General features: G+C 36.8%; 57 protein-coding genes (2 of these 57 cut by a window edge). 48 read left to right on the top strand and 9 right to left on the bottom strand.

All coding sequences use genetic code 11. The features are described 5' to 3' along the window. From AC0L6O_RS10960 to AC0L6O_RS10880, 17 genes are all read left to right on the top strand, one after another. On the top strand, positions 1 to 884 hold the 3' portion of the coding sequence (locus AC0L6O_RS10960; RefSeq protein ID WP_473302334.1) for an HlyD family secretion protein. The gene continues 79 nt to the left of window position 1, outside the view; 884 of the gene's 963 nt are visible here — the last part of the coding sequence; its start codon lies beyond the left edge, outside the window; it ends in the stop codon at positions 882 to 884. A 5-nt stretch (positions 885 to 889) separates the two neighbouring features. Further along, a complete protein-coding gene (locus tag AC0L6O_RS10955; RefSeq protein ID WP_473302333.1) occupies positions 890 to 2,059 on the top strand; it encodes an ABC transporter permease in 1,170 nt (389 codons plus the stop codon). A gap of 107 nt (positions 2,060 to 2,166) precedes the next feature. Further along, on the top strand, positions 2,167 to 4,179 hold the full coding sequence (locus AC0L6O_RS10950; RefSeq protein ID WP_473302332.1) for a M13 family metallopeptidase: 2,013 nt from the start codon (positions 2,167 to 2,169) through the stop codon (positions 4,177 to 4,179). A gap of 159 nt (positions 4,180 to 4,338) precedes the next feature. Continuing rightward, positions 4,339 to 4,935 carry a glutathione-regulated potassium-efflux system oxidoreductase KefF gene (kefF, locus tag AC0L6O_RS10945; RefSeq protein WP_473302330.1) on the top strand — a complete coding sequence of 199 codons (597 nt, stop codon included), beginning with the start codon at positions 4,339 to 4,341 and terminating at the stop codon, positions 4,933 to 4,935. Between the two features lie 4 nt (positions 4,936 to 4,939). Next, positions 4,940 to 6,829, top strand: a complete 1,890-nt coding sequence (locus AC0L6O_RS10940; RefSeq protein WP_473302328.1) for a monovalent cation:proton antiporter-2 (CPA2) family protein — start codon at positions 4,940 to 4,942, stop codon at positions 6,827 to 6,829. 102 nt (positions 6,830 to 6,931) lie between these two features. Continuing rightward, positions 6,932 to 7,495 (top strand): TetR/AcrR family transcriptional regulator, encoded by a 564-nt coding sequence (locus AC0L6O_RS10935; protein ID WP_473302326.1) that lies wholly within the window; start codon positions 6,932 to 6,934, stop codon positions 7,493 to 7,495. Between the two features lie 117 nt (positions 7,496 to 7,612). Further along, positions 7,613 to 8,176, top strand: a complete 564-nt coding sequence (locus AC0L6O_RS10930) for a carboxymuconolactone decarboxylase family protein (protein WP_473302325.1) — start codon at positions 7,613 to 7,615, stop codon at positions 8,174 to 8,176. A 70-nt stretch (positions 8,177 to 8,246) separates the two neighbouring features. Then, positions 8,247 to 9,053, top strand: a complete 807-nt coding sequence (locus AC0L6O_RS10925) for an SDR family NAD(P)-dependent oxidoreductase (RefSeq protein ID WP_473302323.1) — start codon at positions 8,247 to 8,249, stop codon at positions 9,051 to 9,053. Between the two features lie 2 nt (positions 9,054 to 9,055). Further along, positions 9,056 to 9,364, top strand: coding sequence for an EthD family reductase (locus AC0L6O_RS10920; RefSeq protein WP_473302322.1), 309 nt, complete (start codon positions 9,056 to 9,058; stop codon positions 9,362 to 9,364). Between the two features lie 27 nt (positions 9,365 to 9,391). Further along, positions 9,392 to 10,039, top strand: coding sequence for a DsbA family oxidoreductase (locus AC0L6O_RS10915; RefSeq protein WP_473302320.1), 648 nt, complete (start codon positions 9,392 to 9,394; stop codon positions 10,037 to 10,039). A gap of 297 nt (positions 10,040 to 10,336) precedes the next feature. Then, complete coding sequence (locus tag AC0L6O_RS10910; RefSeq protein WP_473308520.1) at positions 10,337 to 11,242, top strand: mechanosensitive ion channel family protein; 906 nt, start codon at positions 10,337 to 10,339, stop codon at positions 11,240 to 11,242. 317 nt (positions 11,243 to 11,559) lie between these two features. Beyond that, positions 11,560 to 12,696, top strand: coding sequence for a DUF6786 family protein (locus tag AC0L6O_RS10905; protein ID WP_473302319.1), 1,137 nt, complete (start codon positions 11,560 to 11,562; stop codon positions 12,694 to 12,696). 214 nt (positions 12,697 to 12,910) lie between these two features. Further along, the gene (locus AC0L6O_RS10900) at positions 12,911 to 14,269 is read left to right on the top strand and encodes a DEAD/DEAH box helicase (RefSeq protein ID WP_473302318.1); all 1,359 of its coding nucleotides are present in this window, start codon (positions 12,911 to 12,913) and stop codon (positions 14,267 to 14,269) included. A 238-nt stretch (positions 14,270 to 14,507) separates the two neighbouring features. Continuing rightward, a complete protein-coding gene (locus AC0L6O_RS10895) occupies positions 14,508 to 15,323 on the top strand; it encodes an AraC family transcriptional regulator (RefSeq protein WP_473308484.1) in 816 nt (271 codons plus the stop codon). A gap of 74 nt (positions 15,324 to 15,397) precedes the next feature. Next, positions 15,398 to 15,886 (top strand): VOC family protein, encoded by a 489-nt coding sequence (locus tag AC0L6O_RS10890; RefSeq protein WP_473308483.1) that lies wholly within the window; start codon positions 15,398 to 15,400, stop codon positions 15,884 to 15,886. A gap of 62 nt (positions 15,887 to 15,948) precedes the next feature. Continuing rightward, a complete protein-coding gene (locus tag AC0L6O_RS10885) occupies positions 15,949 to 16,299 on the top strand; it encodes a tRNA-binding protein (protein WP_473308481.1) in 351 nt (116 codons plus the stop codon). A gap of 353 nt (positions 16,300 to 16,652) precedes the next feature. Next, entirely contained in the window at positions 16,653 to 17,351 is a 699-nt protein-coding gene (locus AC0L6O_RS10880) for a hypothetical protein (RefSeq protein ID WP_473308480.1), read from the top strand. A 106-nt stretch (positions 17,352 to 17,457) separates the two neighbouring features. Here AC0L6O_RS10880 and AC0L6O_RS10875 read toward each other — a convergent pair whose 3' ends face one another. Continuing rightward, positions 17,458 to 18,072: a class I SAM-dependent methyltransferase gene (locus tag AC0L6O_RS10875; protein WP_473308479.1), complete on the bottom strand. Its 615-nt coding sequence runs from the start codon at positions 18,070 to 18,072 to the stop codon at positions 17,458 to 17,460. A 158-nt stretch (positions 18,073 to 18,230) separates the two neighbouring features. On the opposite strand from AC0L6O_RS10875, the gene AC0L6O_RS10870 reads away from it, so the two are divergent. From AC0L6O_RS10870 to AC0L6O_RS10830, 9 genes are all read left to right on the top strand, one after another. Then, a complete protein-coding gene (locus AC0L6O_RS10870) occupies positions 18,231 to 18,815 on the top strand; it encodes a Crp/Fnr family transcriptional regulator (protein ID WP_473308478.1) in 585 nt (194 codons plus the stop codon). A 187-nt stretch (positions 18,816 to 19,002) separates the two neighbouring features. Next, positions 19,003 to 19,683: a type 1 glutamine amidotransferase domain-containing protein gene (locus tag AC0L6O_RS10865; protein ID WP_473308476.1), complete on the top strand. Its 681-nt coding sequence runs from the start codon at positions 19,003 to 19,005 to the stop codon at positions 19,681 to 19,683. A gap of 275 nt (positions 19,684 to 19,958) precedes the next feature. Further along, positions 19,959 to 20,354 carry a VOC family protein gene (locus tag AC0L6O_RS10860; RefSeq protein WP_473308475.1) on the top strand — a complete coding sequence of 132 codons (396 nt, stop codon included), beginning with the start codon at positions 19,959 to 19,961 and terminating at the stop codon, positions 20,352 to 20,354. 242 nt (positions 20,355 to 20,596) lie between these two features. Further along, positions 20,597 to 21,178: a Crp/Fnr family transcriptional regulator gene (locus AC0L6O_RS10855; RefSeq protein WP_473308474.1), complete on the top strand. Its 582-nt coding sequence runs from the start codon at positions 20,597 to 20,599 to the stop codon at positions 21,176 to 21,178. 83 nt (positions 21,179 to 21,261) lie between these two features. Continuing rightward, positions 21,262 to 21,885 carry a hypothetical protein gene (locus AC0L6O_RS10850; protein ID WP_473308473.1) on the top strand — a complete coding sequence of 208 codons (624 nt, stop codon included), beginning with the start codon at positions 21,262 to 21,264 and terminating at the stop codon, positions 21,883 to 21,885. A 173-nt stretch (positions 21,886 to 22,058) separates the two neighbouring features. Then, the gene (locus AC0L6O_RS10845) at positions 22,059 to 23,348 is read left to right on the top strand and encodes an SEC-C domain-containing protein (protein WP_473308471.1); all 1,290 of its coding nucleotides are present in this window, start codon (positions 22,059 to 22,061) and stop codon (positions 23,346 to 23,348) included. A 112-nt stretch (positions 23,349 to 23,460) separates the two neighbouring features. Further along, entirely contained in the window at positions 23,461 to 24,423 is a 963-nt protein-coding gene (locus AC0L6O_RS10840; protein ID WP_473308470.1) for a glycoside hydrolase family protein, read from the top strand. Between the two features lie 22 nt (positions 24,424 to 24,445). After that, entirely contained in the window at positions 24,446 to 25,018 is a 573-nt protein-coding gene (locus tag AC0L6O_RS10835) for a Crp/Fnr family transcriptional regulator (RefSeq protein WP_473308468.1), read from the top strand. 61 nt (positions 25,019 to 25,079) lie between these two features. Next, the gene (locus AC0L6O_RS10830) at positions 25,080 to 25,658 is read left to right on the top strand and encodes an NAD(P)H-dependent oxidoreductase (RefSeq protein WP_473308467.1); all 579 of its coding nucleotides are present in this window, start codon (positions 25,080 to 25,082) and stop codon (positions 25,656 to 25,658) included. 29 nt (positions 25,659 to 25,687) lie between these two features. Here AC0L6O_RS10830 and gdhA read toward each other — a convergent pair whose 3' ends face one another. Continuing rightward, on the bottom strand, positions 25,688 to 27,031 hold the full coding sequence (gdhA, locus tag AC0L6O_RS10825; RefSeq protein ID WP_473308466.1) for an NADP-specific glutamate dehydrogenase: 1,344 nt from the start codon (positions 27,029 to 27,031) through the stop codon (positions 25,688 to 25,690). A gap of 360 nt (positions 27,032 to 27,391) precedes the next feature. Here gdhA and AC0L6O_RS10820 point away from each other — a divergent pair, with 360 nt between their 5' ends. After that, positions 27,392 to 27,796 (top strand): RidA family protein, encoded by a 405-nt coding sequence (locus tag AC0L6O_RS10820; protein ID WP_473308465.1) that lies wholly within the window; start codon positions 27,392 to 27,394, stop codon positions 27,794 to 27,796. 99 nt (positions 27,797 to 27,895) lie between these two features. Here the strand turns inward: AC0L6O_RS10820 and AC0L6O_RS10815 are convergent, their stop codons facing one another. Beyond that, positions 27,896 to 28,522, bottom strand: a complete 627-nt coding sequence (locus AC0L6O_RS10815; protein ID WP_473308463.1) for a YqaA family protein — start codon at positions 28,520 to 28,522, stop codon at positions 27,896 to 27,898. A gap of 382 nt (positions 28,523 to 28,904) precedes the next feature. On the opposite strand from AC0L6O_RS10815, the gene AC0L6O_RS10810 reads away from it, so the two are divergent. After that, the gene (locus AC0L6O_RS10810; protein WP_473308462.1) at positions 28,905 to 30,071 is read left to right on the top strand and encodes a glycoside hydrolase family 88/105 protein; all 1,167 of its coding nucleotides are present in this window, start codon (positions 28,905 to 28,907) and stop codon (positions 30,069 to 30,071) included. Between the two features lie 67 nt (positions 30,072 to 30,138). After that, positions 30,139 to 31,299 carry an MFS transporter gene (locus AC0L6O_RS10805; protein ID WP_473308461.1) on the top strand — a complete coding sequence of 387 codons (1,161 nt, stop codon included), beginning with the start codon at positions 30,139 to 30,141 and terminating at the stop codon, positions 31,297 to 31,299. Between the two features lie 612 nt (positions 31,300 to 31,911). Here the strand turns inward: AC0L6O_RS10805 and AC0L6O_RS10800 are convergent. From AC0L6O_RS10800 to polA, 3 genes are all read right to left on the bottom strand, one after another. Beyond that, entirely contained in the window at positions 31,912 to 32,487 is a 576-nt protein-coding gene (locus tag AC0L6O_RS10800) for a DJ-1/PfpI family protein (protein WP_473308459.1), read from the bottom strand. Between the two features lie 699 nt (positions 32,488 to 33,186). Then, entirely contained in the window at positions 33,187 to 33,921 is a 735-nt protein-coding gene (locus AC0L6O_RS10795; RefSeq protein WP_473308458.1) for a hypothetical protein, read from the bottom strand. Between the two features lie 37 nt (positions 33,922 to 33,958). Next, complete coding sequence (polA, locus tag AC0L6O_RS10790; protein ID WP_473308457.1) at positions 33,959 to 36,778, bottom strand: DNA polymerase I; 2,820 nt, start codon at positions 36,776 to 36,778, stop codon at positions 33,959 to 33,961. 77 nt (positions 36,779 to 36,855) lie between these two features. Here polA and AC0L6O_RS10785 point away from each other — a divergent pair, with 77 nt between their 5' ends. The 3 genes from AC0L6O_RS10785 to ppk2 (AC0L6O_RS10775) all read left to right on the top strand — a co-directional run bounded on the left by AC0L6O_RS10785 (position 36,856) and on the right by ppk2 (AC0L6O_RS10775) (position 39,972). Continuing rightward, entirely contained in the window at positions 36,856 to 38,247 is a 1,392-nt protein-coding gene (locus tag AC0L6O_RS10785; protein WP_473308456.1) for a vanadium-dependent haloperoxidase, read from the top strand. 92 nt (positions 38,248 to 38,339) lie between these two features. Beyond that, complete coding sequence (ppk2, locus tag AC0L6O_RS10780; RefSeq protein WP_473308455.1) at positions 38,340 to 39,188, top strand: polyphosphate kinase 2; 849 nt, start codon at positions 38,340 to 38,342, stop codon at positions 39,186 to 39,188. Between the two features lie 4 nt (positions 39,189 to 39,192). After that, entirely contained in the window at positions 39,193 to 39,972 is a 780-nt protein-coding gene (gene ppk2 / locus AC0L6O_RS10775; protein WP_473308454.1) for a polyphosphate kinase 2, read from the top strand. Between the two features lie 63 nt (positions 39,973 to 40,035). Here the strand turns inward: ppk2 (AC0L6O_RS10775) and AC0L6O_RS10770 are convergent, their stop codons facing one another. Further along, entirely contained in the window at positions 40,036 to 40,653 is a 618-nt protein-coding gene (locus AC0L6O_RS10770) for a 7-carboxy-7-deazaguanine synthase QueE (RefSeq protein ID WP_473308452.1), read from the bottom strand. 117 nt (positions 40,654 to 40,770) lie between these two features. Here AC0L6O_RS10770 and ispG point away from each other — a divergent pair, with 117 nt between their 5' ends. The 4 genes from ispG (at position 40,771) to AC0L6O_RS10750 (ending at position 44,021) form a co-directional block, all read left to right on the top strand. Beyond that, complete coding sequence (gene ispG / locus AC0L6O_RS10765; protein WP_473308451.1) at positions 40,771 to 42,735, top strand: (E)-4-hydroxy-3-methylbut-2-enyl-diphosphate synthase; 1,965 nt, start codon at positions 40,771 to 40,773, stop codon at positions 42,733 to 42,735. Between the two features lie 2 nt (positions 42,736 to 42,737). Next, positions 42,738 to 42,935 carry a DUF6728 family protein gene (locus tag AC0L6O_RS10760; RefSeq protein WP_473308449.1) on the top strand — a complete coding sequence of 66 codons (198 nt, stop codon included), beginning with the start codon at positions 42,738 to 42,740 and terminating at the stop codon, positions 42,933 to 42,935. A gap of 11 nt (positions 42,936 to 42,946) precedes the next feature. Further along, entirely contained in the window at positions 42,947 to 43,303 is a 357-nt protein-coding gene (locus AC0L6O_RS10755; RefSeq protein WP_473308448.1) for an MmcQ/YjbR family DNA-binding protein, read from the top strand. A 331-nt stretch (positions 43,304 to 43,634) separates the two neighbouring features. Continuing rightward, on the top strand, positions 43,635 to 44,021 hold the full coding sequence (locus tag AC0L6O_RS10750) for a gamma-glutamylcyclotransferase family protein (protein WP_473308447.1): 387 nt from the start codon (positions 43,635 to 43,637) through the stop codon (positions 44,019 to 44,021). Here AC0L6O_RS10750 and porD read toward each other — a convergent pair. Beyond that, positions 44,018 to 44,920 (bottom strand): type IX secretion system protein PorD, encoded by a 903-nt coding sequence (porD, locus tag AC0L6O_RS10745; protein WP_473308445.1) that lies wholly within the window; start codon positions 44,918 to 44,920, stop codon positions 44,018 to 44,020. The genes AC0L6O_RS10750 and porD overlap by 4 nt on opposite strands. 1 nt (position 44,921) lies before the next feature. After that, positions 44,922 to 46,130 carry a bifunctional phosphopantothenoylcysteine decarboxylase/phosphopantothenate--cysteine ligase CoaBC gene (gene coaBC, locus AC0L6O_RS10740; protein ID WP_473308443.1) on the bottom strand — a complete coding sequence of 403 codons (1,209 nt, stop codon included), beginning with the start codon at positions 46,128 to 46,130 and terminating at the stop codon, positions 44,922 to 44,924. 275 nt (positions 46,131 to 46,405) lie between these two features. Here coaBC and AC0L6O_RS10735 point away from each other — a divergent pair, with 275 nt between their 5' ends. From AC0L6O_RS10735 to AC0L6O_RS10680, 12 genes are all read left to right on the top strand, one after another. After that, on the top strand, positions 46,406 to 47,470 hold the full coding sequence (locus AC0L6O_RS10735) for an SMP-30/gluconolactonase/LRE family protein (protein WP_473308441.1): 1,065 nt from the start codon (positions 46,406 to 46,408) through the stop codon (positions 47,468 to 47,470). A 55-nt stretch (positions 47,471 to 47,525) separates the two neighbouring features. Continuing rightward, positions 47,526 to 48,155 carry a hypothetical protein gene (locus AC0L6O_RS10730; RefSeq protein WP_473308439.1) on the top strand — a complete coding sequence of 210 codons (630 nt, stop codon included), beginning with the start codon at positions 47,526 to 47,528 and terminating at the stop codon, positions 48,153 to 48,155. A gap of 38 nt (positions 48,156 to 48,193) precedes the next feature. Next, positions 48,194 to 49,900 carry a purine-cytosine permease family protein gene (locus AC0L6O_RS10725; RefSeq protein ID WP_473308438.1) on the top strand — a complete coding sequence of 569 codons (1,707 nt, stop codon included), beginning with the start codon at positions 48,194 to 48,196 and terminating at the stop codon, positions 49,898 to 49,900. 12 nt (positions 49,901 to 49,912) lie between these two features. Further along, positions 49,913 to 51,385, top strand: coding sequence for a mannitol dehydrogenase family protein (locus AC0L6O_RS10720; protein ID WP_473308437.1), 1,473 nt, complete (start codon positions 49,913 to 49,915; stop codon positions 51,383 to 51,385). 280 nt (positions 51,386 to 51,665) lie between these two features. Next, entirely contained in the window at positions 51,666 to 51,938 is a 273-nt protein-coding gene (locus tag AC0L6O_RS10715) for a hypothetical protein (protein WP_473308435.1), read from the top strand. Between the two features lie 259 nt (positions 51,939 to 52,197). Beyond that, the gene (locus tag AC0L6O_RS10710; protein WP_473308434.1) at positions 52,198 to 53,493 is read left to right on the top strand and encodes a sulfatase-like hydrolase/transferase; all 1,296 of its coding nucleotides are present in this window, start codon (positions 52,198 to 52,200) and stop codon (positions 53,491 to 53,493) included. Positions 53,494 to 53,568: 75 nt separating this feature from the next. Beyond that, a complete protein-coding gene (locus AC0L6O_RS10705) occupies positions 53,569 to 54,330 on the top strand; it encodes a YHYH protein (protein WP_473308432.1) in 762 nt (253 codons plus the stop codon). Then, positions 54,330 to 54,887, top strand: a complete 558-nt coding sequence (locus tag AC0L6O_RS10700) for a toxin-antitoxin system YwqK family antitoxin (RefSeq protein WP_473308431.1) — start codon at positions 54,330 to 54,332, stop codon at positions 54,885 to 54,887. Before AC0L6O_RS10705 ends, AC0L6O_RS10700 begins: the two co-directional genes overlap by 1 nt. Continuing rightward, the gene (locus AC0L6O_RS10695; protein ID WP_473308430.1) at positions 54,856 to 55,500 is read left to right on the top strand and encodes an SCO family protein; all 645 of its coding nucleotides are present in this window, start codon (positions 54,856 to 54,858) and stop codon (positions 55,498 to 55,500) included. The genes AC0L6O_RS10700 and AC0L6O_RS10695 overlap by 32 nt, the downstream gene beginning before the upstream one ends. A 573-nt stretch (positions 55,501 to 56,073) precedes the next feature. Continuing rightward, positions 56,074 to 56,784, top strand: coding sequence for a hypothetical protein (locus AC0L6O_RS10690; protein WP_473308429.1), 711 nt, complete (start codon positions 56,074 to 56,076; stop codon positions 56,782 to 56,784). 237 nt (positions 56,785 to 57,021) lie between these two features. After that, positions 57,022 to 57,189 (top strand): hypothetical protein, encoded by a 168-nt coding sequence (locus AC0L6O_RS10685; protein ID WP_473308428.1) that lies wholly within the window; start codon positions 57,022 to 57,024, stop codon positions 57,187 to 57,189. Between the two features lie 341 nt (positions 57,190 to 57,530). After that, on the top strand, positions 57,531 to 57,671 hold the 5' portion of the coding sequence (locus AC0L6O_RS10680; protein ID WP_473308518.1) for a type II toxin-antitoxin system RelE/ParE family toxin. It continues 99 nt past the right edge of the window; 141 of the gene's 240 nt are visible here — the first part of the coding sequence; it begins with the start codon at positions 57,531 to 57,533; its stop codon lies beyond the right edge, outside the window.

Genomic DNA, 57,671 nt, shown 5'->3' with positions numbered 1-57,671 from the left:
CTGACTATAGAGGTCAAGTAAAGTTTGAAACCATTTCAGTTAGTAATAAACTGGCGGGAAGAATTAGCAAAATTTATGTGCAAGAAGGACAAACTGTAAAGCAAGGAGACACATTAGCTGCCATATATATTCCCGAAGTAAATGCTAAAATGATGCAAACAGAAGGAGCCATAACTGCCGCACAAGGGCAATTAAACATGGCTTTAAAAGGTGCCACTGCGGAGCAGTTAGGGCAAATTGACGGTCAAATTGATGCTGCAGCAGCACAACTTAATTTTGCTCAAGAATCATACAACAGACTAGCCGCCATGTACAAAGATTCGCTGATTAGTTTACAACAATTTGACGAAGTAAAAATGAAACGCGACATGGCTAAAGCACAAATATCTGCACTAAAAGCGAAACGCAAAGAAGTAGGTCAAAGTGCACGTACAGAGCAAATAGACCAAGCCAAAGGACAATTAAACAGAGCTATTGGTGCCAAGCAAGAAGTAATTTCTGCTGCAAATGAGCAACTAATGATTGCCCCCGTAGACATGACTATCGAAACCATAAGCCTGCAAGAGGGCGAGCTTTTAACTCCTGGTTATGCCCTATTTAACGGTTATCAAAAGAACAGCATGTTCTTCCGATTTACGGTGCCAGAGTCCAAAATATATGATTTCAAAGTAGACCAAGAACTTACCTTGACCAATCCATACATAGAGCAAAAAACCAAGGCTAAAATCATAGCTATAAAGCAGTTGGCTCACTACGCCGACATTAGCAGTACATCGCCATTGTACGAATTATCTGAAGCTATTTATGAATTGAAGGTAGTACCTACTTCGGATGTGTCTGCTCAGTCATTTTTCTTGAATGCCACCATTTTGATAAAAGAATAATACCCATGATAGAGTACTTACATTTAATAAAAGTAGAGTTCAAACGCATTTTTTCTAATAGTGTACTGCTTGCCATTTTTATTGGAGCACCTATTTTTTACGGACTTCTCCTAGGTTACGTTTATGAAGGGGCAAAAGTAACTGGACTACCCATAGTAATAGTGGACGAAGACAATAGTCCAGTTTCTGACAAAATGATTGATGCGTTTGCTGACAACGAAGGACTGGCTGTGAGCGATGTACGCCATACTTCAGGAAACCTTATTAAAGAAATGCCAACCAAGGAATATGCTGCCGTAGTAACCATTCCAGGCGGTTTTGAGGCGGATATACTACAAAAAAGACACCCTGAAATAAGAGTGGACCTTAACATGGCAAATATGCTAAATGCAAATACTGCTAGTAAAAACATCCAATCGGTTTTGATGACACTAAATGCGGGCATTGAAATAGAAGGATTAAAAAAGCAAGGCTTGCACCAAAGCCAAGCCGCAGCTAGCTACGAAAGTTTCAAAATCAACTTTAATAAGCTTTACAATTCTTCTGGAAACTATGTTACGTTTATGCTTCCGGGTATTCTTGCCGCCATCATGCAACAAGTCATCTTTTTGGCTTTAGCCTTAGTTTTTGCCCGAGATTTTGAAGACGGTTACTTTGGAACACTTGTCAAAAAGAGCAAGTTTTCATTATATCACATTGTCTTAAAAGCCATCCCATTTTTAGTGATGATACCAATCATGTGGGCTATTGTGAGTTTGTTTATCCCCTATTTTAAAATTGACGCCGATATATTTAACCTTCCCATGTTTGTTTTAGCCACTTTGTTATCACTGGCTTCTATGTTTATTGGAATGTTATTTTCTATAGCCATTCCAAGTCAGTTAAAGGCTACAGAGCTCTTAATGGTCATATCTACACCTGCCTTTATTTTGAGCGGATTTACATGGCCTACCATTGCCTTTCCAAACGCTATCAGTCAAGTAGCACAGTACATTCCTTTAACACAGTTTTTAGGTGCTTTCAGAAAAATAGCTTTTTACGGAGGCGATTTGTCCTCAATAAAACCTGAAATTAACATGCTATTGCTCATCATGTTTGTTGCCTTAGTTTCAATGGTTGTTTTACTTCAAACAAAGATTTATTTATTTGGCAAAAAGAATGCGATAGAAGAGTAAAGAGAGAAGTAAAAGATGGCCAGCGAATAAAAACCTCAAGTTTAATATGGAAAACTACGATTAATAAGCCATATTCATCATCCATATTAAAACTAGCCTTAGTCTAAATGAAAAACCTCTTTTACTCAGCCTTAGCCATCTTTGTATTCAATTCCTGTGCAAGTGAAAAAAACACGGAAGACAAAAAGTTTGAATTCGATGGTATTAGTCAAAACATCAAACCTGGTGACGACTTTTTCAATCACGTAAACAAACAATGGTACGATAAGGCGGTAATCGCTGATGATGAATCAGGGGTTGGTTCGTACAGTTTCTTAAATATTCCTCAGAAAAAACTGCTAGAAGACATATTAAAAGAGGTTTCAAGTGGTACTCACAAAAAAGGAACTCCTGACCAAATGGTAGGTGATTTCTACAGCTCCGGTATGGATACCACCACAATCAACAAGCGAGGCTTCACTCCTATTCAGCCTTTGCTTGACAAAGTCAACTCCATCAAAAACGTTTCCGAGTTGATGCAATTTGTAACGGATGAGTTTAAGGCTGGTAACTATTCTTTGATTAGCATGGATGTTTCACCTGACAAAGAGAATAGTAGCGTCAATATGCTACACTTTAGTCAAACTGGCTTAGGCTTGCCAGACCGTGATTATTATTTCAAAACAGACGAATCTACCATCGAAATTCAGAATGTTTACAAAGCTTATTTAACTACACTTTTTCAAATCACAGGAAATACGCAAGCTGAGAAAAGCACCGCTACGGCCTACAACATTGAAAAACAACTGGCCGAAGTACACAAAACACGAACAGAACGAAGAGATATAAAAGCCAATTTCAATAGAATGGCAATTTCAGACCTAGACAAAACGCAGTCCAATATTGCTTGGTCTACTTTGTTGAAAAATTTTGGTACCAAAGCAGATTCTGTGGATGTGCGTCAAACGGCTTATTATACAAAACTAAATGCCCTACTAGGTTCAATTTCAATTGCCGATTGGAAGGCTTATTTACAAGCCAACATTCTAACCAACTATGCCGATATTTTAAGCGAATCCTTTCAAAAAGCAGCTTTCCAGTATGAAAAAGTACTTTCTGGTCAAGCCGTTCAAAAATCAAGAGCACAGTTGATGGTTCAAAAAGTTGACAGACAACTGGGCTATGCACTTGGCAAACTTTACGTCGAAAGACATTTCAATGAAGATTCGAAAAAGCGAGTATCTGATTTGGTAAATAACCTTCAAAAAGCTTTTGAAAACAGAATAAACGAACTCGACTGGATGAGTGACAGCACCAAAGTGAAGGCAAAAGAAAAGCTATATGCCATCACCAAGAAAATAGGTTACCCAGATGTATGGAGAGAATATGATAATGTTGACATCCAAAAAGACAAGTATTTTGAAAATGTAGTGGCATTAAGAAAAAACGACTACCAATACGATTTAGCAAAATTAAACAAAGCTCCTAATAAAGACGAGTGGCACACTACGCCTGCAACAGTAACTGCATATTACAATCCATCCATGAACGAGATTGTATTTCCTGCAGGAATACTACAGTTTCCATACTTCGATTTACAAGCGGATGACGCCATTAATTATGGTGGTATAGGCATGGTGATTGGTCATGAGCTGACCCATGCTTTTGACGATAATGGTGCACAGTATGATAAAGACGGAAACGTTAAAAACTGGTGGACAGCCGAAGATTACAAGAAGTTCAAAGCAAAAACTCAACTCATTATTGATAGATACAGCTCCTACACTGTTTTGGACAGTTTACATTTAATAGGTGGTCTTACGGTAGGAGAAAACACAGCAGACAATGGCGGTATTTCTATAGCTTATGATGCTTTCAAAATGACAAAACAAGGGCAAGACACCACAAAAACCAATGCTTACACGCCAGACCAACGTTTCTTTATGTCGATTGCTAGAATTTGGCGTGTCAAAACACGTGACGAATACCTTCGAAATTACATCAAGAACAACTCACATTCACCACCAATTTGGCGTGTAAATGGCCCATTATCTAACTTTACTCCTTTCTACGAAGCATTTGATGTCAAAGCCGGAGAAGCTAACTTTAAACCTCTAGAGGAAAGAATCAAGATTTGGTAAGCCTTATATTCTTTTCAATTTTAAGAAGAACGAAAAAACTTATTTCAATTTATTGCGGTTAAAAACGGACTACTGTACAGAGTGAAGTATATTTAAGATATTGGTTAAACTTAGCCAATTCCTGTTAATGTGTACAGAAAGCTATTTAACTCTTGATAAATGAAAAAAATATTAGTTCTGTTTTCACATCCTAAGTTTGAAAAATCGCGTGCGAATAATATCCTCGTAGACCAGATTAAAGATAAGAAAGGGGTAACATTTCATGACTTATATGAGGCATATCCCGATTTTCATATTGATGTCGACGCCGAAAAAGACCTACTAAATAAGCACGACATCATCATTTGGCACCATCCATTTTACTGGTACAGCTGTCCGCCTTTAATGAAACAGTGGATAGATATGGTACTGGAATTTGATTGGGCTTACGGCCCAAATGGCGTTGCACTAAAAGGTAAAACCTGTTTAAATGTAATAACCACAGGAGGTTCCAGAGAGCTTTATTGCTCACAAGGAAGCAATAGTTTTTCGGTCAATGAGTTTTTAAGACCCTTTGAGCAAACGGCTAATCTCTGTGGAATGACCTATTTCCCGCCTTTTGCTGTCATGGGGACTCACCTTTTGAGTGATGACGCATTAGAAGAACATGCTGTTCAATATTCTAATTTGATAGACTTGCTTCAAAAAGAAATAACCTTAAGCAAGTTTAATGGCTGTGCCTTTTTAAACGATATTCCACAATTAAAAACGCTCTAATTTTATGACAGGAAGTCTACTTTTTCAAGCCATCGTATTTTTAGCCGGAGCCATTATTTGTGTATCTATCGCTAAACGTTTAGGCTTAAGTTCGGTTATTGGCTATTTACTAGCAGGAGTTTTAATAGGACCATATATCCTTGGTTTTATTGGAGAAGAAGGCCAAGACATTCTTCATTTTGCAGAATTTGGAGTGGTCATGATGCTGTTTTTGATTGGTCTCGAGATTGAGCCTAAAAACTTCTGGAACATGCGAAAAACCATTGTAGGCATGGGAAGTTTGCAGGTAATAGGAACCATGCTCCTCTCCTATTTTCTGTTTACATCATTGGGGTTTGACTGGAAAGTGTCATTGGTCATTTCCATGGCTGTGGCCTTATCATCTACCGCCATAGCTCTACAAACCATAAAAGAAAAAGGATTGATGGATACCACATTCGGAAATTCATCCTTTTCCATTTTATTGTTCCAAGATATTATTGTGATTTTTATGCTTGGAGCATTGCCTTTACTCTCCAATGCGGCAGCACCATCTTCCGCAGAAAATCATAACGAACACGTTAATTTGTTAGACAATCTCCCTATAGGTTTTCAAACATTAGCTATTATTTTATCTGTTGTTGTAATTGTTTTTGCGGGTAAGTACTTGATAGTGCCTATGCTACGCAAAGTGGCAAAAACGGGTGTAAGAGAATTATTAATAGCCGCAGCCTTTTTAATTGTCTTTGCCATTTCATTTTTGATGGAATACGTAGGTTTAAGCCCTGCCCTAGGTGCCTTTTTAGGTGGTGTAGTATTATCAAATAGTGAGTTTAAACATGAATTAGAAAGCACCCTAGAACCTTTCAAAAACTTACTCCTTGGTTTATTTTTCATGGCTGTGGGTGCCTCTATAAACTTTATAGTTATTGCGAAAAGCCCCTTTACCATTGGCGGTATTTTACTTGCCATAATTGCCATAAAAGCTTTAGTATTATTTATTACAGGGTCTATTTTCAAACTAAAAATCGACCAAAAATTACTGCTAACATTTGGCTTAGCCCAAATAGGAGAATTTGCTTTTGTACTCTTGTCCTTTGCCTTTAGTTTAAACATTTTGGAACAAGACCAGATGGATTTAATGCTGGTTATAACAGCACTTACCATGTCGCTCACACCTATTATAAACCTGCTAAACGAACGACTCCTTCTTCCAAGACTTGGCACTAAAGAGTCTATCAAAAGACCGATGGACCATGTAGCCAAAACACAAAAGATAATATTGGTAGGCTTTGGTCATTTTGGTAGCACAGTTGGGCGATTTTTAAGGTCTTATGGTGTAGAGGCTACCATATTAGACCAAGATTCTAATCGTGTTGATTTCCTTCGTAAAATGGGCTTTGAAGTGTATTATGGAGATGCTACACGCTTAGACTTATTAGAATCTGCAGGAATTGCGGATGCCAAAATGTTGATTTGTACCATAGATAACCCTTCCATTACTAAGCAAGTAATTAAGCTCGTAAAAGAGCATTATCCACATGTAGAACTTATGGTTCGTGCCAAAAACAGGTACGAAGCATACGATTTATTGAACTTGGGTATCGAGAACATTTACCGCGAAACATTAGACACTTCGCTATCGTTAGCTAAAGATGTTTTAAGCAAAATGGGTTTCAGGAAATATACACTCAACAAACAAGTGCAAAATTTCATAAAGTATGATGAAGATAGTTTGCGACGATTAGCCAAAGAATCTAAACGAGATGATAACTACATTTTCAAGGCTAGAAAAGAGATGGAAGAGCAGGAGAAGTTACTGAGTCAAGACTTCAAAAGAGGTATAGTAGAATATGACAACCACTGGGATAGTGAGCACATTAGAAAGGCTTTAGAAAAGCAGAGCAATAGCTAAACACCTCAATTACAACTTACGTACAAAAATATGGCAAAGAAAAAGTGTAGATATTTTTTTATTTCTAAACGATTGGTTAGTTTTGCAATGTATTAGAAAACAATGGCAAGAAAAAAAGAATATATAGAAGAAGAAGTAATCGAAAAAGCTATGAATTTATTCTGGCAAAACGGTTATGAGACGACGTCGATGCAGATGCTGGAAAAGGCAATGGGCATCAACAAGTTTTCTATATACGCTAGTTTTGGAAGCAAACATGGCGTTTTTCTTGAAAGCCTTAAAAGCTACAAGAACAAGGTTAAAAGCATCTTTGATAAATTTCAAAATGCGACTAATGGTGTTGACAGTATAAAGGAATTCTTTTATGACTCTGTAAACATTGCCGACCATGATGGCTATCAAAAAGGGTGCTTACTAACAAATACCTACAATGAATTTGTCGAAAAGGAAGATGAGCTTATAAAAGAGCAAATGGATTCATTTATGGTAAACCTAAAGGGTTTATTCATAGAAAAGCTAAGGATGGATACATCAAAGGATGAAGAGACCGTCATGAAACAAGCAAACTTTCTTCTCTTAGCAAAGCATGGCCTAGCAGCTGCTTCCCGTGTGAATAGCAAAGAAGAAATAGAAGATTATATAGAATTAATATTTAAGAACATTTAGACCTTTTTTTAATCAATAACTAAACGATAGTTTAGTTTAAAATAACAAACCAGACTTTTTTTGAGCCATTTCTAAACGAACGTTTAGAAAATTATCAACAAGTAAACAACAAAAATTATGACAACATTAACAGTACACAACCTAGAAACAGCACCAGAAGCTAGTAAAGCATTATTAGAGCAGTCTTTAAAAGCGAACGGAATGATACCTGGCTTACATGGCGTATTAGCAGGAGCTCCTGAAATACTGGAGGCTTACCAAACCATACACAAACTGTTTACAAATTCTTCTTTTGATAAAGAAGAGTTGACCGTAGTATGGCAAACCATAAACGTAGAGCATGAGTGTCATTACTGTGTTCCTGCACATACGGCTATTGCCAATATGATGAAAGTAGACCAGAGCATTACAGATGCATTGCGTAATGAAACGCCACTAGAAAACCCAAAGTTAGAAGCTTTACGTACTATGACTTTAATAATTGTACGTAACCGTGGACATGTAACATCTGAAGAATTGCAAGCATTTTATGCCGCTGGTTATGAAGAAAGACAAGTGTTAGAAATCATTTTAGGACTGTCCCAGAAAGTAATTAGTAACTATACCAACCATGTTGCTAATACACCTGTAGATGCTCCATTCCAACCTTTCGCTTGGTCAAAGGAAGCCGTAGCATCTTAATCAAAACACAAAATGATTGACTATCTTCCGTTTAAATACGGAAGATTTTTCAAACATCTAAAACCAAGACATGCAAAACTTAAAATCAAAATACGGAAACAAAGCAGTAGTTACTGGCGGTTCATCAGGCATAGGAAAAGCCTTTGCTTTAGAACTAGCTAAACAAGGAATAGAACCTATTTTAGTAGCTAGAAATAAAGAAAATCTACGTGCTATAGCCGAAGAAATTTCAGCACTATATCAAATAGAAGCTCAAACTTTCTCTGTGGACTTATCTGATGAAAAAGCAACACTAGACTTTTTAGATGAAATAGATAAGCAAGAAATTGGGATGCTTATTCATAGTGCTGGAATGGAAAATAACGGAAGTTTCACCAAAATTTCAGAAGCTAAAGAATTGCAAATGATTAAGCTAAACATTACGTCTACGTATTTGCTAACCAATCATTTTGCTAAGAAAATGTCTGCAGCTCAACAAGGAGGAATCTTGCTCGTTTCTAGCTTGGTTGGTTTAATGCCCTCCCCTTACTTCAGTAATTATGCTGCCACTAAAGCCTATGTACACCAACTTGGGCTTTCACTATATCCAGAACTTAAAGAACACAATGTAGACATTAGTGTACTGGCTCCAGGATTAACTGAAACCAATATGGTGGCAGACAATGGCGTGGATTGGTCAAAAATACCAATGACCAGCATGAAACCATCTGAAGCAGCACAAATAGCTTTAAGCAGCATTGGCAAAAAGGCAACCATTATTCCCGGTTTTATGAACAAGATGATGGTAATGATGGCCAAAAGAGTATTCTCACTGAAAAGCTTCAGTAAAATAAATGGCTTCATCGTGAGAAAAGCCATCTCAAACAATAAATTATAAAGATGATTAAATTAACCGTATTATACCCAAACAGTGCTGATTTAGAATTTGACAAAGATTATTATACAAAGCAACATGGTCAATTACTCACAGATTTATTAGGCGATGCTATCGTTTCGTCTGACGTAAATTTTGGATTATCTGGAGCCACACCCGGCTCTGTAGCACCCTTTGTAGCGATTGCAAACATAACTTTTGCTTCCTTAGAATCGTTTCAAAGCTCATTTGGAGCCAATGCTCAAGAGATTTTGGCAGACCTTCCTAACTTCACCAATGTGCAGCCACAAGTTCAAATTAGCGAACTAGTTTAATTAGCCTTCACTTCAAAAAGCATTAAAATGACCGAGAAATTAAAAATTGATATTGTATCTGATGTGGTGTGCCCATGGTGCACCATCGGTTACAAACGTCTGGAAAAAGCTATCTCAGAGCTAGGTATTGAAGACCAAGTAGAAATTGAGTGGCAACCTTTTGAGCTCAACCCAAATATGTCAAAGGAAGGGCAAAATTTGCGAGAGCATATAACAGAAAAGTACAGCTCAACGCTAGAGCAGCAAAAAGCCTCACAGCAGCACATGACTAATGCTGGTGCCGAAGTTGGTTTCACTTTCGATTACTTTGACGAAATGCGAATGGCAAACACCTTTGAGGCTCATGTTCTATTGGAATATGCCCATGCTTTTGGCAAACAGACTGAACTCAAGATGCGTTTAATGACAGCCTTTTTTAGCGAAAGAAAAGATGTTTCACAGCGAAGCGTTCTAAAGCAAGCTTTACTAGATGTAGGCTTAAATGCAGAAGAGGCATTATCAAAGTTAGATGATGAGACTGCCCGTAAAGAAGTAAAATCTAAAGAAGCTTACTGGCAAAGCCTCGGCATAAGCTCTGTTCCTACCATAGTTTTTAACAGAAAAAGTGCCGTTACGGGTGCACAACCTACAGATGTGTTTAAGCAAGTATTGACACAGCTGTTAGCTGAGTCCTAAAACTCAGCCCTATGAAAGTCTGCACAAATAATAGACTTTTTTTCTACCTATAATTCGCTTCGCAGTGTCTCGCAAGGGGCACTGCGATATCAAGTTCAACGCCTCCCCCCACCTCTTTTTCATTCCTAAAGCGGCGAAATAAAGCTATTAAGACGAAGTTCTCCCGTCCAACACTTTTCTTATAAGACTCCTAAAACGTTTTAAGACTTATATCATAATATTGCCATTAGCCTCCAAAAAAAGTTGCTCTAAAAGAATCTTATTCTACTTTTAGAATACAATAAACTTTTACGAGTGATGGAAATAATTGAGAATATAAACTTATGGATAACGGAACACCCTACTTCTTCCAATATTTTCAAGTATTTAATTTGGGTTCTATCTGTTTTACTCACTATTGCATTTCTAAGAAGGCTACTGAGGAAAAAACTTCCTGATGTTGGTATAAGATATAAATCACAAAAAGCAATTGAGGTTGTTGGGTATATACTACTGATTTTAATTACAATATCATTCTTTACAGGAAGCATAAAAGACTTTGCATTAGCTATTGGCCTCCTTACGGCAGGCATTACAATAACATTGCAAGAGTTAATTTTAAGCATTGCAGGCTCTATTTATATATTTTTCATCGGTGTCTATAAACCAGGTGATAGAATAGAAATCAACAATATTAAAGGCGATGTAATTGACATTGATAGCGTTTACACTACCATGATGGAAATTGGTGAATGGGTTTCCAGTGATAACTATAGCGGAAGAATAGTAAAACTCAGCAATGCATTTGTTTTCAAAGGCCCTGTCTATAATTACTCAAAAGACTTCCCCTTTGTTTGGGACGAATTTAACCTTCCTATTAAATATGGTTCTGACATCGAATTAGCAAAAAAGATAGTCATCAAAATTGCATCTGAAACCTTAGCGGAATATGTTTCGCAGTCTATTTCAGAATGGAATCAGGTTGTCAATAAGTATTACATTGAGAATGCTCAAGTAGAACCTACGCTCGCCATTACTATGACAGATAATTGGATACAGTTCAATCTGAGATATATCGTCGATTACAAAAAAAGAAGATATACCAAAAACATCCTACATGAGCTTATCGGAACGGAGATTCTAAAAACGGATGGTAAAATACAACTAGCTTCTGCTACCTTTGAAATTGTTCAAATCCCTACTATTAACTTAAAGAAGGATTAAAAATATTTAGGTTTTATATAGTCCACTCTCATTCTGCTGGAGTACTTTTCTAGCTTCATGCTTGATTTAGATTTTGTGCGAATAGCACAAACCGGAAATTGGATTTGATGTAGAAGGATAGTCGCAGTAACTTTATTGATAGATTCTGTTCAAAAGAGATTTAGCCAAAAGAAAACAATTTGCCAATCAAAATTTCTAGAAAAAGAACAAATTTGAGGTGTTAAATTCCTCTAAATAAAACGTAATTGCTTCAACTTTTGAATAAGCAGTATGAACACTTTTTTTCAACCCTATTATACAGCAGTATTATTTTACTTATGACTAATTGTTCGTCCAAACCAGAGGCTCCAAAAGGCAGTTTTGCCTATGATTTAAATTTCCTAAAAGAATATCAAAAGGTAATTACCCTAGAAGAGGGAAAAAGTCAACTCATCGTTTTACCCGAATTACAAGGAAGAGTGATGACCAGTACCGCAAAAGGACTAGAAGGAAACAGCTACGGCTGGTTAAATTATGACCTAATAGCTTCTGGTAAGTTTGAAGAGCATTTCAGTCCGTTTGGAGGCGAAGAACGTTTTTGGATGGGTCCAGAGGGAGGACAATATTCTATATTCTTTAAAAAAGGGAGTGAATTTACCTTTGACAACTGGTATACACCAAAAGAAATAGACAAGGAAACTTATGAAATCATCAATCAATCAAGTAAAGAAGTACTTTTTCAGAAAAAGATGTCCTTTCTTAATTATCAGGATTTCAAATTCGACATTGAGGTAAACCGAAAAATATCCATATTCAACGAAAAACAAATACAAGAAGATTTGGGGCTAGAAATGCCCGCTAATATCCATTTTGTAGGATATCAATCTAATAATGAAATAGTAAATGTAGGAGAACAGGCATGGTCTAAAGATACAGGCCTATTATCCATCTGGATTTTGGGGATGTATATGCCTACAAAAAACACCACCGTGATTCTTCCGTATAAAGATTCTCTGGCTCTAAATACATCTTATTTCGGTACCATTCCTCCCGGTAAGCTCGATATAACAGATAAGCATGTGATGTTTAAAGGTGATGGCAAGGCTCGCTTTAAACTTGGAATTCCTCCACAAAACGTGCTGCCTTACGTAGGAAGCTATGATGCAGACAAGCAAACACTTACCATCATAAACTATACATTTAATACAGAGGCCACTTATGTAAGCTCGGAATGGAGAATTCAAGAAAATCCTTATAGTGGCGATGTGGTAAATTCTTATAACGACGGTCCTTTAGAAAATGGAGACCAACTAGGACCTTTTTATGAATTAGAATCGTCTTCAAATGCTGAAGCATTAAAACCTGGAGAATCTATAAAGCATACGCATAAGACTTACCATTTTGAGGGTAGCTTTGAAAGCCTGAATGAAATATCCAAACAACTGTTAAACAAGGACCTAAACGACTTAAAATAATGCAATTTTCAATAATTGGACCTAAGCAAACAATTTAAGTCTAAATAGATTTTAAAAATTCTTTTAATTAGAATATAGCAATTCGGTTTAATGGCCTTTCTAAAGATATAAACGCCTAATCATGAAAAACACCGGCTAATAATTCCTACCAAAGGTTTTCAAAATATTAGCCTAAAGGAGGGTTCCGCAAGCTTTTTCTCGATTACTTTGCAAAATGAATACGTTTGAACACTTCAAGATAAAAAAACAGCTAGGTAATGCCATTGCCGATTTAGGCTTCACCACGCCCACTCCTATTCAAGAGGAGTCCTTTTCTACCATCATGGGTGGTTTCGATTTTGTGGGAATAGCACAAACCGGAACAGGGAAAACCATAGCTTATTTACTTCCAATCTTGCAAGACTTGGCGTTTTCAGAACAAGCCAACCCAAGAGTTGTAATACTAGCTCCTACCAGAGAACTGGTTATTCAGATAGTGGAGCAAATAGAAAAACTTACGCCTTATATCAGCGTAAGAACCTTGGGCGTTTATGGTGGTACTAATAATATAAAAGGTCAAAAAATAGCCGTAGCAGAAGGTATTGACATTATAGTGGGTACGCCAAGGCGACTGTATGACTTGGTTATCAGTAATGTATTAAGACTAAAGTCTGTCAAAAAACTGGTAATTGACGAAGTGGATATCATGCTTGATTTTGGTTATAAAACGCAGCTGAAAAACATTTTTGAACACCTACCCACTAAAAGGCAGAACATCCTATTTTCTGCCACCATGACTACTTATGTAGATGAACTCATTGACACTTTTCTGATCAATCCTGTTAAGAAAACCATATCGCTTAGTGGTACGCCATTAGAAAACATTAGCCAGGTAAAATATGCTGTTCCTAACTTTTACACCAAGGTTAATTTATTAAACCATTTATTAGCTGACAAGGAGGAATACAATAAGGTTTTGATTTTTGTTGGGACTAAAATTAATGCCGACAGGCTCTTTGAAACTTTAGATTTTGATTCTGACATGTCTGTGATTCACTCCAGCAAAGAGCAAAATCACCGTACCAATTCCATTGAAAAGTTTGAAACTGGAACCAGCAGAATTCTTATTGCCACAGATGTTATTGCCCGTGGAATTGACATTGACAAAATCAGTCATGTTATCAGTTTTGATGCCCCTTTTTATGCAGAAAACTATATGCACCGCATTGGCCGAACTGGCCGAGCAGAGCAATTAGGGAAAGCTATTCTTCTTTATACAGAGAAAGAAGAACCTTTAAAAGACGAAATTGAGACTTTGATGAAATATACCATTCCGGCAATGGAATGGCCTGAAGAGGTGGCAATAAATGGCCAACTTACACCAGAGGAAAAGGAAAAACCTGAGATTCAGGAGGAGATAAACCATAAAAAGTCTGAAATAGATAGAGGAGCTTCTTTCCAAGAAAAATCGGCTAAAAACAGTAAAGAGAAAAAGGAAAGAAAAAGCTACGAGCGAATTATAAAGGAACGTTACAAAAAACCAATCAGGCGTGGTGACAAAATCCAGAACATGAAAAAGAAAAAGAGAAAGTAGCGACTTCTTTCAGACCATTGCTTATTAGCTCACCTAAGCTTCGCTAGCTTAGGTGGAGTGTTGAAAAGCCTCTTCCTTGGCTTTTGAAAAACAGTTTCCAAAGCTGCCACAAACCATAGTGTTTCACTTATAGCAACCAATACTTTAGACTAAGTCAAAAAACGCTTAGCTTAGTTCTAGAGATAAACAGGATATGCTTATCAAAATACGTAAAGCTGTGCGTTAATATGAGTAACTCATGAACTATCAAACATTTGAACCACATACCGATTTAGCCCCACTTGTAAGTTGTTATTGGACTTTAGAAGTTCCTGCCCAAAAAGAGCCAGAGCGACAGCGAATTATACCTGATGGCTGCATTGAAATGGCATTCATACTTGGAGATGACATAAAGCGGTATACTTCCAAAGATGAATTCATCTTACAACCTCGAGCAATGGTTTTGGGTCAAACAATTCAACCCTTTTACATTGAGCCAACTGGCTATGTCAACACCTTTGCTATTCGTTTTTACCCATACGGTTTTGCAAACTTTGTAGCCATTCCTATTAAAGATTTAGCGAATAAGGAAACACCTTTGGGGGAATTGTTTGAAGAAAATAAGGCTAAAGAACTGGAACAAAAAATAATTCAAGCCAAAGACAGTAAGCAGCGAATAGAAATCATAGAAGAGTTTCTTCTAGCTAAGCTGAACAATAAAACCATCATTGACAACATTGTAAAACAGACCATTGATGCCCTTTTATCTACAAATGGAACAGCATCTATAAGTACTATTTTAAAAGATGACTTATCTAAAAGAAGGCAACTCGAAAGAAATTTCATCAAACAAATAGGTGTTAGTCCAAAGCAATTAGGTAAAGTAATAAGACTACAAACGGCATTAAAAATGCTGCTCAATAAAAAGGCCGAAAACCTAACCAACATTGCTTATCAAAGCGAATACTTTGACCAAGCTCATTTCATAAAAGACTTCAAAGAGTTTACTGGAATTAACCCAAAAGAGTTTTTAGGGAATGAAAACATGGCACTTTCTAGCCATTTTTATAAATAGCCAAAGTGTCGCATTTTTACAATTTCAGCTAAGGCAAATAGCCTAAATTTGTTTTATCAAAAAAACAGAACAGTATGAAAAAAACGATTCTTTACACAGCCATATTAATCTCCTTACAATTTACATCCTGCAACACAGCAGATAAATCAAAAACCGAGACTAGTACGGTTGAGTCTAACTTAAAAACAAACGAAATGAAAAGTCACGTTTCCCTTTTTGAAATTCCAGCTACAGATATTTCAAGAGCTGTAGATTTTTATCAAGCCATTTTAGACATTCACATTGAAAAAATGGAAATGCCAGGAATGGAAATGGGAATATTCCCATACGAAGAACAAATGGTTACGGGGGTTATTATGAAGGGCGAAGGCTACAATCCATCCGCTGATGGTGTAACCATCTATTTAAACGGTGGAGATAATCTTCAAAACATTCTTGATAAGGTCGAAAAAAATGGAGGCCAAGTTCTTCTTCCAAAAACGGCTCATGCTGATAATGTCGGATATTTTGCTTTGTTTTTAGATACAGAAGGCAATAAACTTGGTCTAAATTCTCCAAACTAAATGCTCGAAAACCTTAATTTTACATTAAATAGCAAGGTTATAATAACCTATATCAAACCGTAATGGAAACAGGAACTAATGAAAAACTAACTTGGAATGATTTTCTGAAAGTAGAAATGAGGATAGGAACTGTCATTTCTGCCGAAGAATTTAAAGAGGTTAGAAACCCTGCGTATAAATTAATCATTGATTTTGGAGCCTACGGGCAAAGAAAGACTTCGGCTCAAATTACTAAACTATACAAACCTCAAGAACTGGTAGGCAATCAAGTAGTGGCCGTGATTAACTTTCCGCCAAAGCAAATTGCAAATATGATGAGTGAGTGCCTTGTTTTAGGTGGTGTAGGAGACCACAATGAAGTCACTTTAATAGAACCCGGAAAGAAGGTAGAAAACGGAACACGAATTTCGTAAAGTGTTGGCGGTGAAATTTAATTTCTATTAATCTAACGTGAGTTCGACGTAAGACTAAAACATACTTTACTTATAATGAGACATTTAATGGTAAAGTTTGTCATGATTTTGGCTTTTTTTGCCAAAATCTCGCCAAACAAATTATTATATTCTATTGATTGCGTAGAGCTTACGCCCTACGCTACCGATATTACGCTCCTCTGGAGCTAAAAGCTTCTTTCTTACATCGAACTCACGTTAATCTATCAGTTTTAATTATCAATTTCTACCCTTTCCGCAATGCAACATTTTTGCTGATTGGTTTTGAATATTGCTACTTTCGTCAAATGATTTCAAACCGCTAAAAAAACATCATGACAGATTCATCTTCAAACGAGCGTCAAATTCAACATGTTACGAATTATCAAGACCTCGTTTCTACGCCTTTTCATGGAGAAGTGAATGCCATTTGCTGGAAACGTGAGCTAAAAGGAGATTTCGCGGAGATTGTCAATTCCATAGCACTGAAAGACAACATTACGGAAATTGATACTGCTGAGCTTCTTGATTTAAAACTAAGTGAGCAGGGACAACTGGCTCGAGAAACTCTTTTAAACGATTTAAAGGTATTGAAGGAAAATGGTGCTTCGCCAAGTCTGAATTTAATCAAGTACTATGAGCGAGATGATGCCTATCCCCTTTTCCCGACCGATGTCTACTCTTACCATGTAGACCGCTCTCCCGTGCCTACCAACACCTATTTGTGTACATACTATGGCGAGCCGAGCGATATTTTGCCAAACGCTCAAGGTATTCAAAAAGTGCTTGTGCCTGAAATACGTGCCGAACTCAAAAAGCTACATGGCGAATCAGACCATGGTTTTGAAGCCTTTTTAACCGAATATTTCTTTGACCTACATTATCAGGCCAAACTAGATGCAATACCTATCAGTTTAGGTGTGGGTAACCTATGGCGATTAGCAGTTGACCATCCTGAAAGCAAGGTTCCGCCATGCCTTCACCGTGCCCCCATAGAAAAAGATGGCAAGACACGTCTTTTGATGATTTGTTGAGGAGTAATTGAATAAAATATCGTAAGTCCACACCACCTGCCAAACCAGACTCTAGCTCTTCAAACCCTCGAAAAGCATTTACAATTAACTGCTAAGAAGAAAGACTTCAGCTTAGCTTTCTTCCCACAAAACGTATAACAGAGCCTTTCCCTATATGATATTTTCCCTCGTTTAACTCTATTTCTTGCTCTTCAAACAATAGCACTTCATAGTTTTTGAAGTCGTTGCTAATTTCTTCCTTAGAAAATAGTGTGTCTATGTTATTTGGCCCACCTACTTTTGGGTTTTGCTTTCTAAGCTCCAAATGCTTTTTACTAAAAGCTTCAAAGATGACATAGCCTCCTACTTTCAAGTATTGGTCTAGCTTTTTATGTAAGGCAGATTTGTTCTCCGCTCCAAAGTGGGCATAAATAAGACCTATGGCATCAAAAGATGCTTTATCAAAAATTAATTCCGATAAATCACCAACTAGATAGTCCAATTCTACACCCTGCTCTTTGGCCAGTTTTAAAGCCTTCGTTTTTCCTTCTTCACTTAAATCTAGAGAGGTCACTTTCCAACCTTGCATTGCAGCAAAAACGCCATTTCGGCCTTCGCCATCTGCAGGCATTAAAATGGTACCTGCTTCTAATTTCGGTAACCATTCTTTAAAAAACACATTTGGTTCTTTGCCATAAGCAAAATCCCCTTCGCTATATCTAGCATCCCATTTCTCTTTCATAAAGCTTTAAATATCTATAAGCCTATAACAGACTACCCATAAAAAAAGTGCTAGACTTTTTGCTTTCAAATACAAGCACGAGTATGATAATGGTCAGACTTTATTGAAAAGTTAACGTATTTTGCACGCAGTGTTTAATTCTCTCTTGAAGCTCCAAAATGCAAACTCAAAATTCCATCATCTCAGAAATTTTTAAGACCATTTCTTTTTCGGAAGATGAAATCAAACTGGTGGAGAGCAAATTCGAGAAAATTACTCTCGAAAAAGGTGCAACGCTTTTAAATGCAGGTAAAACGGTCAACCATCAATATTTCATAGCTAGCGGCTGTTTAAGAACTTATTTCATAGATAATGCGGGTAAAGAGCACACCATACAGTTTGCCATTAAAGACTGGTGGATAAGCGACTATACGGCGTTCTTTACCAACTCCACCGCCATCATGACTATCGACTGTATTCAAGATGCCGTGGTGTATAAAGTTTCCAAAGAAGCCATGGACGGTTTGTACCTCAAAATTCCATCTTTAGAGACCTTCTTTAGAAAGAAAATGGAAGGAGCCTTCGCTAGTTTTCAAAAAAGAATTTTGGGCAGTTTGTCACAATCGGCCAAAGAGCGATACACTTCTTTTATTAGCACTTACCCCAACATTGAGCAGAGCGTAAAAAACTATCACATTGCCTCCTACTTAGGCATCACCACAGAAAGTTTGAGCAGAATCAGAAAAGAAATAGCTCAAAAGTAGTTTCTTATCATACATCAATTTTCTCTCGTTTTAAGCATCATACTTTTGTGTCAGCAATTCGAAACGAATTGTATTTAAACATAAAATTATGAAGAACTTATTCGTATTAGTCGCCGTAATTATAGGGCTAGTGTCTTGTAACAGCAAGACTGAAGAACAACAAACGTCAACAACAAACACAGAGAAAATGAAAAAGGTATTATTTGTTTTAACCAGTCACGAAGATTTAGGAAACACAGGAGAGAAAACGGGTTTTTGGATTGAGGAATTTGCTGCACCTTACTATCTTTTAAAAGACAAAGGCGTAGAAATCACTTTGGCTTCACCTAAAGGCGGTCAACCTCCAATTGACCCAAAAAGTAATGAGCCAGATTTTCAAACGCCTGCCACAGTTAGATTTAATGACGATAAGGCAACGCAAGAAGTATTGTCAAAAACCATAAAATTAGAAGACATAAATCAGGCAGATTATGACGCTGTTTTTTATCCAGGAGGTCATGGGCCACTATGGGATTTGGCAGAAGACAAAAACTCAATTGCTCTGATTGAGGCTTTTTATAACAACAATAAGCCTGTAGCGGCAGTTTGTCATGCACCAGCCATTTTCAAACATCCAAAAAATACAGACGGAACACCATTAGTCAATGGTAAAAAAGTAACTGGCTTTACTAATGGCGAAGAGGAAGCCGTGCAGCTAACATCTGTAGTTCCATTTTTGGTAGAAGATATGTTAAAAATGAATGGCGGAATTTACTCCAAGGGAGCAGATTGGGGTCCTTATGCAGTGGAAGACGGCTTAATAATTACCGGTCAAAATCCAGCATCTTCTGAATTAGTAGCGGAACTATTATTAGAAAGATTGAAGTAAAATTAACAACATAGTTTTTGCATGTAATAGCGAATGAGTTTAAGCTCATTCGCTATTCTTTTTTGTGTCAAAAGGTTTTAGTAGGCATTTTTATATTCAAAGAGCCCACTACATTTTTGAGAGTCTTTTTCTTACTCACCTTGGTTTTATCTATTGTAGGCTTAAAAGCGGTTTCTCATTAAATTTTAAACGCATAACATTTTTAGCAAAAGACGCATTCATTAAAGTTTGCGTTTTTTTATTGATAAGTTTATTGAAAAAATAGCAAGAAAAGCATGAAATACGCCTACACCATTCTTTATGTAAAAAGTGTCTCAGACACTATTAGTTTTTATGAAAAGGCCTTTGGCTTTAGCCAAAAATTCATCACCCCTGAAAGTGACTATGGAGAATTGATTTCAGGCGAAACCACCATCGCTTTTGCTTCCATAGAGCTTGGCAATTCTAATTTCAAAGATGGTTTTGAAGAGATATCAAACTCTAAAAAGCCAATGGGTGCAGAAATGGCCTTTACTTCTAAAAACATTGAGCTAGACTTTCAAAAAGCTTTGGATGCTGGAGCCACGGAAATTACTCCATTGACAGAAAAACCTTGGGGCCAAAAAGTAGGCTATCTAAGAGATAATAATGGCTTTTTGATTGAAATATGCACGCCCATAAAAACGAGCTAAATTCATTAAAATCCACAGCTAAAATGGTTGGTAGAACATTGAATTCTTATCCTCAAAGGACATGGCTTTAAATAGTATTCTATATTTTTGGAGCAGCTCCTCAGACAAAATTAGAATACCAAAAACTCTGAGAGCATTAATAGAGCATTAATATAGTATTCAAAACACCTTTATGAAAAGCTCCTACACAGTCGTTTTTGCCTTGCTAGTTTCAACATTTCCTACTGCACAAAACAGATAAAATGCAAAACTTACTATTTGACTTTATCGAGAAATACATTCCTCTTACAGTGGAAGAAAAAGAGACCATATCCTCTTTGGATGTTTTTAGAACGGTAAAAAAAGGAACTGTTTTACTAAAAGAAGGAGAGCGTTCACAAGTAGGATATTTCGTTTTAAAAGGATGCATACGAACATATTACATAAAAGATGGGGAGGAAAAAACAACCGCTTTCTACACCGAAATGGAAGGGATAACGCCCAACTGTGTCTTAACTAAAGAAGCTTCTGAGTTTTATATCGCCACCACAGAAGACTCTATTATTACCGTTTCAAATCCTGACATGGAAGGTGATATGTTTGCCAAAATTCCAAAATTTGAAACCATGTGTAGGTTAGTTTCGGAGGAGCTTTTAGCCAAACAGCAAATTAATTTTGACCATTTTAAAACTTCTTCTCCAGAAGAACGCTATATAATTCTGCAAGAAAAAAGACCAGACCTTTTACAGCGTGTACCACAACATCAGTTGGCTAGTTACTTAGGCGTAAAACCACAATCGCTTAGTAGATTAAGAGCTAGAATCCTTAAAAAAAGTAAAGGCTAGCTTTCATTTCTTAACTTAAGTGAACGTTTTGAGGCTTTTCTCCCCTCTAATTTTGCTATATCAAAAAACTAAAAACTAACGATATGCAAAATAGAATTTTAACCACTGCCATTGCCATAATCTTTGCAGCAAATGCTCAAAGCTTTGCCCAAAAAGCTAAACAAGATAGCACATACAAAAAGTGTTTTGTAGGAAGTTCATTTTTTATGCTAGGCAACTTTAGTAAAACCAATAAACCAGATTTTGTTCAGCTAAACTTTGGCTATAGAATTACACCAAAAGATGTGGTTTCTATAGAAGCCAAAACCTGGAAATATGCTTGGTCGCTCGGTATTTCTCCTTTTTCTGAGTCCTATGACGCTCCTGAAGAAGAGTTTCCTGGATATGTTAGAGAAATAGGCATTGCATTAGCTTACCAGCGATTTTGGTACAAAGGTTTATACACCGCAATTCATGTAATGAATGCAAAACAGACATTTGTAGATGAAAGTGGTGACAAAATAAAAAATGGCTATCAAATGTTTAATACTTACCGTTTAGGTTACCACTTTAAATTGTTCAAAAATAGATTTTTTATAGAACCTTCATTGGCTATAACACATAGGCCTATTCAATCAAAAATGCCCGAATCCTTTGCTGCACTAAATGATAAATGGCCAAACTATCTCATAGGCGAGCCCGGACTTCATTTTGGATTTAATTTCTAATGAGGATTAGGAAAAGAGTTCAATGTGGAAATCACGAAGCATTGAATTCTTATCCTTATAAGGACAGAGCTTTAGATGGGATTCTATATTTTTGAGTAAATTAGTTAACTGAACTTCCAAACAATATACCATAAGAAAAAGTATTAAATCCACTAATTAAATAGACAACTAAAATGTATCAAAGTAGAAACTTAAAATGTCTATGTGGAAGTGGACTTAAGTATAAGAAATGTTGTATTAATAAAACTTCAAAAAACATCGATAAAACAAGTATTCCGCTTGCATCACTTCTGTCTTTCATAAAGTTTGGGTTGGAAAATCTAGATTCCCTTAATGGCTCTAAACGAAAAGTGCGAGTCAAATCAATTAAAGTTGTAAACAATGATTCTCTTTTTTGTGATTTTTACCCCTACGCGACAAATTCCATGGAGATAAAAACTGAGATGGTAATTATCATGGGATTTTTCAATGGATTTTTCAAAGACAACCCATACAAAAACATAAATTTTAATTTCTACGCAGCTCGTGCTTACGATGAAAATGATATTGAATTGTTGAACGCTCTGTCGTCAAAAGAAAGTGCCAAACAAATTGGAATGGGTAATTCGATTGACTGGATGAAGGCTACTTTATTTCAAGATAACACTAATGATTATAGACTGGGAATTGCAAAAAGAATAATTTCGGAAATTGAAATAACCTTGCGAGAAATAATAAAGGATATTCTTTCAAAAAAGTATGGTCAAGATTGGTGGAATTTAACCCTTGACAATAAATTAGGAAAGAGTATAAAGGACACTTATGTAAATCAATTTGGTTATGCGACAAGCGATGGTATATTGTTAATACAATACACATACATTTTACAGTTAAAGAAGATAATTTCAACCTATTGGAAAGACTTCAAACACTTATTTTATAATAAAAGTGAATTCGAAGAATCAATTGACGACCTTAATTTAATTCGAAGAGAAGAAGCTCATAACCGGATAATTACTCAAAATCACATTGATAGCTTAAATGAAATTTACATTAAACTGTTGACTAAAATTTCTGAAAACTACCCTCAGATTCTCCCCACCTATTTAATTGATGGTTGGAAATCTAAGATAAAAACAATCATGAGTATGGGATATAAACCACTATACGAAATCTCAGAATTCACTCATGAATCCAATCCTAAAATTAAACTAGCCAAAACACTTGATAATACCAGGCATTTAATAGTAAAATTAAAAGATATAATTTATAGACTTCAGTCTTTAGTGGTTCCTATTCAAAAACGTCAAATTCATAAGGAATTAATTGAACATTTTATAAATTATCAATCCTTATCTGAAAAAAAGCTAAAGAATATAGTAGAAGGAGACTCTCAAATATTATTAGAAACTATTAATGAAATTAAAAACTACCAACTCAAATTAGATGATTTCTCTATGAAATTCTTGTTATCGGAAGGTTAAAGAAGCTCTTAACAAGCTTCTTCCCTCGAAACTATAATGTCGGTTTTATAAACTACAAATTTGTTTAAAATAAAACAGTAGCAGCCAAGAAATCACTGCCAAGCCAAAACCCATGAAAACCTATCTTAAGCTTTCTTTATTAGTTTTACTCACCACTTTAAGCTTTCTGGCAGAAGCACAAACCAAGCTTCTTAGTCGGCTAGAGTCTCCCATTATATTTAAAGGAAATGATACCACGGCATACCGTGACCCTGCGGTGCTTTATCATAATAATGTCTTTTATCTGTTTTTCACTTTGGTTAAAACCGAGGACGGCAAAATCTATTCTTACACCGCAGAAAGTCACTCTACAGATTTGAAAAACTGGAGTCCTAAAAAGATTCTTACACCTAAAGACCAAACATTAGATTTCTCAAGTCCTGGAAACATCATCAAATTCAATGACGAATGGATTTTATGTTTGCAAACCTATCCGCGTCCTAACCATACCACAGACCAAGAAGTAAGATATGGCTCTAAAGATGCCCGCTTATTCACCATGCGAAGCAAAGACCTCATAAACTGGGGAAAGCCTGAAATTATCAAAGTAAAAGGTCCTGATGTGGCACCTGCTGATATGGGAAGGATGATTGACCCATACTTACTGGAAGACAAAGATGAAAAAGGAAAATATTGGTGCTTTTACAAGCAAAACGGTGTGAGCATGTCATACAGCTATGACCTGAAAAACTGGAAATTTCATGGAAACACTGAGTCTGGCGAAAATGTATGTGTGCTTAATGAAAAGGATGATTACATCTTATTTCACTCTCCTAGAAATGGCATTGCGATAAAACGCTCTTCAGATTTGTACTACTGGCAAGACTGGGGAAACCTCATCACTTTAGGGCAAGACAAATGGGAATGGGCAAAAGGTAGAATTACCGCCGGCACGGTACTTAAACTAAATAAGTACATTATGTTTTTCCATGGTTCAGGCCCAAAAATAGAAGATGAAGGCGATTTTGATAAAAATGCTTCCATAGGAATTGCATGGAGTAATGACCTTTTAAACTGGGATTGGCCAGCTAAATAAGACCTTTAAAAACTTTAGTATAATGATAGAAATGAAGGCCTACCTGAAATCATTTGATATACTAACAGATGATGAAATTGATGTATTTACCAATAAGGTAAAACCTAAACACTTGAAAAAAGGCGAGTTCTTCATTAAAGAAGATACCACTTGCCAAGAAGTCGCTTTTGTAAATTCAGGCCTATTTAGGTCGTACTATTACTCTTCTTCTGGTGAAGAGCTTACTTACTGCTTTACTTTTTCTAACTCTTTTGTTTCTGCCTATTCGTCTTTTTTATCTCAAGGGAAAACACTGGAAAACATCCAAGCTCTAAGCGATGTGGAGTTGTTTTCAATTTCAAGAGAAGAGATTTTAAAACTAGAAGCTTCCAGTACCAATTGGCTTCGCCTTTTTAAATTCATTGCAGAGCAAGAATATATAAAAATGGAAAAACGAGTTTTCATCTTACAAAAAGAAACGGCCGAAAAGCGATATGAAGATTTACTCAAAAATCAGCCTCAGTTTTTACAATTGATACCGCTCTCCTACCTAGCCTCTTATTTGGGAATTACTCAAAGGCATTTAAGCAGAATTAGGAAGTCTATTTCGAATTAGACAAATGTCCTTTCTAAGCCATTTTCTTAGACTTTCCTTTGTGAAAAATAAAGAATAAGAAATGAAAAAGGTATTAATTATAAACGGGCATCCAGATAAACAAAGCTATAATAAGGCCCTCTCAGAGGCTTACCTTATGGGAGCAAGTAAATCAAATGCTCTTGTGTCTCAAATCAATATTGCTGATTTAACCTTCAACCCTAATCTTAAGTTTGGTTATAGAAAAAGAACAGAATTAGAGCCTGACCTTACAGCCGCCATTGAAAAAATAAAAGAGGCCGACCATCTCGTTTGGGTATTTCCTATGTGGTGGTATGGTTATCCGGCAATAATGAAGGGTTTTATTGAGCGTACTTTCCTGCCTGACATTGCCTATGAACCTATGGAAGGAAAAGCATTTCCAAAGAAATTGTTTAAAGGAAAGTCTGCCAGAATTATTATCACGGCAGACACGCCAAGATGGTATGATTACCTTTTCATGAAACAACCCGCTATTAATCAATTTAAGAAAGGAACACTCCAGTTTTGCGGCATAAATCCTGTCAAAGTAAGCTACATTGCCCCCATAAAAGATTCTAGCCTTGATTTTAGAGAAGAATGGCTAAAGAAGGTTTCCTTACTTGGTGAAAAGCTGCTTTAGTTTTAATTCGAGCATAAAGCCATTTTAGCCTAAACCACACCTTGGGCTAACATGGCATCTGCCACTTTTACAAAACCAGCAATATTTGCACCTTTCACATAGTTGACATAGTCATTATCATCAGTACCATATTTGACACAAGACTCATGTATTTCGTCCATGATTGACTTTAGTTTCTCATCCACCTTTTCTCTAGTCCAGCTATATCGCAATGCATTTTGAGACATTTCTAAGCCTGAAACAGCTACACCGCCCGCATTGGAAGCTTTGCCTACGGCCAATAGTATTTTTTCTTTCAAAAACAGATTTATAGCTTCAGGCGTGCTTGGCATATTTGCCCCTTCGCTTACGCAAATACAGCCATTTTTCACCAAGTTTTGGGCATCTTTTTTGTCTAATTCATTCTGCGTAGCACATGGCAGGGCTATGTCACCTTTTACGTTCCATGGCCTTTCGCCTTCATGAAATGTAGCCTTAGAATACTGTTCTATATATTCATTTATACGGCCACGTTTTTCATTTTTCAAGTCCATGATAAAGGCGAGTTTTTCCTCATCAATACCATCTTCATCTAGAATAAACCCAGAAGAATCTGACATTGTAATAACTTTTCCGCCCATCTGTGTTGCTTTTTCAGCAGCATACTGAGCCACATTTCCTGAGCCTGAAATCAAAACTCTTTTACCTTCAAAACTCTCGCCACGGGTTTCTAACATGTTTTGAGCGAAATAAACATTTCCATAGCCCGTAGCTTCTGGACGAATTAAAGAGCCACCGTATGCCATTCCTTTTCCAGTCAAAACACCAGTAAACTCATTTCTCAGCTTTTTATACATGCCATACATATAGCCAATTTCTCTGCCACCTACGCCAATATCGCCAGCAGGAATGTCTGTATTTTCTCCTAGGTGGCGGAATAGCTCTGCCATAAAAGCTTGGCAAAACCTCATTATTTCAATATCAGATTTGCCCTTCGGGTCAAAATCAGCACCACCTTTACCACCACCTATTGGCAGGGTAGTTAGTGAGTTTTTAAAGACTTGCTCAAAGCCTAAAAACTTTAAAATGCTCAAATTAACAGACGGGTGAAATCTCAAACCTCCTTTATAAGGGCCAATGGCCGAGTTCATCTCTACTCTGTAGCCTCTATTAACCTGAATCTCGCCTTTATCATCAATCCAAGGTACTCTAAACATGATAGTGCGTTCTGGCTCCACCATGCGTTCTAATAACTTTTTGCCTTGATATTTGGAATTTTCTTCAATAAATGGAATTATGACTTCTGCTACCTCATTCACTGCTTGTAAAAATTCTGATTCATTAGGATTACGCGATTCAGCATATTTTATAAAAGCCTTAATTTTTGATTCCATTATTTTTATTAAAGGTTTGGGGTAAAAGAAGACGACAAAAGAATAAATTAGTTGCACCACTCTATAGCAAAATTATTTATTGCCAATCAAGTGAGACATCAACAATACAAGTGTATTTCTAAGTACGGATTATAGAAAAAAAGGCCTAAAAAAAGAGTAATAATTAGAAGATACTTAAAGAAATATCTAGCTAAAGTACCATTGCCACCAAGTCATTTAAACCTTCTGGTCAAAAACCGTATATAAATTCAAATCCTTGAATTTCTTAACATATGTAAATGCCTGCCCTTCTTACCTACAATAGTTTTGTGCCATCAAATTAATCAAGCTGTCATTAAGACGGCTAGTAAAACTAAAACAATGAAAAACACTTTTATAAACCCAGAAAGCCTATTTAATCCTCAGTACAATGGATTTTCACATATTGCTAAAATTCCAGTAGGAAAAGAGCTGTACTATTTTTCAGGTCAATGGGCTTCTGACAAAAACGGAAAACTAGTATCCAAAGACTTTAAAGAACAAGTAGAAAGAACCGTGGCTAACATTAAAGTAGCTTTAGAAGCCGCTGGATTATCTATAAATGATGTAGTAAAACAAACGGTATACATTGCCGATTTCAACAGCGAGAAAAAAGGAATTCTGATAGATGTAGCCTCTAAAGAATGGAAGTCAGAAAAACTTCCTGCAAGCTCAATTGTTCCGCTTCCAGTATTGGCTACCGCCGAAAATTGTCTTATTGAAATTGAAATTATAGCTGCCAAATGAAACAAAATATACCAACACACCTAGAAATAAGCTCTTATAAAACGAAAGGGACTTTGCCATTAAGCAAAGTCCCTTTTTATAATTTCTTTTAAAAACTCCCTACTCACCAAACACCTGAAAAATTACCATTCCGTAAATAAAGAAACGTAGGTAACGGAAAAGTGCCCAAAGTAAGTAATCCTTAAAGCTATACTTAATCAAACCACAAGCTAAACTTACTATGGAATGTGGTATTGGAGATATAGCTCCCAGCACCACGAAAATGCTTCCCCATTTCCGTAGATTGACAATGTGCTGCGAAATTTTGTTTTCTATATGATGTTTGATAGAACCTACCATAAATAAACGGCTGCCTATCAAATAGGCAATAATCCCACCTAAATAAGACAGTGTTGCCAAAATAAACAAAAACAACCAGGGCGAAGGAGACTTAGAAGCCCAAGCAATAAATATTTCGGGAGGTACCAAACCCAAAATGGTTTCAGAAGTAAGAAAAAACGTGAAGATAACCTGAGGAGAATAAGTCTCGACCAAATTATTAAGTAGTACATCAAAGTCTAAAAAGAAGTACTCTAGCGTAACAAGAAGTATCACAAAACCTACCACCGCCGTACCAGCCTTAAAAGCAGTATCTTTCAAAAAGGTGTAAAACTTGGTGATTTTATAGTACCGATTAAGTAAACCTAATCGCTTAAGTAAGTTGTTATAATATGTGTTTCTGGTCATTCTCTAAATAATCTTTCTGCTTATACACTAACTCCGTTATTCTCAAATAAATTCTACTATAGAAAATATTTATAGAACAATTCTGAATCCACTTTTTGATAAAAGTTACGCTATTCCAAAAACAAACGCTTTCAAACTCTAAATCCGCCGCAAATTTAAAATAATTATACCTTTTAAACCCGTTGAAAATTGATTAAGCCTATCTAATCTTTAGATTATCTATTTTTCATAAAAGACTGCATTCTTCTAGAACCATACAGAACCTCAGACTTACTTATTTTTTCTTTTAATTACTTTTTCTTTCGATTTGTTGTTAATTTAAATTCTTCAATTTTAATAACACTTTTTAACCTCCACACGACTAAATCGTGCCATAAATCTAATGATGAGAATTTCACTTTTACTCTTTGTATTAATTGCCGTTTCTAAGCCATCAATAGGCCAATCAAAAAATGTAGCCTCTGAACTTTCTGATGCTATTATAACTCGCTATCAGCCTACTATAAACACCATGACCGCAAAAGGTTGGGACCATTCAAACTCGGTTATTCTTCATGCTATGGAGAAAATATACCTACAAAACAAAGACCAAGAATACCTGAAATACATAAAAGATTTTGTAGATAGTTATGTAGACCAGCATGGCGTTATTACCGATTTGAAAACAGAATTGGACGGGATACATCCTGGCATTTTATGTTTATTTCTTTATGAAGAAACAGGAGAATTGAAATACAAAACAGCTGCAACTCAGCTAAAAGAATACCTCTTTGACACCTCCCTATTTAACAAAACACCAGAAGGTGGCTATTGGCACAAAAACAACGACCACTATAATGATGTCATGACCATAGATGGCGTTTATATGGCCAATCCATTTTTACTAAAATACGGCGTCTTATTTAACGACAAACCATCTATTGAATTTGCGGTAGACCAAACCTTGCTGATAGCCTCAAAAGCCTTTAACACAAAAACGAACTTAGCATATCACGGCTGGGACTATAACAAGACTAAAAGTTGGTCAAATCCAATAACTGGAACATCTCCTGAAATATGGAGCCGAAGCATTGGTTGGTTTTCTATGGCTCTAATTGATATGTTAGCATACCTACCAAAATCTCATAAAAACTATGACAAAATGCTTTACCTCTATCAGCATTTTGCCCAAGGCATAAAAGACACACAAAACATGAAAGATGGGATGTGGTATCAATTGGTAGAATATCCTAATCTAGCCAATAATTACCCTGAAACTAGCGGTACGGGAATGATGCTGTACGCATTAAAAAAAGGCAGAAACCTAGGTTTACTAGGTCAAGACTTTAATAACAACATTGACCAAGGCTGGACAGCTTTAAAAACTTTTGTTAAACCACATACCGACGGACTGCCAATGGTAACTTCTTTCTGCCCCGGAATGGGAATTCAGGATAACATCGCTAATTATTTATCGGTTCGTCCTGTTAGCTGTCCTTCTTCGGATGAGAAACAACAGCCGCATGGCTATTTTTCTGTTTTGATGGCAGCATCGGTTATGGAGTTTTAAACAGCTAAGAAACTAAACCTATCAAATCGAGGTTTCAAAGGCACGCTATCAAAATGTGATTACGCAAGTGCCAAACGCCAAGATAATTTTGCCCATAATAGTTATTTCACAATTCTGTGGCACATCACTATGGTTTGCGGGCAACAGCGTCATGAGCGATTTGGTCGTCAATTTTGGTTTTGAAACCTCCTCCTTAGGAGCATTAACCTCCGCGGTACAGTTGGGTTTTATAGTGGGAACACTCCTATTTGCCTTATTGGCTATATCGGATAGAATATCACCCTCTAGAGTTTTCTTAGTCTGTGCCGTTTTAGGTGCTTTGTTTAATTTAGGCATTATATGGGAGGGGAATTCACTCCCTACAGTACTTACCTTACGTTTTTTTACAGGATTTTTCTTAGCTGGCATTTACCCCGTCGGTATGAAAATAGCTGCCGACCATTTTGAAAAAGGTTTAGGTAAATCATTAGGTTTATTGGTAGGAGCATTGGTTATAGGCACAGCATTCCCCCATTTATTAAAAGGTTTAGCACCATGGAAATCAGTATTAGTAAGTACCTCTGGTTTAGCCATTTTAGGTGGAATCTTAATAGCCGTACTTGTACCTGATGGACCATTCCGAAAACCAGGTCAGAAAATATCATTAGCTGGCTTTCAGCGTTTTTTCCAGAATTCTGACTTTCGTTCGGCGGCTTTTGGTTACTTCGGACACATGTGGGAGCTGTACGCTTTATGGGCTTTTGTTCCTATCATTTTGGCTACTTACAAAGCAAACCATGCCAGTTCTACATTGAACATTCCCCTTTTCTCTTTTCTCATCATTGCTATTGGCGGGATAGGTTGCGTGCTTGGTGGTTATTTATCACAAAACTTTGGAGCAAAAAAAATAGCAACACTAAGCTTACTACTATCTTGTATTTGCTGTCTTCTCTCCCCCTTTATGCTAGGTATAAACTCAGAAATAGTTTTTATTTCCTTTTTGCTTTTTTGGGGCTTAGTAGTAACAGCAGACTCACCACTTTTTTCTGCTTTAGTGGCTCAAAACGCCATTCCTGAGTTAAAAGGAACCGCACTCACCATAGTCACTTGTATAGGTTTCGCTATCACTATTTTTAGTATTCAACTACTTAATGAAATGAAAAGTTTAATTGATTCTAACAGCATTTACGTTGTTCTTGCCATTGGGCCTGTTTTGGGTTTGGTGGCTTTGAGGGAGAGGGTTAATTGATATATATTACAATAAATAAACTCAAACGAATTAAACCCATACCTAAAACAGGAAATGAATTCCTTTCGGATAATGGACTACAGACAGATTATAATCTTTTGGACTTTTGGCAATGGAGCGTTTCCGATATCCTAAGTAATACTACTCGTGGAAAATTTGCCAAATTCATTGTAAGTTCTTCACTAGGATTAAATCTATCCAACACAAGGAGTGAATGGGATGCCTTTGATTTAATAACTGAGAGTGGCATAAAAATAGAAGTTAAATCATCCGCATATATTTAGAGTTGGAGCCAAAAGAAATTTTCAACAATTTCATTTTCTATCAAACCCTCAAAATATTGGGATGTAGAGACAAATATATTCAGCGATATCGCAAAAAGACATGCAGACTTTTATGTATTACCAACCTATCGTTTAGACAACGGTGCAACACACAGTATAGAAATATAATCTACCTAAATGAGATTAATGCAGCACTTACTGATTAATCATTATACATCCACATAAAAAAATATGTGTAGCTTAACAACTTACCCTTAAACTTAAATAGCCAATATTAGAACAACAAAAGCGACCCTAGAGTCGCTTTTGTAATCACATGTAAAACTTATCAAAGAGTAATTGTAGCTCCCATTACTTTTAAGAATTCTCTAATAAAACTTGGGTGTCCAGGCCAAGCTGGAGATGTTACTAAGTTTCCATCAACAAAGGCAGCGTCTACTGGAATTGATTGAAAATCGCCACCTGCAAGTGTAACTTCTGGACCTACAGCCGGATATGCAGTTAATTTTCTTCCTCTAACCACATCAGCAGCAGTCAATATCTGAATACCATGACATATAGCCGCTACTGGTTTATCTTCTTTAAAGAAATACTTAACCATATCTATTACTTTGGCATTTAACCTCAAATATTCTGGGGCTCTGCCACCCGCTATCACAAAACCATCATACTCGGTAATGTCTACATCATCAAAACTGTAATTCAATACAAAATTATGACCTGGCTTTTCTGAATACGTTTGGTCTCCCTCAAAATCATGAATGGCAGTTTTTACAATATCACCTTTTTTCTTATCAGGGCAAACAGTATGCACTTCATAGCCCACCATCTCGAGCATCTGGAATGGAACCATTGTTTCGTAATCTTCTGTGTAATCTCCAGTTAAAAAAAGTACTTTTTTCATGATTTAATTATATTTAAAATGATTGATTATTCTTCTTCTTATAAAACGAAAAAAAAGGCATTTACATTTGATAAAAAGAGACAAAAAAATACGTCATTATCAATGAAGCGTACTGTTTTGACGTAGTCTAAAATTAAATATTTCTTTGCTTCGAAATGCTTTTCAAGTATTAACAAAAGGTAAATTTTCACCTATCAAAAAGTAAGTAGCTCTGCTATTCGTAAAACAAAAAGAGGCTCGCCCAAAAGTATGAGATAGCCTCTTAAATTAAGATATTACAGTCATTTCTACAGGAATTGTTGAAGCTGCGTCTCCTAGTTTCCCTTCTTTGGCCAACCTTTGTTTCTGAAAAATCAGCCGTGTTTACAGACTTATTTGCTCACCAAAACTGTCTAGCTAAGGTGCCATGTTCACAAGGGTATGGCTTCAAAATAATTCAGTAAAATCCATCTGTAAACTATATAAAGTTCCTATCTCAGCCCGCGGCTGAATTACACTTCACAAAGCTGGAAGTCTTGTAGAGCTTTAGGAACCTAATAGAAAAAAGCCCCAGCGGGGCGAAATATTAATAGCTCAGGGTAAAACCCTGAGCTATTATTAAAACTATAATCTTTGTTTTGGCGGTCTTTTTGCCTTTGAAGCAAAATTGTGACAAAACATTACTCTTACCTATCTATAGAGTTTTAATAGTTCAAACTATTAAATATCCATTTTTAAAAAATCCTTAAAAGAAGTATTCATTTTAATAGCTAGATGATAATTCCCAGAACTAATAAGATTCATTTCTTCCAATATCTGAATCAAATTGTCCATTTCTTTCTGATATGTTGAGCCACTAGAAAAGGTACTTTTACTAATATTCGGATTTTGTTTTAACCTAGATATGAGTTCTTTTAAACTATAAAGGAGTTTTTCACTACTAGATTTAGTCTGAATTTTTTCAATTAATCTCTGATAGTCTAATTCAGAAATAGCCTTAATATCTAGGTTAATCTTTTTTGAGCCAAGGCTCTTATTAATATTTTCTAAATTATCTATTTTCAATTTCAAATTTTCAACTTCGTCAATAGAGGTCGATAGCTGCCCTGATAATGCACTTATCTTCTCATACTTTTCAATTTCTGAAGATATTTCCTTGTCCTTTCTGTAAAACCACTTTAGACAAAAGTTTATAAAAGTATTGAGTACCGTAAACAAAACTATTAAAACTATCGATATTAAAATACAGGTAAGGATCCTTTCTAAATACATTGGGCTGTATTGAATCTTTACGTAATCAATTTTTGCTATCGCGGAATCGTTTTCAAAAAGTAAATAAAATATTACATCCCAATTATAAATAATAAGTACGGACACATACGTTACTATGATAGGTCTTTTCAATTTATCACTAATTGAAGTAGTGATATTCTGAAGTACTTTTTCCTCATCCATTCTAAAACTGTTCCATTATAGTATTTTATCCAACCAATTAATGAGCCTCCAACCAATTATCCCCAACTCCTAAGCCAGTATCTAGCTTAACTTTTAATGGAATAGCATTCACCATAAGCTCATGCACTTTGTTTTTTAGCAATTCTATTTCGTCTACATGAGCATCAAAAATAAGTTCATCATGCACTTGAAGCAGCATTTTGGATTTTAGGTTTTCTTTCTTCATCCAGTCATGCACATTAATCATGGCTAACTTTATCATATCTGCCGCAGAACCCTGAATAGGAGCATTTATGGCGTTTCGTTCTGCATAACCTCTGTTCGTTTGATTTCTAGAATTGATATCTCTCAGATATCTTCTTCTACCTAATATAGTCTCAGCATATTCGTTTTCTCTAGCCTTATTTACACACTCGTCCATATAAGCCTTCACTCTTGGAAACTGCTCAAAATAGTTGTCAATAATCTCTTTGGCTTCCGTTCTAGAAATGCCCAACCTTTGAGCCAAACCAAATGCCGAAATACCGTAAATGATACCAAAATTAACCATTTTGGCTTTTCTACGCATGTCAGAACTAACATCTGCTAGTTCTACACCAAAAACCTTGGCCGCCGTAGTAGAGTGAATATCTACATCATTATTAAAGGCCGTTACCATTGACTCATCTTCCGAAAAAGCTGCCATAATCCTCAACTCTATCTGGCTATAATCGGCCGATAGAATCTTAAAGTTTTCATCTCTAGGAATAAAGGCTTTTCTAATCTCTCTACCTCGCTCTGTTCTAATAGGAATATTCTGCAAGTTTGGATTTGTAGAACTTAATCTACCCGTAGCTGCCACCGCTTGATTATACGAGGTGTGAATTCTACCAGTTCGTTTATTGATAAGTAATGGAAGAGCATCTACATACGTACTTTTGAGCTTACTCAGCTCTCTAAAGTCTAATATTCGTCTTGCTATAGCATGCTCATGCTCATATTTAGTCAGTATTTCTTCACCGGTAGCATATTGACCACTTGGTGTTTTCTTAGGCTTAACATCTATTTTAAGGTGGTCAAAAAGTACCTCACCTAATTGTTTTGGAGAACCCACATTAAACTCCATTCCTGCCAATTCAAAAATGTCTTTTTGGGCAGAAAGTATATCTTTCCCTAAAACTTCCGATAGGTCATAAAGCGAATGTACGTCGACATTTATTCCTTCCATTTCCATTTCAGAGAGCACATTGACCAGCGGTATTTCTACTTTTTGAAGCAAATCATCTTGCTCTCTTACCTTTAGGTCTTTGTCCAAAATTTGTTTTAGCTGCCAAGTAACATCCGCATCTTCTGCGGCATATTTACCAGCTTCTTCCACAGGCACATCACGCATGTTACCTTGTTTCTTGCCTTTCTTCCCTATTAGCTCTTCTATATGCACTGGCTCATAATTGAGGTAAAGGTTTGAAAGGAAATCCATACCATGACGCATATCTGGCTCTAAAAGGTAATGTGCCAGCATGGTGTCATACTTTGGTCCGTAGACCTCCATACCATAGTTTTTCAAAACCGAAACATCATATTTTAAATTTTGAGCAATCTTGCCAACCGTTTCACTTTCGAAAACTGGTCTAAATTCTTCTAATATTTTAAGTGTCTCCTCTTTATCAGCAGGTGTAGGCACATAATAGCCTTCCCCGGTTCTGTAAGAAAAAGACAGACCTACTAACTCAGCATCAAAAGCATCCACATCTGTAGTTTCTGTATCAAAACAGATTTCGTCTTGAGCTAAGAGGTATTTTATCAATTCCGCCCTTTTTTCAGGCGTATCCATCAAATAGTAATTATGCTTTTTAGAATGAATGGTATCTTTCTCCGTAACTACCGCTGCAGGAGCTGGTTCTTCAGAATAACTTTCAAACAAGCCCATTTGCGAAGCATCCTTTGCTTTTTTAGGAGCCTTTTTCGCTGGTGCTTTCTCAGTACTTGAAGCTGAATCTCCAGCTTCAGGCATCATTCTACGCTTTAAAGTCCTAAACTCCATTTCGTCTAAAAATGCAGCTAAATCATCCTTATTATAATCTTCTAAAATTAAGTCTTCGGCCGTGTAGGCTATAGGTACATTTATATCAATGGTAGCCAGTTCTTTTGATAAAATAGCATCTGCTTTTCCTGCCCTCACCTTCTCTCCTATCTTTCCTTTTATTTTGTCGGCGTTTTCTAAAAGGCCTTCAATGGTGCCGTACTCTTTTAAGTATTTGACAGCCGTTTTCTGCCCTACACCCATAATTCCAGGAATATTATCCACCTTATCACCCATCAAACCTAGCATGTCAATTACTTGGTCTATTCGCTCAATATCCCACTTTGCTAAGATTTCAGGAATGCCTTGTACCTCAATCGCATTCCCCATAAAAGCAGGTTTATATAGGTAAATATGCTCCTCCACCAGCTGTCCATAATCCTTATCTGGCGTATACATAAATACTTCAAAATCGTTTCTAGCCTCCTTCTTAGCCACGGTACCAATGATATCATCGGCCTCGAAACCAGGGAGCTCTAACATGGCAATATTCATGCATTTTGCCAATCGCTTTATCAACGGAATAGCTATACCAATATCCTCCGGCATTTCTTCTCTGTTTGCCTTATACTCTGGATACTGCACATGCCTAAATGTAGGTTCTTTGGTATCAAAAACTATAGCAAGGTGCGTTGGTTTCTCCTTTTTTAAGACCTCTAAAAGCGTGTTGGTAAATCCAAAAACGGCTGAAGTGTTCATTCCGCTTGTGGTAATTCTTGGGTTCTTACTAAATGCAAAATGTGCTCTATAAATTAAGGCCATTGCATCTAGAAGAAATAGTTTTTTTGAGGGCATTTGGTTTGTTTTTGATTCACAAAATGTTTGTAATATTCGCTATTTTTACGCTTTATTAAAACCATTCGTTAAGATAAATGCTCAAAAAATCCGCCTTCCTACTGCTGTGTTATTCAATTAGCCATTTTGGCTTCGCTCAGCAAATAACCTCACAAAATTATCAAGCTAGAGATGAGTCTAACCTCGTAGAGTTTGAATTTGTACTACCTGAAAAGCAATACGACTATAAGACATCTGATTTACTGGTCAAATGGCATGTGCTTATTTTTGATTTGCTAGAGCAAACTACTGGTTACACTCCTAATGTAGCCGCCCGCTCTTTGGCATATATTAATCTTGCCTCTTACGAAGCTATGCTTCCTGGTCATTCAGAATATCAAAGCTTAAGTGGACAGATTCAAGACTACAAAAGACATGAAGATTACGACATTGGCCCTGAACAATTTTCTAGTCCGGTGGCTATTAATAATGCTATATTCTATATGGTTGATGAGCTTTTTACTCCTGCTCCTTATGTATGGATGGAAAAAGTTTGGGCTTATAAAGATTCAGTCAATACTGTTTTGGCAAGTGATTTGGACGAAGAGACCTTCCAAAAATCAAGAAATTACGGATTGGCCGTAGGCAAAATGATTTACGAATACTCTAAAGCCGACGGCGGACATCAGGCATATTTAAGAAGCTATGACATGAATTACCTGCTTCCAGAATGTGAATCTTGTTTTGAAATACACCGTTCGGCAGATTTGGAGAACACGGGACCGATGCATCCTGGATGGCAATACAATAGGTCATTTATGGCAGAAAATGATACCGATTTTGATATCAAGCCCAAAGTAGTCTTCTCAAAATATCCTAACTCGCCTTTTTATAAAATGGCAAATGATGTTTATGAGGAATCTAAAACAGTAAATCCAGGCAATAAGAAATACGTGATTGCCAATTTTTGGGATGATGCAGCAGGATTTACCTACACCGCTCCTGGCCACTCCGCCGCTATTCTTACTATGGTATTAAGAAAAGAACCTGTAACTATTGAGAAAGCAGCTGAGCTTTACTGTCAGTTAGGCTTGGCTTTAAACGATGCCATCATTTGCTCATGGAAAGGTAAAATGAAACATAATTTGATACGTCCTGTGGCCTATATAAATAGGTATATTGATAGTGCTTGGGAACCTAAATTATTGACACCACCATTTCCTGAGTTCCCTTCTGGGCACTCTGTGCAATCTGCCGCTATGGCTACCGTCTTATCTGCTACGGTAGGTTCAGACATTGGTTTTACAGACTATTCTAAGTTTTGGGTAGGTGAGCCTAGAAAATTCAAATCTTTTTGGGAAGCCGCCAATGAAACTAGTATTTCAAGATTCTATGGTGGCATTCATTACATGGATGCCTTAGACCAAGGACAAGACATGGGAAAACTAGTGGGTCAAAACATCTTAAAATTGAAGTTTTTAAAGGACTAGTAAAATTATATTTACCCTTATTCTTTAAATGCCCTTTTTGAATTTATATTTGAAAAAGCCCTCAGCACTCATTTTTTACGCTAATTAGACTTATGCCATATTCTGCCGAAGATATTCAAAACGCAAAGACAAGAGAAGAACTTATAGAAATAGCTCAGCAAAAGGGTATTGATATAAGTAAGACCATGAAAAACTTGCGATACGAGCAAGAGTTAGGTCAGCTTCAAACCGAACTTGTTAATCTTCAGCACTGGGTCATTGAGAACAAATTACGTGTAGCTATACTTTTTGAAGGTAGAGATGCTGCAGGAAAAGGTGGTTCTATCAAAAGATTTAAAGAGCATCTAAATCCGCGTTCTATGCGAGTGGTGGCTCTTTCAAAACCTACAGATGACGAGCGTGGTCAGTGGTATTTTAGACGATACATTAAAGAGTTACCAAATCCTGGAGAGATAGTTTTCTTTGATAGGAGCTGGTATAATAGAGCGGTGGTAGAGCCTGTAATGGGTTTCTGTAATAATCAGCAATATGAGCAATTTATGGTTCAAGTACCCGAGTTTGAACATATGCTTTATGAAGATGGCGTGATTCTTATTAAGTTTTGGTTTTCTATTTCTAAAGAAGAACAAAGCAAGCGTTTTAACGACCGCCTTTCTAACCCACTTAAGAAATGGAAGTTTAGCCCAGTAGATCAAAAAGGACAGGAACTATGGGATAAATACACCTATTATAAGGAACAAATGTTTAGCAAAACCCATACTACGTTCAGTCCCTGGATTATTGTAAAAACAAATAATAAGAAACGTGCAAGATTAGAAAGTATCAGACACGTCTTGTCAAAATTCGAATACCCTGACAAAGAAAACGCTATGGTCCGATTACCGCCCGACCCTAACGTGATTGTGAGATACTTTAGAAACGCTAACCAAATTGACATTTAAGGCTATGGAGAATAAGATCAAATTAACAGAAGAGGATGTTGAGCTCTTAAATTCAAAAATTGGTTTAAGAATGCTTTTTGCAAACGAAAGAACCAATCTTAGCAAAGCATTACGTTATACCAAATACGAAAAAGAACTAAGAGAATATCAAGCTGAATTAGTCAAACTTCAGACTTGGGTTATTGAAAAAAAGAAAAAGATAGTTATCCTTTTTGAAGGTAGAGATGCTGCCGGAAAAGGCGGTACTATCAGAAGAATAACAGCACATATCAATCCCCGTCATTTCAGAATAGTAGCTCTTAATAAGCCTACTGAGGATGAAAAAGGACAGTGGTATTTTCAACGTTACGTTAACCAACTGCCTAAACCAGGAGAGATTGTCTTTTTTGATAGAAGCTGGTATAACAGAGCTATAGTAGAGCCTGTTAACGGATTTTGTACACAAAAAGAATATGAAATTTTCATGTCTCAGGTGAATGAGTTTGAAAAAATGATTATTCAATCTGATACTTACTTTATCAAATTTTACTTTTCTATCACAAAAGCAGAACAGTTCAAAAGATTTGAAGAAATCAGGAAAAGTGAGCTAAAAAAATGGAAAATGACCCCATTAGACGAAAAAGCTCAAAACCTATGGGACGAATACACAGAATATAAACAGGTTATGTTTAAAGAAACTAATACTGACCACGCCCCATGGACCATTCTGCATGCCAATAAGAAAACCCTAACAAGGTTAGCGGCTATTAAGCATATATTGGAAGTAATTCCTTTTGAGGAATAATTAAGTTTTGGAATTCTCGGTGTTCGAAAATTGAATCAATGAATCATTATAAAAATTGATTCATTAAGGAATATCCATAAACTTATGCGTCTGTAAGCTGATTTTCCATTTTGGATTTGCTTTGACGTAGTCTATAATTAAAGGAAGCATTTGCTCTTGCTTATCCCATTCTGGTTGAAGTAATAATTGACAGTCATCATTTACTAATTCGGCATATTTTTCGGCAAAAGCAAAGTCCGATTTGTTAAAAATAATGGCCTTTAGCTCATTGGCTACAGGAAAAATACTTTCATGAGGTTCTTTGAATTTCTTTGGTGAAAAACAAACCCAGTCCCACGCACCACTCATTTCGTAAGCTCCAGAAGTTTCAATATTGGTTTCAAAACCTTCTGCACGTAAAGCTTCTGTCAAAGGAAGCATGTCATACATTAATGGCTCACCGCCTGTAATAACTACCAATCTACCTGGATGCTCTTTAGCTTCAGTCACCAAAGTTTCAATAGAAGTGAGCGGATGTTTTTCTGCGTCCCAGCTTTCTTTTACATCACACCATACACAGCCCACATCACAGCCACCCAAGCGAATAAAATACGATGCTTTGCCATTATGCACACCTTCTCCTTGGATGGTGTAAAAAGACTCCATGATGGGTAAAGAAACAGCTGACGTACTAGAATGCATATTGGTTTCGATGATGAAATTTCCACAAAATTAAGCTTTATCAAATAGAATCTCGTCTATGATTAAAAGTCAATTCATAAAATAGTAAATTTGTGAATCTGCAATTATAATAGAAGAATGAGCAATCAAAAATCCGATTACTGTAATTCCTTAACATCTTACTCGCGTAGAGCCACCAATCAGGTTAAAATTGGCGAACTTATGCTGGGTTCTGATTTCCCTATCCGAGTACAGTCTATGACCACCATAGACACTATGGATACGGAAGGTTCTATAGAGCAAAGTATAAGAATGATAGAAACGGGCTGCGAGATAGTGAGAATAACAGCTCCATCTGTAAAAGAAGCTCAAAATCTAGAAAACATTAAGAAAGGATTACGAGCCAGAGGTTTTGACCAACCACTGGTAGCGGATATACATTTTACACCTAATGCTGCCGAATTAGCCGCAAGGATAGTAGAAAAAGTAAGGGTAAATCCAGGAAACTATGCCGACAAAAAGCGTTTTCAACATATAGAATATACAGATGCCACTTATCAAGATGAGTTGGCCAGAATTCGTGAGCGTTTCACTCCTTTAGTAAAAATCTGTAAAGAACATGGCACGGCCATGCGAATTGGAACCAATCACGGTTCGCTTTCTGACAGAATATTGAGCCGTTACGGCGATACGCCTTTAGGAATGGTGGAATCTGCTTTAGAATTTTTGAGAATCTGTGAGGATGAAGAATATTACGACATCGTGATTTCTATGAAATCTTCCAACCCGCAAGTGATGGTGCAGGCCTACAGAATGTTAGCAACCAGACTAGAGGAAGAAGGTTTAAAACCCTACCCACTTCACTTAGGTGTAACCGAAGCTGGCGAAGGAGAAGACGGAAGAATAAAATCGGCAATGGGCATAGGAACATTGCTTGAAGATGGATTGGGCGACACAGTGCGTGTTTCATTAACAGAAGACCCAGAATTTGAATCTCCTGTGGCTCAGTCGCTCATTGACAGATATTCAAATAGAGCAGCCAAGGCTACTTCTATTTTACCGATAGAGAATTATCCAATTGACCCTTTTTCTTACAGCAGAAGAAAGAGTATTGAAGTTGAAAACTTTGGTGGTAGCAATGTACCCAGAGTCATAGCGGATTTCTCCAAAACGGGTGTCAATGCGGTTGAAGATTTAAAGACTATTGGTCATTATTATTTACCTGCCATTGACAAATGGGGTATGAATGACCTTGGTGCCGATTATATAATCACTGGCGATAAGCCAGTTGATTTCATGCTACCTAATGGTCTTAAGGAAGTTTTAAATTATAATCACTGGCTCACTGCCGATGACCAAAACAATAAGATTCCGTGCCTAAACATTGAGGAATATATCAAAGCTGAAAAGCTTCATCCTAAACTCAATTTGGTACGAATAAACGCGGCTTTTATAAATGAAGAGTTGTTTGGAGCTTTAAGAGATAAAGAGAACGTAGTACTTCAACTTTCTTCTTTTAATGCCCACGCTATGGCTGATATGCGAAGGTTCTTTGTAGCTTTAATTGAGCATAATGTAGAACTTCCTGTCATTTTAGAAGCGAAATATGGTGCTATAAGCGAAAGCAACTTCCAGCTGTATGCCGCTACAGATTGTGGTGGATTACTTCTTGATGGTTTAGGTGATGGCATTACTTTAGACTTTGAAGGTGGAAAACCTGCGGTCATTAATTCTACCGCTTTTGGTGTGCTGCAAGCTGCCAGAACTAGAATTACAAAGACAGAATATATCAGTTGCCCTTCTTGTGGTAGAACATTGTTTGACTTACAAGAAACCACTGCCATGATTAGAAAAAGAACCGACCACCTAAAAGGTGTGAAAATTGGTATCATGGGCTGTATAGTAAACGGACCTGGAGAAATGGCCGATGCAGATTACGGTTATGTGGGTATAGGAAAAGATAAAATATCTTTATACAGAGGTCAAAATGTGGTAAAACGTTCTGTGCATTCTGATAATGCGGTCGACGAATTGATAGAATTAATTAAGGAAGATGGTATCTGGACGGAGCCATCAACTGTAGAAGAAACTTTAACAGCATAGTTATGAGCAAGATTAAAGATTACTTAAAAATAGCACCGGTTTTTAGCTACTTTTTACGAGTATTTAAAAAGGATAAGGAAGGAAAGTTTCCTACCAGCACCAATCTAAAACTGATGCATGGTATCAATAAGATTTCGATTGTGATGTTCAGTATTTGTGTGTTGGTACTGATTTACCGTTATTTTATTAGAGGATATTAAAAGCCCAAACCATGAATTTAGAAACTTTTAGAGCATACTGCCTAGAAAAGAAAGGTGTCACAGAGGAACTGCCCTTTGGACCTGACGCCTTAGTTTTTAAAGTCATGGGAAAGATGTTTGCCTTAACTCCCCTAGACACGCTAGACCTAAGAGTGAGTCTTAAAAATACGCCAGAAAAGAACTTAGAACTACGAGCCGACCATCCCGGTATACAAGGGGCTTTTCACATGAACAAAAAGCACTGGAGCATGTTTCTGATGAATGAAGGTATTCCTTCTAAAGTGCTTATAGAGTGCGTAGATGATTCTTATGACTTGGTAGTGGCTGGATTAACAAAGAAGGTTAAGGCGGAGTTGGAGGAGCTTTAATGGATGTTGGATGTTGGATGTTGGATGTTGGATGTTGGATGTTGGATGTTGGATGTTGGATGTTGGATGTTGGATGTTGGATGTTGGATGTTGGATGTTGGATGTTGGATGTTGGATGTTTAGAATTTGATATTTAATAACAGAGTTCATTTCTACACTCTTAATTTCAAACTATTCACTTCGATATTTCACATTACTAATTCGCAAATAGCAAAAAGTCCCGTAGGGACGAAACATCGGTAAAAAACTCAAAATCTAGTTCCCATGTTTTGGCGGACTTTTTTGCTTAAAAAGCAAAAAGTGTGACAAAACTTTCACTCAAATATAAAAAATGTCTTTCCTCTTTGTTTATGGCACTTTGATGAAAAAATGCAAGCCAAATGACTGGTCGGCTTTTCTTCAGGAAAATGCTAACTATATTGGCGAAGCTACCACCCATGGCAAACTATATAAAATTGATTTTTATCCTGGAATTGTAAAAGGGAAAGGAACAGTCTATGGCGAAGTTTATAAACTCCATAAGCCAGAAAAAGCCTTGCCAACGCTAGATGAGTATGAAGATTTTTTACCCGAAAATTTGAAAAACTCACTTTATTTGCGTGAAAAAGCCGAAGTTAGGCTCATAGAAAACCAAGAGATAGTGGATTGTTGGGTTTATTACTTCAATAGAGACACCACATACTACCCAGAAATTAAATCGGGTAGATTTTCCGACTAACCGTTTATAATCTTTCTGTAAACTTCTGTTTTGTCTGGGTCTAAGCCTGAGAGCAGTAAAAAGGCTTTTTGTTTTTCGTTTTTGCTTCCTTCTGAGAATATATTGACCAATTCTTGAGCTTTGGCGTCAAAAAAAGCATTTATCAATACTGAATTTGGGCGAAGTGTTACAATGTTCTGTATTATTTCTAATAGTTTCAAAATCTCCTCTCTCCCCTTTTCTGGCTCTCTACCAAAATCGTCAAGAACTAGTCTGTGATATTTATAGAAACTCTCACGATACTGATTCATTTGCTGGTTTTGAAGGTTCTCCACCAAAAAATACCTGTTCCTTTTTGAGTTCTGAGATTGTGACCAGCCGCCTCCTACATTACTTGCTAGGTTTACCAAATTAAACAAACGCTGTATGTATGACGACCCACCTAACTCGCTAAAAGAATCATAATCTACCGCCAAAGCCATCAAACTATAATAGGCTGCCAAAGCTGTAATGTTACTACTGAAAGTTTGTTCATTAAAAACCATTTGACGCTCTACTGGCTGATAAGAGAAAGAAAACTCTTGGTCTACGTACTGAAAAGTTACCGACTTGTAATCTGTTCCATAAATAGGTCTGGTTACTTGAAATTGAGCATTGCCACTAAATACGTTTTGAGAAGTAGACTGAATAAGTGTTACTATTAAACTACAGTCAATTTTCTCATTTTGATTGAAATTATCTGTAGACCAACGCGTATTATTCATGAACTGCTCTAGTTGACTTTGCATTTCTTGGAAAAGGCCAGGCTCATACTGTATGGTAGATTTCATTTGCTGATAATTAATCTCCACACGAGCGTTTAACTCCTGACTTAAAGCCGAAAAACTAATTAAAGACAGCAACAGTATTTTTTTCAACATCTTATATTGGTCTGTTTTTGAGTACTTCTTTCACTTCATTTAGAATATCTAAGGCCACCTCATCTTTTGACTTTAGTTCATATTCTTTGAGCACACCACCGGTATGCACAATTTTAATTTTGTTGGTATCATAACGGAAACCAGCTCCCTTATCTTGTAAAGAGTTTAAAACGATAAAGTCAAAATTCTTCCTTTCTAGCTTTTTGGTGGCATTTTCTAAGGCATCGTTTGTTTCTAAGGCAAAACCCACCGCTATTTGATGGTTCTTCTTGAGTTTACCTAATGTTCCTGCTATGTCAAGCGTTCTTTCTAAAGGAATGGTCAGGTCGTCATCTTTCTTTTTTAGCTTTATGTCTGACACATTCTTTGCCGTATAGTCTGCTACGGCAGCTACGTAAATTATAATATCAGCCCCTGCAAAAAGACTTTTTGTGGCTTCAAACATTTCCTTGGCAGATTTAACAGCTGTCATTTCCACATTTAAAGGAGCCTTAATATTCACTGGTCCTGAAACCAAATTTACCCTTGCACCAGCGTTTCTAAACGCTTTGGCAATTGCATAACCCATTTTTCCAGAAGAATGATTACTTATAAACCTCACAGGGTCAATAGCCTCTTGGGTGGGCCCTGCAGTTACCAAAACTCGCTTATTTTTTAGCAGGTCGTCAATACCAAACTGAGTTTCTAAAAATTCAATGATATTTTCAGGCTCCGCCAATCTTCCCTGCCCTACTAAGCCACTGGCCAATTCGCCAGATTCTGCTTCAATAATGCGATTTCCGTTTGACTTTAAAACCTCCATGTTTTTTAAAGTACTACCATGCTTATACATATCCAAATCCATAGCTGGAGCAAAAACTACTGGACATTTTGCCGATAAATAAGTAGCAACTAATAAATTGTCGCAAATGCCATGAGCACATTTTGCAAGGGTATTTGCGGAAGCGGGTGCTATCAACATCAAATCAGCCCAAATACCTAAGTCTACATGATTATTCCATTCACCTTGGTTTCCTTTCACAAAATCGCTTAATACTGGATTTTTTGACAAGGTTGACAAAGTTAGAGGGGATATAAAGTCTTTGGCGGCAGCTGTCATGACTACCTTTACTTCGGCTTCTGCTTTCACTAACAACCTAACCAAAAAGGCCGCTTTATAAGCTGATATACTGCCCGAAACGCCTAAAATTATTTTCTTTCCTTTTAGCAATTCCTTAGTTCAATGATTTAAACAAAATTAGCCTTTTCGCTCTATATTGACCTATCTTGTTTAAAATACTCTGAATACTTTCCTTCAAAGTTTTCCTTAAAACGATATATTCCATAGTTTTAGCCAATGAAAAAGCTCTTCTCTAAACTTAATTCTTGGCTGCTTACTGCCAAAATTTTAAGCTACAGTTTTTAAGGCATTTAACACATATATAAAATGAACTACGCTTTTGGTCGCTTAGAAGAGATATTTCAGGACAACCTTAAATAACAAAAATGAAAACATTACTAAAGGGCATAGGTGTACTATTAATATTATTCATTCTGTGCGTTCTCTATATTGTAAAATCTAGTGGAGCATTCAGAAGTATAAATCCACATTTTGATGGTCAAACCGAAGTGTTAGAAAGTCCAGCTGGTGTTGAAGACATCACTATTGACCAATCAAACGGACAAGTCTTTATGTCGGCCTCAGACCGAAGAGATTCTTCAAAAGCGGGAGAACTTTACACTTTTAACGTCTCGGAGGCTTCTCCAATTTATGTATCGCTTGGTGCGGCTAATTTAAATCCAGAATTCAGGCCTCATGGTATTTCACTTTTAAAAAAGTATGGAAGAACGTACATTTTTGCTGTTTCGCATGAAAAACAAGCCGACTATATTTATCGTTTTGAAATAGAAAACGACAGCATTATCAATCAAAAGAAGTTTGATAATCCTGAGTTTCTAATTAGCCCGAATGATTTAGTTGCTTTAGATACCTCTACCTTCTATTTTACAAATGACCACGGTATGAAGCTAGGTTTGGAGCGAACTATAAAAGATTTCATGTTTGATAAAAATGGTTACGTGGTTCTTAATAATAATGGCAACTATTCAAGAGTAAGTCAGGGAATAGCCTACCCAAACGGCATCAATGTGTCGCCAGATGGGAAGTACCTATATGTAGCCAGCACTACGGAAGGAGTGCTTTATGTGTATGAAAACAATACCTCTGGCGAGCCTTTAAAAATGGTGGATAGTCACTATGCTCAAACAGGCCTAGATAATATAGAATTAGATGCTGACGGCAATTTACTTATTGGCTCGCATCCACAATTGTTAAAGTTTTTGTCGCATAAAAAAGATGCTGCTAATAGAAGTCCGTCTCAAGTGCTAAAAATAGTTTACCTGCCTGATACTGATTATAAGTTTCTTCAAGAAGAACTATACCTTGACAATGGCGACCCTCTTTCAGGAAGTACTGTTGGAGCCTTTTACCAGTCGGAAAATGGTAAAAATGATTTATTTGTAGGTTCTGTTTATGAGCCTAAAATATTACGATTACATAGAAATTTGTGAGTAACTGATTTAATAAATAGCGTATTTGAATAAGTTTAATTCTTAGAGACAAAAAATGAACAAAATAGAACCATTTAAAAACATAGATAAGGCCTTACATGCACTTGATAATGGAGGTCGCTTTTACAATCTCTTAACTCAGGCAAATGATGGATTGATTGTAGAAGCTGAATTAAGCAAAGTTGCAGGTCTGTTCAATAATAAGCAGCAAATGATGCTGTTCCTTGATATTTCGATATCTAAGCTAGATGATGAAAAAAAAGAAGAAGTTATTTCTAAACTTGAAATAGAACTAAGAGAGGCCTATTTGAAGTACAAACCCCTTCATATCATACCATCTCAAGCTTACACCAGAGGGAAATTAGGCGAAAACACAATTATTACGGGAACACCAACCCTAAAAGAGTCAAAAGATGAGCTAATTGGCTTTATTATGATTCCAATACTTTCGGGCGAAGTAACTACATTTTCCATGATTCCTTTGATAGATTTATATGACGTATATGAATTAAGGGATGAGCCATCAGACACAAGCTTTCTTATAGCTCATATTAAAGACAGGGAAAAACTTCCGAACAGAAAAATAAGAGTAGCCGGTGTTTTGAAAGAGTTAAAATCAGACATAGACGAAAAAGTTGCTTCTAAAAGGTTTTTAGAGGCTGTCTATCATCAGGAGATTGACTAGATTCTCACCATTTAAAACCTTTACCTACAAAAAAACTTATGAAACAAAATTATGACCTGGCCGAAATAGACGAGGAACAACTACCCGTTCCTATACATAAGCTTCATAGCTGGACACACTTTGCAGGTTTATATGCAGCCGAACATGTGGCTGCCACAGAGTTTGTTATCGGAGCTACTTTTGTAGCACTGGGAGCTAAAACCATGGACATTATCTTGGGTTTGCTCATAGGTAATGTCTTAGCCGTTTTGAGTTGGACACTTATTACTTCTCCCATTGCTGTTGACACACGCCTAAGTTTATACACTTACCTAAATAAGATTGCGGGTAATTCCATGTCTAAACTTTACAACTGGGCCAATGTCTTAATTTTCACGGTAATATCTGCCGCCATGGTGACGGTTTCTGCCACCGCAGTGCGTTTTGCTTTTGATATTCCTGCTCAGTTAAACTGGTATCCTACCAATGTTTGGTTTGTCCTTATTGTTATTTTAGTAGGCTTATTTGTGGTATTTATTGCCATTTATGGCTTTGAAGCTGTTTCTGAATTCTCTGGAATATGTGCCCCTTGGCTCTTTACCATGTTTGCCAGTGGAGCTTTGGTGCTTATGCCTGCATTGTCTTTAGACGTTTTAGGAAAAACACTGCCAGGTAGTTGGGCTGATTTATTAAGTATTGGCGACCAATCTATCTGGACAGGGGTAAACAGCCAAGGAGAGCCTGGAATAGGCTTAATGCAAGTGATAGGTTTTGGCTGGGCGGCTAATACTATTACCCACTTTGGCTTGATAGACATGGCTTTATTACGCTACGCCAAAAAGAAATCTTACGGACTAGCTACCAGCACAGGAATGATGTTTGGTCACTTTATAGCATGGATAGCCGCCGGAATTATGGGAGCTGGTGCAGCAGTCATTTTAGGTAAATCTATTTTAGAATTAGACCCAGGAGATGTTGCTTATTATGCATTAGGCTGGTCAGGTTTTGTGATTGTGATAGTGGCAGGCTGGACCACCGCCATCACTAACCTTTATAGAGCAGGATTAGCGGCACAGGCTGTTTTTAGCAATTATTCTAGACGAACCACTACGATGGCCGTAGGAGCAGCTATGGTTATTATTGGCTGTTTCCCATTTGTGTTTTCACAAATATTGCCACTCCTTACCTATGCAGGTTTATTGGTAGTACCTGTAGGAGCTATAGTCTTTGCAGAGCATCAAATATTTCCTAAAATTGGCTATACGAGATACTGGTCAAAATATCAGGACTATGCTTATAGCACACCCGCTATTGCCTCTTGGATTTTGGGTCTTGTTTTTGGTTTTGGTCTCAATGTATTAGACGTCATGTCTTTTTACTATCTATTTATTCCTACTTGGTTTTTCACCATTATAGTTTACACGCTTTTAGCAGGTAAATACGGAGCTAAAAAGGCTTTCCCTGAAGCTGAAGCAGAGGAAAAGGCCTTCAATGCGAGTGTAGATGTATATCATGAAAAAATGGCCCAAAATGAGCCTGAGCTCATCAAAGACACTTCTCTTTTCTCTAAATTCTTAAGTATTACTGCTTTAATAGCTTTAGGTATCACCCTTATCTTGGCAGGAAATGTACTTTTTGGAAGCAAAGATGAAAATATCTATATCGCTAATCGTGAAATATTCTACTTCTATGGTTTCATTTGCACTGTGGTTTACTTCATCACGGCATATTGGTCTATGAAAAGAGGTAAAATGACATCAGTTTAAATTTGTACAGAAATGGAATTAAATCAAGAAAATCTCGCTAGGCTCTCTTCTCAAATTTCTTGTCCTACCTACGACAGGAAAAAACTAAAAACAGGCATTGTGCATGTGGGTGTTGGTGGTTTTCACCGCTCACACCAAGCTTATTATATTCATCAGTTATTGGAAAAGCACAATACCTTAGATTGGGGTATTTGTGGCGTAGGTTTACGCGAAGGCGACAGAAACATAGCCCAAGTTCTTAAGAAACAAGATTACCTATATACGCTCATAGTACAGCACCCTAGTGGTGAGGTCAACACGGAAGTTATAGGGTCTATGAATGACTTTATATTGGCCGTGGACACACCAAACTTGGTCATTGACAAGATGGCTCATGCAGACACCAAAATTGTTTCCTTGACCATTACAGAGGGTGGCTATAATTTTAATCCAAGCAATGGTGAATTCAATTTTGAAAACCCTGATATACAGCACGAGCTGCAAAACCCAGACAAGCCTAAAACTATTTTTGGTTACCTGGCCGCGGCATTGAAAAAACGAAAAGAAGCAGGACTGCCTCCTTTCACAGTATTATCATGTGATAACATTCAGCATAATGGAGACATGGCAGCCAAAATGCTATTAGCTTTCGCCCAAAAACAAGATGCAGAACTAGCAACATGGATAGAGCAGAACGTAAGTTTCCCTAATACCATGGTAGACCGAATTACGCCAGTAACCACCTCCACAGAGATGGACTACCTGCAAAACACTTATGACCTTAAAGATGAATGGCCGGTAGTTTGTGAGCCGTTTATTCAGTGGGTGGTGGAAGATAAATTTGCAAACGGAAGACCTCCACTTGAAAAAGTAGGCGTTCAATTTGTACCAGACGTGAGTCCGTATGAAACCATGAAAATTCGTCTATTGAATGCTGGACATTCTGTTTTAGGCATTACAGGAGCTATTCATGGTCACGCTACCATTAATGTATGTATGGAAGATGCCGTTTTTGCCAAGTTTATGCGTCAATACATGGACCAAGAAGTTACTCCTGTTTTAGGCACGATAGAAGGCATGGATTTGGAGAAATACAAAGACAGCTTGGAAGAGCGATTTGCCAACCCTAATATAAAAGACAGTGTAGGGCGTATATGCTCAGAAAGTTCTGCTAAGCTTCCAAAGTTCTTGATTCCTACCCTTCAGGAGAATTTGGCGAGTGGTGGAAGCATTGATTTTGCCACCTTTATTTTGGCGGCATGGTGTTATTATAGCGACAAAGGCGTCAATGAGAAGAATGAGCCACTAGAGATTCTAGATGCTATGAAAGACGAACTTCATGAGGCAGCAAGTGCTACCAAAGAAGATTCGCTAGCCTTTCTAAAACTCACCGAATTGTTCGATAATCTAATTGATAATAAACGCTTTACAGACAAATATACGGAGTACATTCAGAAGATTTATAAAGAGGGAGGTATTAAAAGTTTGATGGAGGGGATGTGCTAGATGTTTGATGTTGGGTGTTCGATGTCGGGTGTTATTACTGTTCGCAGCTCTCCGATGCCTCCGGCGTCGGTGTGGCGATAAAAAGCCTCTGAAAAAGATGGGAAAATAACTTGTTTAGCATTTTTTACACATTAAAATCCTGCCTTTTAAGTGGGATTTTTTTGTTGCTTTGACCGAATAATAAGTTTTCATACTATACACTCAAAGCAAAGACACTTTGCTTTAACTTGGTGGAAATTATCCAAATAGCTCCTAATTACTCATCCAAATTTTCATCACCATGAAAAACAAAAAATATTTAATCGTAATCCTTTCAATTGTTTTAATGTTCTCACTTTTAGCATGTGCCCCAGAAGGTCACTCTAGTAAAGAATACGGTTTTTTCGGTGGTATCTTGCATGGCTTATGCTTCCCCTTTGCCATACTAGGGAAGATATTTGGAAGAGATGTAGGAATTTATGCAGAAAACAACACCGGATTCTTCTATTGGATAGGTTATGTAGTTGGCCTAAGCGGACTAGGTGGAGGAGCATCCGCTAGAAAACAGAATTAAAAGATTGAGCAATTCAGCAATGTTTAGCTCTCCGATGCCTCCGGCGTCGGTGTGGTGATAAAAAGCCTCTGGCTTTAATTTTCTACTACTCAAAAAGCGGCTTAAATCTTATGGACTTAAGTCGCTTTTTTTATCGTTTGGGTATTTTAAAATGCCATTCCATATTCCCTATTCTAAATTCTCTAGCTAGAACAATGCAGGTGCTTAATTAAACCTATCCTAAAAAAAGGAGTCTTAGCAAGGAATCAATTTCCTTTAAATGGTATTTCGACATATCCTTTCCGCTCTATTTTTGGCAGTTTGCTTATTAAGCTGCAATAAAGATTCTCTCAAAATCGCTAAAGAAACTAAACCTTCAAGACCCAATATTTTACTGCTCATTGCAGACGATATGGGAAAAGATGCCACTTTCGGATTTTCGGAGGGCAGTGTTAAACCGAACACACCGAATATCAATAATTTAAAAGCCTCAGGCCTAAGTTTCAGTAACCTTTGGGTAAACCCCACCTGTTCGCCAACACGGGCGTCTTTATTAACTGGTAAATATGGCTACAGAACAGGCGTAAAATGGGCGGGCGACATCCTTTCTGACACTGAGATGGTTTTACAAAACTATATCAATCAGCAAACCAATAATGCTTATGCCACGGCGGTGGTGGGCAAATGGCATTTGTCAGGAAACAGCCCAAACATAAACCCAGAGTCCTTTGGTATAGATTATTTCTCAGGAATAGCCAGCGGAACAGTACCGGATTATTATAACTGGCCCCTGAGTGAAGATGGCTCTTCTTCTACTCAAACAGAATATTCGACAGAATACCTCACAGATTTGGGCATTGACTGGATAGCGAAACAAGAAAAGCCATGGTTTATGTGGATGGCCTATAATGCCCCGCATATCCCTTTTCATACTCCGCCTAGTCATATGCATTCGCAAGGAACGCTGCCAGAATTCACAAACGGCATGGATGGCACGCCTTATTATATGGCGGTTATAGAAGCCATGGATTTTGAAATAGGTAGGCTGATAGCGGCTATTCCGCCAGATGAACTTGAAAACACCATCATAATTTTCTTAGGCGACAATGGAACACCGAATCAAGTTGCTCAATTTCCATACTCTAACCGGACAGCGAAGGGTACCTTATATCAAGGAGGCATTAATACACCCATGTTTATTTCAGGAAGTGGTCTTACCAGAACAGGCATTGACGATAACCTAATTTGTGGTACTGACCTCTTTGCGACTATTGCTAATTTGGCTGGGACAGAAGACAAAGAAATAAACGACAGCAAAAGCTTTGCCTCTTTACTTACATCTTCTAGCACCATCCGAGACTTTCAATATACTGAAATGGACGATGGTAGAACTGATAGCTGGGCTATTCGTAACAAAACCTATAAATTGATTACAAACGCCAACGGAAATCAAGAAATGTATAATCTACTCACTGACCCTTACGAAACCATTGATTTATTAACTGGAACACTCAATAGCAATCAGTTAGCTTCAAAAACAGCATTAGAAAATGAGCTGCTTCGAATAAGAAATTAAGAAAAAAATGGTCATCTGGATTAAACCTAGAACCAAAACTCACGTCTTACTAACCTATTTGAAAAAATCTCGAAAATGAAATTTAATAAAAGCTACAGCTATCTAACCATACTCTCTTTTTTCGTATTTACAAACTGCAGTAAAGATGAGGACATCGCTACGCCTTCAAACCCAGGCGGGAATACAGAGGTTCCTGCGGTATATTCTAAAATCTATGGAGCTACCAGCATTACAAGTGACGGCACGTATGTAACTATTAAAACAAATGGTACGCCAGACCATAAAAGTGTGTATTACCCAACTTCAAGTGCTTTATACGAAAACTTTAGCGGTACCACCTTTGATGGAATAAATTTCAGAAAAAACCCAAATACCATTTCCTCGTTTGATTATTCTTTTAAGATTCCCTTAAACCCTACAGTAGCTACCAATCATGCTGCTACACCTTTAGGAGCCATTGGCGTTTCTTTAAACGGCGTTCCTTTTTTCAATCAATACGCTGGCCCAAATCAACCACTTACTGATGAATTCCAAAGCTTTGATAAATATTGGGGACACCCGACTGGAAACGGAACCTTCCATTATCATATAGAGCCACTTTACCTAACCACCGTAACAGCCACCAAATCTGCTTTACTTGGTTTTCTTTTAGACGGTTTTCCAGTTTACGGACCTGAAGAAGATGGCTCGGAAGTGACTGGTTTAGACCAATTTCATGGTCATGCTCATGCCACTGAAGATTTCCCTGATGGCATTTATCATTATCATGTAACAAACTCTGCTCCATACATAAATGGAAATGGATATTATGGAACACCAGGAACTGTGACCCAATAATGAGATACTTTTTTTTAAGTGCTGTGGTGTTATTGCTTTATGCTTGTAAAACGGAAATACCTGATACGTACATTCTGAAATCTGCGGCTACTTATACAGACAATATACTTTATCTGAATGAAGAAAAGTATTCGGGTTACGTTTACGAATTAAATCCAACTACTGGTGATACTCTTCTTATTGAAAGTTATTTAAATGGCTTGAAAGAGGGTATTGCAAAAAAATGGTATGACAATAAAAGTTTGATGGAAATCCGTCATTACGCTAAAGGTGCAAAAAACGGACAGCAGGTAGCCTTTTTTGAAAATGGAAATAAGCGTTTTGAATATACTGCCCAAGATGATGCCTACGAAGGAGAAATGAAGGAATGGAATAATACAGGACTGCTCATTCATTTGGCCAACTATACCAATGGACAAGAAGAAGGCACTCAAAAACTATGGTATGATAATGGAAAAATTAGGGCTAATTATGTTATTGTAGACGGTAAGAGATTTGGATTATTAGGAACAAAAAATTGTGTCAATGTATCGGATAGCGTTTTTATTAGTAAGTAGTATTTGGCTTTTAAGCTGTCATGAAAAAGAGACAAAAGGCTCAGCCTTGCCGTATTATAACGACCCCACTTTTACGCCAGTTTTTGTCAATGAAACTTCTGATGTGTCAGCGGAAATAACACATACCATTGGCGATTTTGAGTTTTTAAATCAGGACAGTGCTTTGATTGACCAAAGTATACTTCAAGATAAAATTCACGTTGCCAACTTCATCTTTACTTCCTGTGGCGTCATCTGCCCTACCATGACAGAACACATGAAAATGGTGAGTGATGAGTTTAAAGACATCGTTCTTTTATCGTATTCGGTTACGCCTTGGATAGACACGCCAAGTGTATTAAAAGCCTACAAGAAAAGTCACGAAATAGAAAACGACAACTGGCAATTTCTTACGGGTTCAAAGTCTGACATCTACGATTTAGCCAGAAAATCCTATTATGCCGAAGAGGATATTGGCTTTAGCAAAGACAGCACTGAATTCTTACATACAGAGCACTTCATATTGGTAGACAAAAGCAAAAGGATTCGCGGTATTTATAACGGCACTTTGGCTTTTGAAATGGAACAGCTAACTGAGGACATTAAAACTTTACAAGAAGAAGAGCTAGATTAAAAACCAAAACAGTGCCCAAAGTCAAAGACTAAGGAGACTGCACTCTAAACTAAAAAGAAATGTAAGATTTTTGGGGGCTTAGTTCCAACCACCAACTAAGGCTTGGTATATGCATTCATTTGTTGTTTTTTACCAGGTCAAATTAGATGCCATTGCATTTACTCTCCGATGCCCACGCGGTTGGTATGGTGATAATAAGCCTCTGGCTTTAACTTTCTACTACTCAAAAAGCGGCTTAGCTCCTATGGACTTAAGTCGCTTTTTTCGTTTGAGCATTTTAAAATGCAGTCTATCTCTATTTCCAAAAAGCATCTTTCAATATTCTAGCTAAAACACTATAGGTGCTTAATTAAACTTTTTCTAAAAAAAGTAGGCTTAGCATTTACTTTAAATGGTATTCCGACATATTCTTTCCGCTCTTTTATTAGCAGTTTTCTTTTAACCAAGAATAAAGTATCTCTTTAAATTCAGTTTAACATCAATACCCCAAAAGCCTTTATTTTCCTTTAACTTAGGGTATCATATACGGTGGACATGGTTAACGTGAATTATATCTATTCTTTAAGACAACAAATGAATATTTTTAAGAGTATCTTCAAAAAATTATCAGCCAGATTAAAAACATCTGCTGAAAGAAATTTCATTGCCATTGTGGACAGTTTGCCGCATGAACTAAACTCGAGTAAAGAATACACTAAGAATTGCTCTGATTTTCATTTTTCAAATTGGGAAGAATTTCCAGAATTCCGATTCGTAATGTGCCGTCTTCCCAAAAACTCGTTGGAGAAATATTCTAATCGAACTATCAACAAAAAATTAAGTGGAATACAAGTTTACTCGAATAAAAGTAAAGACTATATCGACATTGAATTATTGATTCGCAATAATTACATCTCTGGAGTTAAAGTTCCGAATCATGATTTAAGATCTTTGGACACTACTCGAATTGATTTAAATAAATTAATTATTAATGAATTTGATTTTCCCGAAGAAGAAGTCGACCGAATTTATAAGTCTCTTCCGGATTCAGTCAAAGATAAAATAGTTCAGAGTGAAATGATGGAACTTGAATTTGAGAACAGAATATTCTTCACCATTTATGATTTAGAAGATGGTAATTATTTAGCTATAGATAAAAATCATAATGTCTATTCGCTTATTCATGACGCAAACCCCACATCAAAAAAAATGAAAATTGATTTAAAATCGCTCATCAATGACCTAACGTCTGACAATTTCAATATATCAGAGCACTTTGATGAGAGATATAAAAACAGTGCTTAACCCACAACGCTCCGAAAAGTCTTCTGACTTTGCTGAAAATGTCCATCGGTCTTTATACCACTATTATACTAATTTGCTCTATAAATTAAGTTTTGAAAGAAGGTTTCATCAAATCACACAATTAAATCCAAAAGCCATTATTTTCCTTTAACTAAGGGTATCAAATTAAGATGGATATGCTTAATATGTGCTAGATAAACGGAATTTATCAAGATATCAAAAACAGTATTCTAAAAGATGAAGAAACGAACAGCATCTTTAATAATAGGAATTGGAATAGCCTCTATACTCGCTGGTATTTTGGGGGCATTTCGTAGCGGAGAAATGATAGACGCCGTGAGCGGAGTTTTTATAGGAGCGGCACTAATTGGAACGGTAATATTTGAACGAAATAAAAATGAATAAACACACTCGCCATTCTTGACCGAAAAATAAATTCTTTTGGCAGTCCGCTTTAATTTCTGGAACTTCACTTATTAGAGGTGGCACTTACCAGACAACAAGCATTTACAGGTGATATATAAGCGATAAAGACGCACCTTGTGTTAATAAAGTGGTTCTATACTAATGTTGCCTGTAATGTAAAAAAACCACCCTTAAGTTTCCATATAACTCAACTTTTAATTATCTTTGTTCAGACAAAAATAGACTGAATGGACAAAAAATTTGAAGTCGTATTTCTTGAGGAAGCTATTGACTTTATCGATTCTTTAGACCTAAAAGCTCGAAAGAAAATATATTAGAACATTGATAAAGCCAAAGACGTAAACGACCCAAAGCTTTTCAAGAAATTGACAAATGAAATTTGGGAATTCAGGACAAAATATAGCGGACTTCAATATCGGCTATTTGCATTTTGGGATAAAACTAACTCAACTGAAACCTTA

Source organism: Arcticibacterium sp. GJ41-1 (assembly GCF_055808875.1).
Note: the sequence above shows the minus strand (reverse complement) of the source record. Positions and strands in the feature narration are given on the sequence as shown.

Excerpts from the sequence above, each read along its gene's own strand:
- AC0L6O_RS10955 (WP_473302333.1), top strand. The coding sequence starts at position 890 with ATGATAGAGTACTTACATTTAATAAAAGTAGAGTTCAAACGCATTTTT.
- AC0L6O_RS10950 (WP_473302332.1), top strand. The coding sequence starts at position 2,167 with ATGAAAAACCTCTTTTACTCAGCCTTAGCCATCTTTGTATTCAATTCC.
- kefF (WP_473302330.1), top strand. The coding sequence starts at position 4,339 with ATGAAAAAAATATTAGTTCTGTTTTCACATCCTAAGTTTGAAAAATCG.
- AC0L6O_RS10940 (WP_473302328.1), top strand. The coding sequence starts at position 4,940 with ATGACAGGAAGTCTACTTTTTCAAGCCATCGTATTTTTAGCCGGAGCC.
- AC0L6O_RS10935 (WP_473302326.1), top strand. The coding sequence starts at position 6,932 with ATGGCAAGAAAAAAAGAATATATAGAAGAAGAAGTAATCGAAAAAGCT.
- AC0L6O_RS10930 (WP_473302325.1), top strand. The coding sequence starts at position 7,613 with ATGACAACATTAACAGTACACAACCTAGAAACAGCACCAGAAGCTAGT.
- AC0L6O_RS10925 (WP_473302323.1), top strand. The coding sequence starts at position 8,247 with ATGCAAAACTTAAAATCAAAATACGGAAACAAAGCAGTAGTTACTGGC.
- AC0L6O_RS10920 (WP_473302322.1), top strand. The coding sequence starts at position 9,056 with ATGATTAAATTAACCGTATTATACCCAAACAGTGCTGATTTAGAATTT.
- AC0L6O_RS10915 (WP_473302320.1), top strand. The coding sequence starts at position 9,392 with ATGACCGAGAAATTAAAAATTGATATTGTATCTGATGTGGTGTGCCCA.
- AC0L6O_RS10910 (WP_473308520.1), top strand. The coding sequence starts at position 10,337 with ATGGAAATAATTGAGAATATAAACTTATGGATAACGGAACACCCTACT.
- AC0L6O_RS10905 (WP_473302319.1), top strand. The coding sequence starts at position 11,560 with ATGACTAATTGTTCGTCCAAACCAGAGGCTCCAAAAGGCAGTTTTGCC.
- AC0L6O_RS10900 (WP_473302318.1), top strand. The coding sequence starts at position 12,911 with ATGAATACGTTTGAACACTTCAAGATAAAAAAACAGCTAGGTAATGCC.
- AC0L6O_RS10895 (WP_473308484.1), top strand. The coding sequence starts at position 14,508 with ATGAACTATCAAACATTTGAACCACATACCGATTTAGCCCCACTTGTA.
- AC0L6O_RS10890 (WP_473308483.1), top strand. The coding sequence starts at position 15,398 with ATGAAAAAAACGATTCTTTACACAGCCATATTAATCTCCTTACAATTT.
- AC0L6O_RS10885 (WP_473308481.1), top strand. The coding sequence starts at position 15,949 with ATGGAAACAGGAACTAATGAAAAACTAACTTGGAATGATTTTCTGAAA.
- AC0L6O_RS10880 (WP_473308480.1), top strand. The coding sequence starts at position 16,653 with ATGACAGATTCATCTTCAAACGAGCGTCAAATTCAACATGTTACGAAT.
- AC0L6O_RS10875 (WP_473308479.1), bottom strand. The coding sequence starts at position 18,072 with ATGAAAGAGAAATGGGATGCTAGATATAGCGAAGGGGATTTTGCTTAT.
- AC0L6O_RS10870 (WP_473308478.1), top strand. The coding sequence starts at position 18,231 with ATGCAAACTCAAAATTCCATCATCTCAGAAATTTTTAAGACCATTTCT.
- AC0L6O_RS10865 (WP_473308476.1), top strand. The coding sequence starts at position 19,003 with ATGAAAAAGGTATTATTTGTTTTAACCAGTCACGAAGATTTAGGAAAC.
- AC0L6O_RS10860 (WP_473308475.1), top strand. The coding sequence starts at position 19,959 with ATGAAATACGCCTACACCATTCTTTATGTAAAAAGTGTCTCAGACACT.
- AC0L6O_RS10855 (WP_473308474.1), top strand. The coding sequence starts at position 20,597 with ATGCAAAACTTACTATTTGACTTTATCGAGAAATACATTCCTCTTACA.
- AC0L6O_RS10850 (WP_473308473.1), top strand. The coding sequence starts at position 21,262 with ATGCAAAATAGAATTTTAACCACTGCCATTGCCATAATCTTTGCAGCA.
- AC0L6O_RS10845 (WP_473308471.1), top strand. The coding sequence starts at position 22,059 with ATGTATCAAAGTAGAAACTTAAAATGTCTATGTGGAAGTGGACTTAAG.
- AC0L6O_RS10840 (WP_473308470.1), top strand. The coding sequence starts at position 23,461 with ATGAAAACCTATCTTAAGCTTTCTTTATTAGTTTTACTCACCACTTTA.
- AC0L6O_RS10835 (WP_473308468.1), top strand. The coding sequence starts at position 24,446 with ATGATAGAAATGAAGGCCTACCTGAAATCATTTGATATACTAACAGAT.
- AC0L6O_RS10830 (WP_473308467.1), top strand. The coding sequence starts at position 25,080 with ATGAAAAAGGTATTAATTATAAACGGGCATCCAGATAAACAAAGCTAT.
- gdhA (WP_473308466.1), bottom strand. The coding sequence starts at position 27,031 with ATGGAATCAAAAATTAAGGCTTTTATAAAATATGCTGAATCGCGTAAT.
- AC0L6O_RS10820 (WP_473308465.1), top strand. The coding sequence starts at position 27,392 with ATGAAAAACACTTTTATAAACCCAGAAAGCCTATTTAATCCTCAGTAC.
- AC0L6O_RS10815 (WP_473308463.1), bottom strand. The coding sequence starts at position 28,522 with ATGACCAGAAACACATATTATAACAACTTACTTAAGCGATTAGGTTTA.
- AC0L6O_RS10810 (WP_473308462.1), top strand. The coding sequence starts at position 28,905 with ATGATGAGAATTTCACTTTTACTCTTTGTATTAATTGCCGTTTCTAAG.
- AC0L6O_RS10800 (WP_473308459.1), bottom strand. The coding sequence starts at position 32,487 with ATGAAAAAAGTACTTTTTTTAACTGGAGATTACACAGAAGATTACGAA.
- AC0L6O_RS10795 (WP_473308458.1), bottom strand. The coding sequence starts at position 33,921 with ATGGATGAGGAAAAAGTACTTCAGAATATCACTACTTCAATTAGTGAT.
- polA (WP_473308457.1), bottom strand. The coding sequence starts at position 36,778 with ATGCCCTCAAAAAAACTATTTCTTCTAGATGCAATGGCCTTAATTTAT.
- AC0L6O_RS10785 (WP_473308456.1), top strand. The coding sequence starts at position 36,856 with ATGCTCAAAAAATCCGCCTTCCTACTGCTGTGTTATTCAATTAGCCAT.
- ppk2 (WP_473308455.1), top strand. The coding sequence starts at position 38,340 with ATGCCATATTCTGCCGAAGATATTCAAAACGCAAAGACAAGAGAAGAA.
- ppk2 (WP_473308454.1), top strand. The coding sequence starts at position 39,193 with ATGGAGAATAAGATCAAATTAACAGAAGAGGATGTTGAGCTCTTAAAT.
- AC0L6O_RS10770 (WP_473308452.1), bottom strand. The coding sequence starts at position 40,653 with ATGCATTCTAGTACGTCAGCTGTTTCTTTACCCATCATGGAGTCTTTT.
- ispG (WP_473308451.1), top strand. The coding sequence starts at position 40,771 with ATGAGCAATCAAAAATCCGATTACTGTAATTCCTTAACATCTTACTCG.
- AC0L6O_RS10760 (WP_473308449.1), top strand. The coding sequence starts at position 42,738 with ATGAGCAAGATTAAAGATTACTTAAAAATAGCACCGGTTTTTAGCTAC.
- AC0L6O_RS10755 (WP_473308448.1), top strand. The coding sequence starts at position 42,947 with ATGAATTTAGAAACTTTTAGAGCATACTGCCTAGAAAAGAAAGGTGTC.
- AC0L6O_RS10750 (WP_473308447.1), top strand. The coding sequence starts at position 43,635 with ATGTCTTTCCTCTTTGTTTATGGCACTTTGATGAAAAAATGCAAGCCA.
- porD (WP_473308445.1), bottom strand. The coding sequence starts at position 44,920 with ATGTTGAAAAAAATACTGTTGCTGTCTTTAATTAGTTTTTCGGCTTTA.
- AC0L6O_RS10735 (WP_473308441.1), top strand. The coding sequence starts at position 46,406 with ATGAAAACATTACTAAAGGGCATAGGTGTACTATTAATATTATTCATT.
- AC0L6O_RS10730 (WP_473308439.1), top strand. The coding sequence starts at position 47,526 with ATGAACAAAATAGAACCATTTAAAAACATAGATAAGGCCTTACATGCA.
- AC0L6O_RS10725 (WP_473308438.1), top strand. The coding sequence starts at position 48,194 with ATGAAACAAAATTATGACCTGGCCGAAATAGACGAGGAACAACTACCC.
- AC0L6O_RS10720 (WP_473308437.1), top strand. The coding sequence starts at position 49,913 with ATGGAATTAAATCAAGAAAATCTCGCTAGGCTCTCTTCTCAAATTTCT.
- AC0L6O_RS10715 (WP_473308435.1), top strand. The coding sequence starts at position 51,666 with ATGAAAAACAAAAAATATTTAATCGTAATCCTTTCAATTGTTTTAATG.
- AC0L6O_RS10710 (WP_473308434.1), top strand. The coding sequence starts at position 52,198 with ATGGTATTTCGACATATCCTTTCCGCTCTATTTTTGGCAGTTTGCTTA.
- AC0L6O_RS10705 (WP_473308432.1), top strand. The coding sequence starts at position 53,569 with ATGAAATTTAATAAAAGCTACAGCTATCTAACCATACTCTCTTTTTTC.
- AC0L6O_RS10700 (WP_473308431.1), top strand. The coding sequence starts at position 54,330 with ATGAGATACTTTTTTTTAAGTGCTGTGGTGTTATTGCTTTATGCTTGT.
- AC0L6O_RS10695 (WP_473308430.1), top strand. The coding sequence starts at position 54,856 with ATGTATCGGATAGCGTTTTTATTAGTAAGTAGTATTTGGCTTTTAAGC.
- AC0L6O_RS10690 (WP_473308429.1), top strand. The coding sequence starts at position 56,074 with ATGAATATTTTTAAGAGTATCTTCAAAAAATTATCAGCCAGATTAAAA.
- AC0L6O_RS10685 (WP_473308428.1), top strand. The coding sequence starts at position 57,022 with ATGAAGAAACGAACAGCATCTTTAATAATAGGAATTGGAATAGCCTCT.